This window comes from Methylobacterium dankookense, from assembly GCF_902141855.1.
Lineage (GTDB): Bacteria > Pseudomonadota > Alphaproteobacteria > Rhizobiales > Beijerinckiaceae > Methylobacterium > Methylobacterium dankookense.
Genome location: NZ_CABFVH010000035.1, coordinates 1 through 54,936 on the forward strand (window position 1 = coordinate 1; position 54,936 = coordinate 54,936).

The window sequence follows — 54,936 nt, forward strand, 5'->3', positions numbered from 1 at the left end:
ATCCGTCAGGTCGAACCGCGCCATCCAGAACCCTCCCTCGCCAGAGGGTTAACGACGGCACGCCTCACCCGTGCCCACCGTTATGGGTTCGCGACCTAGGGTTGCAGAAGGCTTGCCGATCATGCCCGCGGAACGCGTTGCCGCTTTCCGTTCTCCACGTCCCCCTCGCCCGATCGGCGAGTTGGATGTCGTGACGGTGCTCGTGCCGGTGCAGACCGACGAGGGCGAGCCGATCGCGGCCGGCACCGAGGGTACGGTGGTGGCCGTCTGGGCGGAGGGAACGGCCTTCGACATCGAATTCGACGAGCCGGTGCTCGGACTGGCAACCGTAAGCAGCGGGAGCGTGGCGCGCCTGGGCGATTAGGCCGTGATCGGATTGGTGCCCTGGCCATCCGGGCACATCGTCCCGACCAGGAAACTGACCGGCGACCTGCTCGACCCGAACCACTCGCAGGGGGCGGCCAAGTGCCGGTTCCTGACCGCGTTCGGCTTCCACCCGCAGGATCCGGCTGCGCTCGAACGCGCGCTCCTCGCTCATGCGAGCCCGGCGAACTTCCTCGACATCCAAGTCAGCCCCTACGGCCTGCGGTTCCGGCAGCATGGTCCTATGCCGACACCGGTCGAGGCGGATCCGGTGGTCCGGTCGATCTGGCAGATCGATCCGTCCACCGGGCTCGCCCGTTTCGTGACGCTCAAGCCCGCCCGGTGAGGCCGCTCTCCGTCCGCGCCGCGACGAGCGCGCCGCGCGCGGCCTCGAGCTCGGCGAGTGCCGCCTTCGCCTCCTCGATCTTGAGGCTCAAGGCGTCCAGCACCTCGCGGCCCTCGCCCGCGAAGCTCCGCACCGCCTCGCCCGCGCTCGCGAGCGCGTGGCCGGAGGCGGCCATGGCGCGGCCGTACTCGGCCTGGGTGCGATCGAGGCGCTTCAGCTTGAGATACATCGGCACCACGCAGGCGCTGGTGCCGAGAAGCGCGGCGAGCAGCACGCCGTCGACGAGGCCCGTCATGGGAGCGCGTCCTTGTCCTGGTTGATGACCTCGTCGATCCGCAGCACGTAGGACCCTTGCGCCTGTCCGGCATGGGCCCAGAACAGCGGCCGGTCGTTGCCCTCGAGCTTGATCCGGGTCGTGGGCGTCGCGTCGAGCCCGATCACCTGGCCGACCTGCAGCCCGGCGATCTCGCCGAGCGTGAGGTGGCGCTCCTCCAGCACGGCCCGCAGCGTCACCTCGGTCTTCTGCACCTCGGCGGCGATCTGCTGCGACCAGCGCGGGTCGCGCGCGGTCGACTCGCCGGTGAGCACCTTGGCGAGGCCCGGGCGGAGCGGGTTGAGCACGCTCTGCGGGATGACGAGGAACATCTCGCCGCCGCGGTTGAGCGCCTGGAACAGGAACTTCGCCTGCACCGCCTTGTTCGAGCGACGGCCGATCACCGCGAATTCCATGCGGGTCTCGGTCCGCTCCAGGCGGAACGGCGTCTGCGAGACGAGGCCGAAGGAGGATTCGAGCGCCCGGCCGACCTGCTCGAACACCATCTGGGCGACGCGCAGCTCGATCGCCGAGAAGGCGCGCTCGTCCTCCACCGGCGGCTCGGAGCCGTCCGAGCCGAACAGCACCTCGACCATGGTGAAGAGGAAGTCGCGGTCGAGCCCGACGAGGACGTGCCCGTCCCATTCGGGAGCGTGGAAGATGCCGACCACGGCGTTGGCGTCGTAGGCGTCGAGAAACTCGCCGAAGCGCCCGCTCTCGACCCCGGAGAGCGAGTAGAAGATCGTGGAGGCGACCCGGTGCTTGAGCGCGTCCCCGCAGGCGGTCGCCAACCTGTCGAAGATGAGCTGCAGCATCGGCAGCCGGTCGAGGGACAGGCCGGCGGCGGCCTGGATGCGCGCGCGGATATCCGCCGGCTCGCGCTGAATCATGGGCTCGCTCATCTCAGGCGGCTTCCGCGCGGGCACCCGGGACGGTGGCGGCCTCGACCTCGTCGATGGTCGGCCGGTCGGCGGAGGCGATGCCCTTGCGGCCGTGCTCGATCGCGACCTGGGGCAGCGCGCCGTTCATGTAGGCGATCAGGCTCTGCTTGGCGATCGTGTAGACGGCGCATTGCTTCTCGCGCACGCCCTTGATCTTGACGGCGAGCGGGGCGAGCACCCCGTAGGAGGCGAACACGCCGAAGAAGGTGCCCACCAGCGCCGCGCCGATCAGGCCGCCGAGGATCTGGGGCGACTGGTCGAGGGCGCCCATCGCCTTCACGATGCCGAGCACCGCCGCGACGATGCCGAGCGCGGGCAGCGCCTCGGCCACCGTGTTGACCGCGTTGTAGGGCTTCAGCGCGCTCTTCTTGTGCGTGCCGATCTCCTCCTCCATCAGCGCCTCGATCTCGTGGGAGCGGGCGTTGCCGATGAGGATCAGGCGGCAATAGTCGCAGATGAACAGCACCAGGTCCTGGTTCTTGGTGACGTCGGGATAGTTCTTGAAGATCTCGGAATTGGCCGGGTCGTCGAAATGCGTCTCGACCTCGTTGCGCGGCTTGGTCTTCAGCTCGCGCAGCAGGGCGTGCAGCAGGCCGAGCAGCGAGAGGTAGTCCTTGCGCTTGGGCACCTTGTCGGTGATCGCCTCCATCGTGGCCTTGCCGGAATCGATCACCGTCTTCATCGGGTTGGCCATCACCATGCCGCCGATGGCCATGCCGCCGATGATCACGAACTCCCAGGGCTGCCAGATCACGATCAGGTGGCCGCCCATGGCGACGAAGCCGCCGAGCATGCAGCCAATCGCGATCAGCAGGCCGATTCCGATGCCCATGGATCGAGGTCCCCCGGCGCCTCATGCGCCGCCATTCCAGGGGCCGGGCTTAGGGGCCATGGCTTGCGCGGAGCTTTTTTCGGGCCCAGCCCGGGCGCCCGGCAAGGACGGCGGCGACTGTCAACGCCGAACCGGCGGGATCGCGCAAGGCCTGGGGCGGTCTGTCTCAAGTCCGCGGAATCACTGGGGAAACCTTGACCCCCCGCGAGCCGTCATGCCAGGAATGGCCCGCCCCGCGCACAAGCGGGGCAGGCGGGCACGAGACCCGCGAGACGGCGGCCGGCCCAGGATGGCCGGGCCGCCCGCAGGGAGGATACCGGATGCTGCGCAGAGCCCTCGCGGCCGCGGCGGTGACGCTCGGCCTCGCGGCCGGCTTCCCGGCGCGCGCGCAAGAGACCCGGCAAGAGATCCGGGAGGTGGTGGTCGGCGCGCACATGCCGCTGACCGGCTCCCTCGCCCGCTCCGGCCAGGCCTTCGACGAGGGCATGAAGGTCGCGGTGCGCCTGTTCAACGAGACCTCGCCGAGGCTGAAGATCCGGCTCCAGGTGATCGACGACGAGAGCGCGCCGGCCAAGGCCGTCTCGGCGGTGGAGAAGCTCGTCTCGGACGGGGCGGTGGCCCTGATCGGCGGCTACGGCTCGAACATCGTCGGCCCGGCCTCCGACGCCGCCAGCAAGCTCGCCACCACCTACATCACCGCCGGCGCGGTGAGCGACGAGCTGACCGCGCGCGGGCTCAAGACCTTCTTCCGCATCAACAACAATGCCGGCTACCAGCGCGGCATGGCCGGGCTGATCGCCGAGCTGAAGCCGGCCTCCGTCTCGATCCTCGCCTCGACCAAGGAAGCCCCGGCGCTCCTCGCCAAGGGCCTCGCGAAGGATCTCGGGGCGGCCGGCATCAAGGTCACGGTGCACGAATTCGACCCGGCGATCTCCGACTTCAAGCCGCTGATCAACAAGGTGAAACTGCAGGACAAATCCGAGATCCTGCTGATGTCGGCCTATGAGAACGACTATGTCGGCATCATCCGCGCCGCCAAGGTGCTCAAGCCCCCGGTGAAGCTCGTGGTCGGCGCGTGGTCCCTCGCGACGCCGAAGATGTACACCGAGTTCCCGGACCTGATGAACAACGTGGTCGGCACATCCTTCCTGCCCTTCCCGGTGGCGGTGAAGGACGAGGAGGGCCGCCGTTTCGCCGAGGCCTACAAACAGGCCTACAACAAGGACATCGAGTACCTCTCCACCTTGAGCTTCGTGGAGACCACGATCCTGGCCGAGGCCATCGCCAAGGCCGCGGAGGCTGGCACGCTCAAGACCGGCGGCCTGCCCGAGGCCCTGCGCGCCACCGACCGCAGGACCCTGCTCGGCCCGGTGAAGTTCGACGCCACCGGCGACAACCCGCTCTTTTCCCTCGCCATGGGCCAGCACCGGTCTGGGCAGATCGTCCTCGTCTCGCCGCCCGCTGCCGCCACCGGCCCGATCAGCTACCCCGCGCTGCCCTGGTGAGGGCATGCTCGACCTGATCCTGCAGGCGCTGTTCTCGGGCCTCCTGATCGGCGGCGTCTACGCCCTGGTGGCGCTCGGCCTCGCCCTATCCTTCGGGGCCATGCGCATCATCAACCTCGCCCATGGCGAGCTGGTGCTGATCGCGGCCTACGCCGCCTATGTCGTGGAGGCGCGCGGCGGGGTCTCGCCCTATTGGGCAATCCCGCTCGCCCTCGTCGTCGTGTCCGGCGTCAGTGCGGTGCTATTCCTGATGATCGATCGGATCCGCGAGCACCGCGAATTGAACTCGCTGATCCTCACCTACGGGGTCGGCATCGTGCTCACCAACGCCGTGCTGCTGGCCTTCGCCAGCGACGTGCGCACCACCACGGCCCCGGCGCTCCAGGACGCGGTGACGATCGGCCCGGTCTACGCCATGGCCGGCGAGATCGTGGCCTTCGCGCTCAGCCTCGTCCTCATGGTCGCCCTGTGGTGGTGGCTGAAGCGGAGCTGGTACGGACGCGCCGTGCGCGCCGTCTCCTCGAACCGGGCGGCGGCGATGCTGATGGGGATCAACCCGCTGCGCACCGAGTTGGTCGCCTTCCTCGTCGCCGGGGCGCTCGCGAGCTTCGCGGGGGTCGCCCTCTACACGATGAGCGTGGTCCAGCCGGCGCTCGGCCACGCGCTCACCGTGAAGGCCTTCATCGTCACGGTGCTGGCCGGCGTTGGCTCGATCCCGGGCGTGTTCCTGGCCGCCCTGCTGCTCGGCGTCACCGAGGCGCTGACCGTGACGCTGGCGAGCTCCGCCCTGCAGGAACTCGCCGGCATGGTGCTGTTCCTCCTCGTCCTGTTCCTCCTGCCGAGCGGGCTGTTCGGCGCCCGCGCCCGGCGGGGCTGATCTTGGAGGGAGGAACCTCGGACATGGCATCATCGCCGCGCCCGCCGCTGCCGGGCCTCGCCCTCGCCGCCGCCTTCCTCATCCTCGCGGCGTTGCCGCTCGTGCTGGGTGCAAGCAACTACCTGCTCGGCCTGCTGATCTCGGCGCTGATCCTGGCGGGCGTGGCACTGGCCTGGGCGCTCCTCGGCAATCTCGGCGGCATGGTCTCGTTCGGGCATGCCGCCTTCTTCGGAGTCGGGGGCTATGCCTCGGCGCTGCTGGCGGGCAAGCTCGGCCTGCCCGTGCTGCTCGCCGTGCCCCTGAGCGGCCTCTTCGCGGCGCTCGCCTCGCTCGCCATGTTGCCGGCGCTCCGCCTGTCGGGGCCCTATTTCGCGCTGGCCATCCTCGCCTACGCGCAGATCTTCCGCATCCTCGCCACCGAGGCGTCGTCGCTCACCGGCGGGGCGGCGGGACTCCAGCGCTATCCCGGCCTGCCGACCGTGCTCGGGCTCGACCTCGCGAGCCGGCCCGGGGCCTACACCCTCCTCGTCGCGCTGGTGGCCCTGTGCTGCCTCGCCTATGCCGCGATCCGGCGCTCCGCGGTCGGCCTCGCGCTCCGGGCCATCGCCGAGAGCGAGGACGCGACCCGCGTCGTCGGCGTCAACAGCGTGCTCCTCAAATCCTGGATGCTGCTGCTCTCGGCCTTCATCACCGGCCTGTTCGGAGCCCTCAACGCCCACATCATCGGCTTCCTGGAGCCGGACTACGCCTTCTCGGGGTCGTGGAGCGTGCTGCCGATCATCGCGAGCGTGTTCGGCGGCTACCGCACGGTGCTGGGGCCGGTGGGCGGAGCGGTCGTGATCTACCTGTTCGATCAGGTGGTGGCGAAGGGGCTGATCGCGGTGGGTCACCAGATCCTGCTCGGGCTCCTGCTCGTGGGCATGGTGCTGGCGGCGCCGAACGGTCTCCTCGGGCTGCGGTGGCGCAGGGGAGGCTCCCGTGCTGGCGCTTGAGGCCGTCACGGTCCGCTTCGGCGGCCTCGTGGCGCTGCGCGAAGTCTCCTTCGCGGTGGCGCAAGGCGAGGTGCTCGGCCTCGTCGGCCCGAACGGGGCCGGCAAGACCACCCTGTTCAACGCCATATCCGGGCTGATCCGCCCGCGCGGGCGCATCCTGTTCGAGGGACAGGACATCACGAAGGCGCCGCTCCACCGCCGGGCCCGGCTCGGGATCGGCCGCAGCTTCCAGATCCCGCAGCCGATGAAGCACCTCACCGTGCGCGAGAACCTCGACGTCGCGCAGGTCTTCGGCGCGGGCCGGCGCGATCCGGCGCGGCTCGCCGAGATCCTCGACGTGATGGATCTCGGGCCCCAGGCCGACCGCGAGGCGGACGGGGCGCTGGCCCTTCAGGAGTTGAAGCGGCTGGAGATCGCCAAGGCGCTCGCCACCGAGCCGCGCCTCCTCCTCCTCGACGAGGTGCTCGCCGGCCTGGAGAGCGAGGCCAAGCGGGCCTTCGCCGCCAAGCTGAAGGAGCTGCATGCCCGCTTCGCGCTCACCATCGTGATCGTGGAGCACGACATCGAGACCATTCTCGGCCTGTGCTCGCGGGCGGTGGTGCTCGATTTCGGGCAGGTCATCGCCGACGGCGCGCCGGCCGCCGTCTTCCGCGACCCCAAGGTGGTGGCGAGCTATACGGGGGCGACGGATGCCTGAGCCGATGCTCGAGACGGTCGACCTGCGCGCCGGCTACGGCCACATCACCGTGCTCTGGGACGTGTCGCTCCGCTTCCGCGCGGGCGCGCTCACCGCCATCGTCGGCCCGAACGGAGCCGGCAAGACCACGCTGCTGCGCGCGCTCACCGGCCTCGTCCCCCACCGGGGCACGATCCGCCTCGACGGACGGGCCCTGTCGGGAAAGGCCTGGGATCTCGCCGGGAGCGGCCTCGTCATGGTGCCGGAGGGCCGCATGGTCTTCCGCGACATGAGCGTGGAGGAGAACCTCCATCTCGGCGCCTATCCGAGGCGCTGCCGGGCCGATCTCGGGCGCAACCTGGAGCGGGTCTACGGCCTGTTCCCCCGGCTGAAGGAGCGGCGCCACCAGGCGGCGGGCTCGCTCTCGGGAGGCGAGGCGCAGATGGTGGCCCTCGGGCGCGGCCTGATGGCCGACCCGAAGGTGCTCCTCATCGACGAGCCCTCCCTCGGCCTCGCCCCGGTCATCGTGCAGGAGGTGTTCGGCGTGATCCGCCGGCTCAAGGAGGCGGGCACCACGATCCTGCTCGTGGAGCAGAACACCCGCATGGCGCTCTCGGTCGCCGACGATGTGCACCTCCTGCGCGGCGGCCGGGTCCGGCTCAGCGAGCCGGCCGCGGGCCTCGACCTCGACCGGCTGCACGATCTCTACTTCGCCCGGGAGCAGGCGGCATGAGCCTTCAGGATCGCCTGCCCCCCGTTCTGCGGAGCCTGCGCCTGCCGGTGGTCGCCGCGCCGATGTTCATCGTCTCGGGGCCGGAACTGGTGATCGCGCAATGCCTCGCGGGCGTGGTCGGGTCCTTCCCGGCCCTCAACGCCCGCGCGCCCGACACCCTCGACGGCTGGCTGAGCCGGATCGAGGCGGCGCTGGCCGAGGCCCGCGCCGCCGACCCGGAGCGGGTGATCGCGCCGTTCGCCGTCAACCAGATCGTGCACGCCTCGAACGACCGTCTCTCCGAGGACGTCGCCACCTGCGCCGCGCACCGGGTGCCGATCGTGATCACCTCGCTCCGGGCGCCCGACGCCGTAGTCGGCCCGGTCCACGCCTATGGCGGCCTCGTCTTCCACGACGTCACCACGGTCCGCCACGCCGAGAAGGCGCTGGAGGCCGGGGTCGACGGGCTGATCCTGGTCTGCGCCGGGGCCGGGGGCCATGCCGGGGCCCTGAGCCCCTTCGCCCTCGTCGGCGAGGTGCGCCGCTTCTACGATGGGCCGCTGATCCTGTCGGGGGCGATCACCTCGGGCTCGGCGATCCTCGCCGCGCAGGCGATGGGAGCGGACCTCGCCTATATGGGCACCCGCTTCATCGCGACCGAGGAGGCGCGGGCCGCGCCCGGCTACAAGGCGATGATCGCGGATTCGGCCGCCGCCGACATCGTCTACACGCCCTTCTTCACCGGCGTGCCCGGCAACTATCTCAGCCCCAGCATCCGCGCCGCCGGCCTCGACCCGGACGCGCTGCCGGAGCAGGGCAAGGACGCGATGAGCTTCGCCAGCGGTCGGTCCAAGCCCTGGCGCGACGTCTGGGGCGCGGGGCAGGGGGTCGGCACCATCGCGGACGTGCCGGCGACCGCCCTGCTCGTGGCGCGGCTGGCGGAGGAATACGCGGCGGCGCGGGCGCGGCTCGCGGAATAAGGCGCCGGCCCCTCAAGAGCGCTCTACGGTAGTACGGCCCCGCGGGCCGGGTCCACGGCGCGGAGATTGGCCTCGATCCAGCGCGGCGAGAGGATGTCGCCGCGCTCGGTCACGATCCAGGTCTGGACGTTGCCTTCGTCGAGGGCCGCGGCGGCGGCCTTCAGGGCCTCGCGCACCGAGGCGTAGGGGCGGCTCCGCGCCGTGCGGGCGGGGGTCGATCGCGGCCAGATCGTCAGATCCGCCGCCTGATCGAAATCGTTGCAGGTCATGGTCGGCTCACCGTTCCGAGGCCGGCCGTCAGGCCCGGCCGACAGGTGGAACCGGCCCGCGTGGGCGGCCGGTTCCGCAGCGTCTTGTTGGGCGCGAGCCGTCTCGCGGGCGCGCCGAATCGCTACCAAGGCGGGCATGCCCCGGCGCGAGACTCCTGTAGCGGAGGCGCATGGCCGGTATTTGACACTCCGCGGATTCCGGCCGCGCCGGGCCGTTCCGGGAGCTTTCGCCGCCGGCCGGCGGCGGAAGGGTCTTGCGTCGCGGGTCAACGCGAGGCGCGCACCGATGTTCGCGGCGGGATCGACGTGACGGCGGGGAGGCTGATGGAAGGAAAGCCCGAGCGCGATCGGCTCGGGCCTCTCAGGGTGCCGCTCAGCGGCGCTCGTAGAGGAGGCGGGCGCGGATGGTGCCGTCGAGGGCGCGGATCTGCTCCAGCAGCACCTCGGCATCGGCGCTGCTGGCATCCGTCTCCAGCACCACGTAACCGACCTCGCCGTCGGTCTGGTAGAACTGCGCGGCGATGTTGACGCCCGAGCGCGCGAAGACCTCGTTGAGGCGGCCCAGCATGCCCGGCAGATTGCGCTGCACGTGGATGAAGCGCGTCCCCGTGGGCCGGGCCGGGAGCTGCACCTGCGGGAAGTTCACCGCGCCGATGGTGGATCCGATATCGGAATAGTCGACGAGCTTGCGCGCGACCTCGGAGCCGATGCGCTCCTGAGCCTCCTCGGTCGAGCCGCCGATATGCGGGGTCAGGATGACGTTGTTCAGGCCCTGGAGCGGCGTGACGAAGCGCTCCTGGTTCGAGCCGGGCTCCTTCGGGAAGACGTCGACCGCCGCGCCGGCGAGATGCCCGTCACGGAGCGCCGCGGCCAGCGCGTCGAGGTCCACGACGGTGCCGCGGGCGTTGTTGATCAGATAGGCGCCCTTCTTCATCTGCGCGATCTCGGCCGCGCCGATCATGTTGGCGGTGGCCTCGGTCTCGGGCACGTGGAGCGAGACCACGTCGCTCTGTGCCAGAAGCTCGGCCAGGCTCTCGGTGGGTTCGGTATTGCCGTGGCGCAGGCGGTCGGTGTGATCGTAGAAGATCACCCGCATGCCCATGGCCTCGGCGAGCGTCGAGAGCTGCGTGCCGATATTGCCGTAGCCGACGATGCCGAGCGTCTTGCCGCGCACCTCCACCGAGCCGGTGGCCGACTTGTCCCACTCGCCCGCATGCGCACCGACCGAGCGCGGCGTGATCCGGCGCAGCAGCATCACGATCTCGCCGATGACGAGCTCTGCCACCGAGCGGGTGTTGGAGAAGGGCGCGTTGAAGACCGGGATGCCGCGGTGGCGCGCCGCGCCGAGATCGACCTGATTCGTACCGACCGAGAAGCAGCCGACGGCGAGCAGCCGGTCGGCCGCCGCGAAGGCCGTCTCGTCGAGCTGGGTGCGCGAGCGGATGCCGAGGATGTGCACGCCCTTGAGCGCCTCGTGCAGGGCCTCGCGGTCGAGCGCCTTCGGCAGGCGCACGAGGTTGGTGTAGCCCGCGCCCTGCATCAGCGCGACCGCGCTGTCGTTGATGCCCTCCAGCAGGAGGACCCGGATCTTGTCCTTGGGAAGCGACAGCTTCTCGGCGGCGGTCTCGGGAATCATCGCTGGACGTCTCGTCACGCCGCCATGGGGCAGGGCGGCGTCAGGGAAGGGAATCGGGCCGCACCGATAGGAGTGGTGGCCCCGCAACGCAACATCGACCGCGCGGGCCAGCCCTGCGCGAAGCGCCTCGACGGCGGAAGATCGTGTCCGGACGGGATCGTCCTGCCGCGATCGCTCGCCATTTGAGGAGAACGTTCTCTCTGTCGTCCCGTGGGCCGCCCGGGCCCATCATGGCCCACCTCGGGATCCGCCGGGAGTCCCTTTGCCTCGCCCTTGCCCCGCGCTCCCGCCCAGGCGTACACGCGAGGACCAGAGCGCCTTCGAGGGCCCGAGGAGACTTCCCGATGAGCGACCGGCAGCCCGGCTTCAACACCCTGGCGATCCATGCGGGCGCCGCGCCCGACGCGACCACGGGCGCGCGGGCCACGCCGATCTACCAGACCACGAGCTTCGTCTTCGACGACGTGGACCACGCCGCCTCGCTGTTCGGGCTGCAGGCCTTCGGCAACATCTACTCGCGCATCACCAACCCGACCAATGCCGTGCTGGAGGAGCGCATCGCGGCGCTCGAGGGCGGCACCGCGGCGGTGGCGGTGGCCTCGGGCCACGCGGCCGAGTTCCTGACCATGCACGCCCTGATGCAGCCGGGCGACCAGTTCGTGGCGGCGAACAAGCTCTACGGCGGCTCGATCAACCAGTTCAACCATTCCTACAAGAATTTCGGCTGGGAGGTGGCCTGGGCCGACACCGACGACCCGGCCTCCTTCGAGGCGGCGATCACCCCCCGCACCAAGGCGATCTTCTGCGAGTCGATCGCCAATCCCGGCGGCGTGATCACCGACATCGCGGCCCTGTCGGCCATCGCGAAGCGCCACAACATCCCGCTCATCGTCGACAACACGATGGCGACGCCGTACCTGATCCGGCCCTTCGAGCACGGGGCCGACATCGTCGTGCACTCGGCCACCAAGTTCCTCGGCGGCCACGGCAACTCGATCGGCGGCCTCATCGTCGACGGCGGCTCGTTCAACTGGGCGGGCGACGCGCGCTACCCGATGCTGAGCCAGCCGCGGCCGGAATATTCCGGCATGGTGCTCTCCGAGACCTTCGGCAATTTCGGCTTCGCCATCGCCGTGCGAGTGCTGGGTTTGCGCGACCTCGGGCCGGCGCTCTCGCCCTTCAACGCCTTCCTGATCCTCAACGGCATCGAGACCCTGCCGCTCAGGATGCAGCGCCACTCCGACAACGCGCTCACGGTGGCGACCTTCCTGGCGCAGCACCCGGAGGTGTGCTGGGTGAGCTATCCGGGCCTCCCGAGCGACCGCTACCACCAGCTCGCCCAGCGCTACACCCCGAAGGGGGCCGGCGCCGTGTTCACCTTCGGCCTGAGGGGCGGCTACGACGCGGGCGTGAAGCTCGTCTCCAACCTCCAGCTCTTCTCGCACCTCGCCAATATCGGTGACACGCGCTCGCTGGTCATCCACCCGGCCTCGACCACGCACCGTCAGCTCACCGACGCGCAGAAGAGCGCCGCGGGCGCCGGGCCGGAGGTGGTGCGCCTCTCGATCGGCCTGGAGGACCCGGCCGACCTGATCGAGGATCTCGACGCGGCCCTGCGCAGCTGAGGCGGCGCCCGACCCGGCTGCGGCAAACGGACCCGCGGCCGGATCGCGGCCCGCGAATCGGGGAACATGGCCCAGCCCCCGCGGTAGCCCTGACGGCATCCCCGTGCCGCTCAGGAGGGCTATCCCGATGTTCATGAGGCTCGACCGTCTCCAGGCCGAACTGCCGACGCCGAAGAAACCCGACCCGAACGCCGCTGCCGCGCTGCAGGAACTGCTCGGCGGCAAGTATGGCGAGATGTCGACGCTCGGGAACTATATGTTCCAGAGCTTCAATTTCCGCAACAAGACCAAACTTCGTCCGTTCTATAGCCTGGTGTCGAGCATCTTCACCGAGGAACTCGGCCATGTCGAGCTGGTCTCGACGGGCGTGGCCATGCTCAACAACGGCCCGGGCGACGACACCGAGAATGTCGACGTCTCGAAGGCGCCCTTCCACGACATGCAGGACGTCCGGCTCGCCGGGGCGTTCTTCTCGCAGGGCGGCGGCGCGACCCCGGTGAACTCAAACGCCCAGTCGTGGAACGTCGACATGGTGACGACCACGGGCAACCTGATCATCGACCTCCTGCACAACTTCCATCTCGAATGCGGCGCCCGCCTGCACAAGCTGCGCGTCTACGAGACCCTGACGGACCCGACCGGCCGCGAGGTCTGCGGCTACCTGCTGGTGCGCGGCTCGGTCCATGCCCATGCCTACGCCCTGGCGATCAAGAAGCTCACCGGCGTCGAGATCGAGAAGATGCTCCCCACGCCGAACATCGTGCTCGACAAGATCCCGGAATGTCAGAAGTACCTGCAGGAGGGTTCGCACCGCCGGCTCTACACCTTCGGCTCGCCGGACTATCCTGAGATGGCAGGCGTCTGGTCGAACGACGAGGTGGCGCTGCCGGGCGACCCGCCGGGCAATCTCGAGATCGTCGACGGGGCGCCGGAGGGCGGCAAGATGGCCGAGCTCGACGGCAATTACGGCGCCTTCGCGCCGGACTACGCGCCGCAGGAGATCTTCGAGATCGCGAGCAAGCTCTACCAGAAGAGCCGCTGAGGCGGCTCCGCCGGAGCGCGGGCGGTTCCCCGCCCGCGCCGCGTGGGTATCAGGCGGCCAGCGCCGGCTTCGCGTGGCGGGCGTAGAGGAATTCCAGCACCTCGGCCCGGCAATGGACGTAGGTCTGATCCTCCACAAGGTCGAGGCGCTTGCGCGGCCGGGCGAGCGGCACGGGCAGGATCTCGCCGATCGTGGCGGAGGGCCCGTTCGTCATCATCACGATGCGGTCGGACAGAAGCACCGCCTCGTCCACGTCGTGCGTGATCATGATGACGGTGTTCCGCAGCCGGACCTGGATCTCCATGAGCTGGTCCTGGAGATGGGCGCGGGTCAGGGCGTCCAGCGCCCCGAATGGCTCGTCCATCAGGAGCACGGTCGGCTCCATGGCGAGCGCCCGGGCGATGCCGACGCGCTGCTTCATGCCGCCCGAGATCTCGTTCGGGCGCTTGTCGGCCGCGTGCGTCATGTTCACGAGCGCCAGGTTGTGCTCGACCCAGGCCGCGCGCTCGGGGCGCGACTTCCGCTTCGCCAGCACCTTGTCGACGGCGAGCGCCACGTTCTCGCGCACCGTCAGCCAGGGCAGGAGCGAGTGGTTCTGGAACACCACGGCGCGCTCGGGACCAGGGCTCGACACCTCCTTGCCGTCGAGCAGCACGACGCCCGTGGAGGCCTTGAGCAGCCCGGCGACGATGTTGAGCACCGTCGACTTGCCGCAGCCCGAATGGCCGATGATCGAGACGAACTCGCCCTTGGCGAGCTTGAGGTTCACGTCGCGCAAGACCTCCGTGGTCTTGCCGCCGCGGGTGAAGCTGATGCCGACCTGCGAGAGGTCGAGATGGGCCGGAGCCTTCATGCTGACCTCCCTCAAGCTGCGCTGGTGCCGCGGGTGACGAGCGCCCCGAGAGCGGCCACCAGACGGTCGAGGATGAAGCCGATCACGCCGACATAGACGAGCGCGACGATGATCTCGGCGATGTGCGACGAGTTCCAGGCGTCCCAGATGAAGAAGCCGATCCCGACGCCGCCGATCAGCATCTCGGCCGCGACGATCGCCAGCCAGGACAGGCCGACGCCGATCCGCAGGCCGGTGAAGATGTAGGGCGCCGCCGACGGCAGCATGATCTTCCAGAAGAACTCGACCGGGTTCAGCCTGATGACGGCCGCGACGTTGCGATAATCCTGCGGTATGTTGCGGATGCCGACCGCGGTGTTGATGATGATCGGCCAGATCGAGGTGATGAATATCACGAAGATCGCCGAGGGCTGGCCGTCGCGGAAGGCGGCGAGCGAGAGCGGCAGCCAGGCGAGCGGCGGGATCGTGCGCAGCACCTGGAAGATCGGATCGAGCCCGCGCATTGCCCAGTCCGACTGGCCCACCAGGGTGCCGAGCAGCACGCCGACCACGACCGCGAGGAAGAAGCCGAGCGCCACGCGCTGGAGGCTCGCGAAGATATGCCAGAACAGGCCCTTGTCGGTGCCGCCGTTGTCGAAGAACGGGTCCGCGATGATCGGCCACGCCTCCGACAGCACCCGCGAGGGCGGGGGCAGGCCGGCGGTGGGACGCGAGCAGGCGACCTCCCAGAACAGCAGGAAAGCCGCGAGCACGACGAGAGGCGGGATCACCCGCGCGGCGAAGGCCTTGAGGCCCTTGGCCGTGACGCGGGGCAGGCGGCGCGCCTTCACGGCGGCGGCGTCGCGCCCCGCCGTGCCGAGGGAGACGGTGACGGAGGCCATCAGGCGACCCTCTTGATACCGAGGCTGGCGAGGTAGGCGGCCGGGTCGGCCGGATCGAAGACCTTGCCGTCGAACATCGTCTCCTTGCCGCGGGAGGTGGAGGCGGGAAGCGCGGAGACGCCGAGGGCCTTGGCGGCGTCGCGCCAGAGGTCCTCGCGGTTCACCTTGTCGATCAGCGCCTTCGTGTCGGTCGCCGGATCGAACTTGCCCCAGCGGATGTCCTCGGTGAGGAACCACAGGTCGTGCGACTTGTACGGATAGGAGGCGTGATCTTCCCAGAACTTCATCGTGAAGGGGCTGTTCTCGACGACGCGGCCGGTGCCGTAGTCGAACTTGCCCTTCATGCGGTCGACGACGTCGGCCACCGGCACGTTGATCCACTGGCGCTTGGCCACGATGCCGGCGAGCTCGTCGCGGTTCTCAGGCTTCTCGCACCATTGCTGGGCCTCCATCACGGCCATCAGCAGGGCCTTGGCCGCGTTCGGGTACTTGTCGACGAAGCTCGCGCGCAGCGCGAAAGCCTTCTCGGGATGGTCCTTCCAGAGCTCGCCGGTGGTGATCGCGGTGTATCCGATGCCCTGGTGGATGAGCTGCTCGTTCCACGGCTCGCAGACGCAGAAGCAGTCCATCGTGCCGACCTTCATGTTCGCCACCATCTGGGGCGGGGGCACGACGATGGTCTCGATATCCTTGTCGGGGTCGATGCCGCCGGCGGCGAGCCAGTAGCGGATCCAGAGGTCGTGGGTGCCGCCGGGGAAGGTCATCGCGGCCTTCACCGACTTGCCCGAGGCCTTCTTCTTCTCCAGCGCCGCCTTGAAGGGCTTGGTGTCGAGCCCGACCTTGACGTCGAGATGCTCCTTGGCGACCGAGATGCACTGGCCGTTCAGGTTGAGCCGGGCGAGGATGTACATCGGCACCGGCACGTTGTTCTGCGTCACGCGGCCCGCCGAGATCAGGTAGGGCATCGGCGTGAGGATGTGGGCGCCGTCGATGCCGCTGCCCTCGGAGCCGAGCACGAGGTTGTCGCGGGTGGTGCCCCAGCTCGCCTGCTTGACCACTTCGGTCTCGGGCACGCCGTACTTGGCGAAGAGGCCCTTCTCCTTGGCGACGAAGAGCGGCGCCGCGTCGGTGAGCGCGATGAAGCCGAGCTTGGCCCCCTTCACCTCGGGCCCGGCGCCCTGCGCGAAGGCGCCGCCGGGCAGCGCCAGCCGCGCCGCGGCGGTGAGCGACAGGGCTGCGGCCGCGCCCTTGAGGACGCTGCGCCGGGTCTTCTCGCCGTTCTGCATCAAGGTCTGCCTTCTTCGAGCCCAAGCCGTCCACCGCACCCGCGAGCGAGCACCCGCCACCCGTTCGGACGGGCAGGTCGGGTTCGCGTCAGCGGCGCTGCTGGCGGAGAGCGGTGCCGTCGCCATTGACGGTCACGGGGGCGTGAGCAGGTTCCGTGCCAACGGGACGGACGGCGGGCGGGCAGGGGGCGATGCGCGGGGCGCAATTCGGTCGCGCGCGGCCCCGCAGGCGCAGCGGCTCGAAAAAGCGGCGCCCTGGCGCACGAAGCGGCAGACCTATCTCATGCCTTGAATTTCAGCAGACCGCTTCGGGCGGGGCATCCCTACGCCGATGGCCCGACGAAAAACCCCGCGGCTCGTGGGAGCCGCGGGGTCCGGTGCGCCAGGAGCCGTTTCCGACCGCGTCGCGGCTGGGAATGGCCTGATTCTCGTTTCGACGCGCTCAGCGCCTCAGTAGTAGAATCGCCGACGATAGTACGGCCGACCGTAGAAGCGCCGCGGGCCGTAGTAGCGGCGATAGTAGGGGCGGCGGTAGAAGTACGGCCGCGGGCGGTAGTAGCGGCGGTAATAGGGCCGGCGGTAATAGTAGAACTGCGCCTTCTCGACGGAGCCGGGCACCGCTTCCGCGTTCAGGGCGAGACCGGGCCCGATCGGCGCAGCCGAGGCGCCCTGCGGCGCCGCCGCCGCGAAGCCCAGGATCAGCAGGGCGGCCAGCAGGAATTTCCTCAACACGATCACGTCTCCTTCTTGTCGGAGCTTTCGAGCGGGCGGACGGCTCGGCGCGCCCGAAACGCCGAGGTCCGGAAAGGGGTTTCAGGGCACGACTACGTAGCCGGCCGGATGTCAGGCGATCTTGGTGGTCATGTCGACGGTCGAGGCCGTGGCGCTCTGCTTCACCAGCGCGATGCCGTGCTCGCAATCCTCGCGGCGGGCATAGCCCTCCCCGGAATCCGCGATCACGTTGCCGTTCTGCACCCGCAGGCGCCAACGCCAGTGACCCGACGCGTCCCGGTAGAGCTCGAACCGCATGGTCTGCCGACGCCTCTCTCGCGCAACCCGGGGTTGGAACATGGCGCGGCCATGCGCGCCGGCAAGGGAGTGTGCGCGCCAACGAAAACGCCGCCCCGGGGATCGGGGCGGCGTCGCATTCGTCTCAGATCGCCACGCGAGGATCAGGAGCGCGGGGCGCGCTCCAGCCAGCCGATGGCGCGGCCCTCGCCGCTGCCCTGGGGCCGGTTGCCGCGCCGGGGCGGACGGCCCTGCGCCTGCTCGGGACGCGGGGCGCCGCGCTCGCCCTGCGGGCGGCCGGCATGGGGACGGGGCTGGTGCTGGCGCGGCGCGTGATGCTGCGCCTCGCCGCGAGCCTCCTGCGCGCGGCGCTCACCCTGACCGCCCTCCTGGCCGCGACCCTGCTGCGGGCGCGGGCCCCGGCCCGGCTCGGCCGGACGGCCGGCGAAGGGACGGCCGCCGGAGGGACGATCCTGGCGCTGGCCGTTGCGGGGGGCGGGGCGGGCGCCGGGACGGGGACCGCGCTCGGGGCGGCGCTCCTCACTCGCGGCGATCTCGGCGGCCTCTTGGCGGGTCGGCGGCGAGAAGCCCTCGGGGAAGCCGGCCACCGGCACCTTCTGGCGTGTCAGCCGCTCGATGTCGCGCAGATACGCCTTCTCCTCGTCGTTGCAGAAGGAGATGGCGAGCCCGTCCGCCCCCGCGCGGGCCGTGCGGCCGATGCGGTGGACGTAGGATTCCGGCACGTTCGGCAGGTCGAAGTTGACGACGTGAGAGACGCCCTCGACGTCGATGCCGCGGGCGGCGATGTCGGTCGCCACCAGCACCCGGCAGGAGCCGTCGCGGAAGGCGGCGAGCGCCCGCTCGCGCTGCGGCTGGCTCTTGTTGCCATGGATCGCGGCGCCCGCGATGCCGGCCTTGTCGAGGCCGCGCACCACCCGGTCCGCGCCGTGCTTCGTGCGGGTGAAGACGAGGACACGATCGATCGCCGGATCGCGCAGGATGTGGGCGAGCAGCGCCTGCTTGGCGCCGGTATGGGCGAAGATCACCTGCTGCTCGACGCGCTCGGCGGTGGTGGCGACCGGGGTCACCGCGACCTGGACCGGATCGGTGAGGTACTGCTCGGCGAGGCCGGCGATGTTCTTCGGCATCGTGGCCGAGAAGAACAGGCTCTGGCGCTTCTGCGGCAGCATCCGCACGATGCGCTTCAGGGCGTGGATGAAGCCGAGGTCGAGCATCTGGTCGGCCTCGTCGAGGACGAGGATCTCGACGCCTTCGAGGGTGAGCGCGCGGCGGTCGACGAGGTCGATCAGCCGGCCCGGGGTGGCGACGAGGATGTCGACGCCGGGCGCGAGCGCCCGCTCCTGGCGGCCGATGGTGACGCCGCCGAACACCACGGTGTTGGTGTAGGGCAGGTGCCGGCCGTAATCGGAGAACGATTCGGCGATCTGGTTGGCGAGTTCGCGCGTCGGCGAGAGCACGAGCACCCGGCAGCCGCGGCGCGGGGCACGGCGGTCCGAGAGCGAGAGCCGGTGCAGGATCGGCAGCGCGAAGGCCGCGGTCTTGCCGGTGCCGGTCTGGGCGATGCCGCAGAGGTCGCGGCCCTGCATGGCGGGGGGAATGGCCTGCGCCTGGATCGGCGTCGGCGCGGTGTAGCCGGCCTCCGCGAGAGCCCGCAGGACGGGCTGAGCGAGGCCGAAATCGGTGAACTGGGTCAAGTCTTTAGGTCTTCTCAGAGCAGCGGGACCGGCGGGCTCGCCCCAGCGGGTGAGCGCGGCATCGAAGGATCCCGGAGGCAGGAGGCTGCCCGCGTGATGGGGCGGCCCGGGTGCATGCACGAACGAAGAGGGGGGCCGGATCTTCCGGAGCCGGCTCGTGGAGCCCGGCCTCTCGGATCCGTCACGCAGCCCCCTCACGCGGCTCCGTCGGCCGCTGACGCTGCAACGCCGATATGCGGTTCCGCAGGTGCGAAGTCAATGGCGGCAATGCCTGCGGTGGAACCGGCCGAGCCGGTTACCAGCCGAAGCGGGCGATCTGGGCGAGCCGAGCCCTGGCCGCCGTCTCGTCCTGTCCGATCAGGGCGATGCGCTGCGCGAGCTCGTAGCAGCGGGCGCAGAAGGGCAGGGCGAGGAGCGGGATGCCCTCGGACCGTGCCCGGTTCACCGAGGCGACGAGGCAGCCGACCACCGGCTCGGTATCCGGCAGGCCGAGGCAATCCGCGCGCGGGCTCCCGAAGAGCGGCCGGTTCGGCCAGGTGAGCGCGAGCGTGGTACCGCCGCGTCGGTCGGGGGCAGGCGGCACGGTGTAGCTGCGCAGGAACAGCGCGCAGGCGGCGATCAGCAGGGCGAGGGCGAGGCTGGCAGCGCGCATCGCGGTCGTTATCGGGCGCGACCGGCCTCCGGCAACGGGGAGGGTCCGCCGTCAGGCGCCGTCGTCGAAGCGGCTGCGGAAGAATACCTCGCGGCCCGCCCCGTCGATCACCCGCACGGCCTCCGCCGGCGCGCCGCCGCGCTGGGGCGCCCGCGCCCGGGCGAACAGGCGGAGCGCCCGCTCCTCCGCGGCGGCGAGATCCTCCACCCGCACCGAGACGCGGGAGAGGACCGGATCGGGGTCGAGCCCCAGGATCTCGATGTGGAAGGTCTCGCGCGCGCTCAAACGGATCCGCCGGGTCGGGGAGGGGCCCGGAAGGGTTTCCGAGCCGGGCCGCATCAGATAGGCGCTCCCCATGAACCCGCTCAAGGCCGGACTCATCGTCCTGATCTGCCTGATCCTGCTCTGGCTCGGGATCCGGCTGGCACGCCGCGCCATCGACCTCGGCATCGCGGCGGGCTACGAGGCCGAGCGGCGGCGCCAGGCGCAGGCCGAGTCGCAGGGCGAAACGGACCGCCGCGTGGACGGCCCGCCGGACAATCAGACAGGCAGCGGCGCGCAGACGCGCTGAGCCGGCGCCGAGCCGGCCCAGCTTCGGCTTCACGGCGCCTTATCCCGGAAACCCGCCTACCTGCCGCAGCGCTTCGCCGGTCACCAGCGCGGCGGCGACCGCGACGTTGAGGGAGCGCAGACCCGGCCGGAGCGGGATTAGGATGCGGGCGTCGGCGGCCGCGTGGACCGCCTCGGGGACACCGGCCGATTCCCGGCCCATAAGGATGCAGTCGCCGTCTCGGAACGCGAAGGCGGTGTGGGGCTGCGCGCCGGCCGTGGTGGCGAGGACGAGGCGGATGCCGGCGCCGCGCCGCCACGCCTCGAAGGCGCCCCACGAGCGGTGGCGGGTCACGGCCACGTGGTCGAGATAGTCGAGGCCCGAGCGCCGGAGATGCCGGTCCGAGACGTCGAAGCCCGCCGGCTCGACGATCTCGACGGCGAGGCCGAGGCAGGCCGCCATGCGCAGCATGGTGCCGGTGTTCTGGGGGATGTCGGGCTGGTAGAGGGCGAGGCGGAGCATGGATCTGCAGGGCAGGTTTGCGCGCTGCGGCATCGCTCCCCGCTTGGCCCCGGGTCAAGCGTCCTTACCTAAGGGGGCCCGCCCCGGACCGCCGAAAACCCCCGTGCCGTGATGTTCCTCGACTGGCTCGAGCGCCGCATCGACCCGTTCGCGCCCTTCGAGGAGGGCCGCATGCCGCCGAAATCGGTGCTCGGCTTCGCGCGCTTCTACCTCGCCCCGATCCGCTGGGCGCTGGCCTGCCTGTTCGTGATCGCGGTGATCGCGGGCAGCGTCGAGGCCTCGCTCTACCTCGTGATGCGCTGGTTCGTGGACCTGCTCGCGAGCGCCGACCGGGCCACCGTCCTCACGGACCACGCGCCGGGCATCGCCCTCGCGCTCGTCCTCGTCGCGGTGGTGCGGCCCGTGGCGATCTGGCTGCACGAACTCCTGTCGAACCAGCTCGTGGTGCCGCAATCGACCAACCAGATCCGCTGGCGCGCGCATCTCTACACGCTCGGCCACTCGCTCTCCTACTTCCAGGCCGATTTCGCCGGGCGGCTCGCCAACCGCGTGGTGCAGGTCGGGCCGGCGGTGCGGGAGCTCGCCGTCGTCTTCATCGACACGCTGCTCTACGTGGCGATCTACGCGGTCACCGCGATCGCGCTGTTCGGCTCGATCTCGCTGTGGCTCGCCCTGCCCGTGCTCGTCTGGGTCCTGGCCTACGGCGCCCTCACCGCGTGGTTCGTGCCGCGCGCCCGCACCCGCTCGCACCGCACCGCCGACACCCGCTCGACGCTGATCGGCCGGGTGGTGGACAGCTACACCAACATCCTCACGGTGAAGCTCTTCGCCCGCGACCGCGAGGAGCGCGCCGCCGTGCGCGACGCGGTCGACGTGCACACGAAGGCCTATCTCCACCAGTTCCGGCTGGTGACGCTGACGACGACCCTGCTCGGCCTCCTCAACAGCGCGCTCCTCGTGGCGACGGGGGCCGCCTCGCTGCTGCTCTGGCAGCGAGGCGGCATGAGCACCGGCGAGGCCTCGGCCGGCCTCGCGCTGGTCCTGCGCCTCATCGCCATGTCGGGCTGGGTGATGCAGACCGTGCGCGGCGTCTTCGAGAATGTCGGCGTGATCCAGGAGAGCATGCAGACGATCAGCCGGCCGCACGCCCTCGTCGACGCCCCCGGCGCCAAGGCGCTCGCGGTCTCGGGCGGCGCGATCCGCTTCGAGGGGGTCGGCTTCCATTACGGGCGCGGCGACGCCACCATCATCGAGGACCTCACGCTCGACCTGCGCCCGGGCGAGAAGGTCGGGCTCGTCGGCGTCTCGGGCGCGGGCAAGAGCACCATCGCCTCGCTGCTCCTGCGCCTGCACGACGTCGAGAGCGGGCGCATCCTGGTCGACGGGCAGGACATCGCCCGGGTGAGCCAGGAATCCCTGCGCGGCGCCATCGCCATGGTCAGCCAGGACACCTCGCTCCTGCACCGCTCGATCCGCGACAACATCGCCTATGGCCGCCCCGAGGCCAGCCAGGCCGAGATCGAGCGCGCGGCCCGCCTCGCCCATGCCGACGGCTTCATCAGCGACCTCGTCGACCACAAGGGGCGGCGCGGCTACGACGCGCAGGTGGGCGAGCGCGGGGTGAAGCTCTCCGGCGGCCAGCGCCAGCGCATCGCCATCGCCCGCGTCATCCTGAAGGACGCGCCGATCCTGATCCTCGACGAGGCGACCTCGGCGCTGGACAGCGAGGTCGAGGCCGCGATCCAGGACTCCCTCGACACGCTGATGCGCGGCAAGACGGTGCTCGCCATCGCCCATCGCCTCTCGACCATCGCGGCCCTCGACCGGCTCATCGTGATCGACCGGGGCCGGATCGTGGAGGAGGGGAGCCATGCCGAGCTCGTCGCCCGCGGCGGGCTCTACGCGCGGCTCTGGGCGCGCCAGTCCGGCGGCTTCCTCGCCGACCGGGCGGCCGACGACGCGCCGCCCGAGCGCGGGCGACACGTTTCCGACGCGTTGCGCGGATAGAGACAGCTCCTCCGCCGCGGCCCGGCCGCGGCCGATCCCCGTTTTCCAGATCCGAGAGACATCATGCCGGCACTCGACCTCGCGGCCTCGCCCGCGCGGGACAGGGCCCCGTTCCGCCGTCCCTGGCTCGTGGAGCTGCGCGCCACCCTCGCGCTCTCCGGGCCCCTCGTCCTGATCAACCTCGCCCAGCACGGCCTGATCATGGCCGACGTGGTGATGCTCGGCCGCCTCGGCGCCGAGGCGCTGGCCGCGGCGACGCTCGCGCACGGGCTCTATTTCATCCTGTTCATCGGCGGCATCGGCCTGACGAGCGCCGTGGCGCCGCTGATCGCCGAGGCGCTGGGGCGCGACCCCGGCGACACGGAGGCCGCGCGCCGCACCCTGCGCGCCGGGCTCTGGGCGGCGACCCTCGTCTGCGGGCCGGTCATGCTGCTGCTCTGGTTCACCGGGCCGCTGCTCGCCGCGCTCGGCGAGCCGCCGGCGCTCGCCGAGGCCGCGGGCCGCTACATGCGCGTGCTGCAATGGGCGATGTGGCCGGCCCTGCTGTTCATGGCCCTGCGCGGCGCGCTGGCCGCCCTGGAGCGGCCCGCCTGGGCGCTCGCCGCCAGCCTCGCGGCCCTGCCGCTCAACGTGGCGCTCGGCCTCTGGCTCGCCTTCGAGGCCGGCCTCGGCATGGTCGGGATCGGCTGCGCGACCCTGGTCTCCTCCGTGTTCAGCCTCGCCGTGCTCGTGCTCGTGGTGCTGCGCGATCCCGGGCTCCGGCGCCACCGGCTGTTCCACGGCCTCTGGCGCTTCGATCCCGCCCGGCTCGGGGCGGTGGTCCGCCTCGGCCTGCCGATGGTGGCGACGGGGCTGGCCGAGGCCGGGCTGTTCGAGGCGGCGGCGCTCGCCATGGGCCTGTTCGGCGCGAGCCAGCTCGCCGCGCACGCGGTGGCGATCCAGATCGCGGCCTTCTGCTTCATGGTGCCCAACGGCATCGCCCAGGCCGCGACCGTCCGGGTCGGCCTCGCCTTCGGGCGGCGCGACGCCGCCGGCGTGCGCCGGGCGGGCGCCGTGGCGCTGGGGCTGGGCTTGAGCTTCATGAGCCTGTGCGCCCTGACCCAGCTCAGCGTGCCGGAGCCGCTGATCGGCCTGTTCCTCGATTTGCGCGACCCGGCCAACGGCGCCGTGCTGCCGGTGGCCGTGGTCTTCATCGGCTTCGCCGCGCTCTTCGCGGTGGCCGACGGGGTGCAGTCGGTGGCGCTCGGCATGCTGCGCGGCCTGCAGGACACCAAGGTGCCGATGCTGATCGCGGTCGGCGGCTACTGGGGCCTCGGCGTGCCGGTGGGCGCAGGGCTCGCCTGGGGCCTCGGCTTCGAGGGGGCGGGCATCTGGATCGGCTTCTGCGCCGGCCTGTTCGTGGTGGCGGCCCTGCTGGTGGCGCGCTGGCGCCGGCTCGTGCGGGCCGGTCCGGCACGCCCGACGGGCCTCGGGGCACGCCGCCCGACTGTGTCCATTTCGACACCCTGATCCCGCCCCTGAGACATCTCGCGCGCCCTCTTCGCCGCAATGCGGGAGCGGGCGCACGCTCGGCTTGACTTCGGGCGACGGCCGGTCGCATTGCACAGTTTAGAACGATAGTGCTCTGGTCCGGTCCGAAGCGGCCGGCCCGCGCACCCGCGGGGCCCGAGCGCGCCCCGCTTCGGCTTTCACGCTCTGGAGGTTCGAGACCTTGGCGAACACGACTGCCGCCGCGCCCGCCGGCGCCGCCCCGCAGGAGGGCACCCGCCGAGATTTCCTGTTCCTCGCAACCGGTGCCGGCCTCGCCGTCGGCGCCGGCGCGGTGGCCTGGCCCTTCGTCTCCTCGATGGCGCCGGACGCCGCCACCATCGCGGCCGGCGCGCCCATCGAGGTCGACCTGACGCCGATCACCGACGGCCAGATCATCAACGTGTTCTGGCGCGGCAAGCTGATCTTCGTGCGCAAGCTGACGGGCAAGGAGATCACCGACATGAAGGCGGTGCCGCTGGCGGATCTCGCCGACAGGGCCACCTTCGACAGCCGCGTGAAGAGCGGCCACGAGCAGTGGCTCGTGGTCTACGGCAACTGCACCCATCTCGGCTGCGTGCCGATCGGCCACCAGGGCAACTACGAGGGCTGGGCCTGCCCCTGCCACGGCTCGCAGTTCGACGCCGTCGGCCGCGTGCGCCGCGGCCCCGCACCGATCAACCTGCCGCTCCCGCCCTACGCCTTCCAATCCGACACCAAGCTGCGGATCGGCGAAGAGGGCGGCAAGGCCGCGGCCTGAACGAGAAGAGGCGGGAGGTCCCGGAGAGCCCCATGAGCGCACACGGCAACACCTACGTCCCGAAGAGCCGCTTGGCGAAGTGGTTCGAGTCGCGGCTGCCGCTCGTCGGCCTGGTCCACTCGTCCTTCGTGTCCTTCCCGGTTCCGCGCAACCTCAACTACTTCTGGACCTTCGGCGCGATCCTGATCGCCTTCCTGGGCATCCAGATCATCACCGGCGTCTGGCTGGCGATGCACTACCAGCCCTCGGCCACCGAGGCGTTCGATTCCGTCGAGCACATCATGCGCGACGTGAACTACGGCTGGCTGCTGCGCTACGCCCACGCCAACGGCGCGTCGATGTTCTTCGTCGCCGTCTACGTGCACATCTTCCGCAACCTCTACTACGGGTCCTATAAGGCCCCGCGCGAGGTGCTCTACATCCTCGGCGTCGTCATCTACCTGCTGATGATGGCCACCGCCTTCCTCGGCTACACCCTGCCGTGGGGCCAGATGAGCTTCTGGGGCGCCACCGTCATCACCAACATCCTGGCGGCGATCCCGGTGGTCGGCGACACCATCCAGAGCCTGCTCTGGGGCGGCTACTCGGTCGGCAGTCCCACCGTGAACCGCTTCTTCTCGCTGCACTTCCTGCTGCCCTGGATGATCGCCGGCGTCGTGGTGCTCCACGTCTGGGCGCTGCACGTCACGGGTCAGAACAACCCCGCCGGCATCCCGATCAAGTCCTCGAAGGACGCCGTGCCCTTCACCCCCTACGCCACGGTCAAGGACGTGTTCGCCACCGTGGTGTTCATGATCCTGTTCGCGTGGTTCATCTTCTACCAGCCGAACTATCTCGGCCACGCCGACAACTACATCCCGGCCAACCCCGCCGTGACCCCGGCCCACATCGTGCCCGAATGGTACTTCCTGCCGTTCTACGCGATCCTGCGCGCGGTGCCCTCGAAGCTCGGCGGCGTCATCCTGATGTTCTCGGCGGTGATCATCCTGGCGCTCGCGCCCTGGCTCGACACCTCGCGGGTGCGCTCGGCGAACTACCGGCCGATCTACCGGCAGTTCTTCTGGGTGTTCGTGGCCGTGTGCTTCCTGCTCGGCTGGCTCGGCGCCAAGCCGCCGGAGGGCGGCTACGTCATCGCCGCGCAGATCTGCACCGCCTACTACTTCGCCCACTTCCTGATCGTGATGCCGCTCTGCGGCCTGTTCGAGACCCCGACGAAGCTGCCGGGCTCGATCCTGGAGAGCGTCACCGGGCCGGGCAAGCAGGTGAGCGGGGCGGGGATCCCCGCAGGCGCCGCCGCCGCACCGCACACGAAGGGCTGAGGGACGAGAGACAGATGCGCGCCACCAGCCTCATCGCCGCCGCCCTCGCGGCGGCCCTGATCGGCCTGTCCCCGGCCACCCTGTCCCCGGCCCGCGCCGAGGACGGCCACGGCAGCCAGCCGCCGCGCCAGAAGTGGAGCTATGCCGGCGTGTTCGGCCGCTTCGACCAGGCGCAGCTCCAGCGCGGCTTCCAGGTCTACAAGGAGGTCTGCTCCGCCTGCCACTCGATGCGCCTCGTTTCCTTCCGCAACCTCGCGGAAGAGGGCGGTCCCGGCTACTCGGCGGCCCAGGTCAAGGCGCTCGCCGCGACCTACCAGGTGAAGGACGGGCCGAACGATTCGGGCGAGATGTTCGAGCGGCCCGGCCGCCCGGCCGACCGCTTCACGGCGCCCTTCCCGAACGACCAGGCCGCGGCCGCCCCCAATGGCGGCAAGGCGCCGCCGGACTTCTCGGTGCTCGCCAAGGCCCGCACCTTCGAGCGCGGCTTCCCCTGGTTCGTCTTCGACGCGCTGCCCTTCACCGGCTACTCGGAACAGGGCGTCGACTACATCCACGCGCTGCTCGTCGGCTACGAGGATCCGCCGAAGGGCACCGAGGTGCCGGACGGCACCCACTACAACCAGTACTTCCCCGGCCACCTGATCGCGATGCCCAAGCCGATCAGCGACGGGCAGGTGACCTATCCGAAGAACGACAAGGGCGAGCCGGTCGTGCCGGAGACGGTGGACCAGTACAGCAAGGACGTCGCCGCCTTCATGGCCTGGGCGGCCGAGCCGCACATGATGGCCCGCAAGGCGCTGGGCCTGCGCGTGATCCTGTTCCTGATCGTGCTCTCGGGCCTGCTCTACTACGTGAAGAAGAAGATCTGGGCGGATATCGGCGGCGAGGTGCACGGCCTCCAGCCGGAGCTGCACAAGACCTCCTGAGGCGATCTCCGCTTCCCGAAAGAGATGTGCTACGGGCCCCGCGAGGGGCCCGTTTCGCTTTGGCGGGCATCTCTCCCCCCTTGCGGGGAGGAGCCGGAGGTGGGGTGGTGCCGGACGACGCTCGGCGCCCCATCCTGAACCACCCCACCCTGCCCCCTCCCCACAAGGGGGAGGGGACCTACCGCACGAGGTTTTGCGATGACGGCAGCGGTTCTCGGCGTGATGGGCGGCTCCGGGGTCTACGACCTGCCGGGCCTGGAGGACGTGCGCGAGGAGGCCGTGTCCTCCCCCTGGGGCGAGCCCTCGGACGCCTTGCGCATCGGGCGCATCGGCGACACCCGGGTCGTGTTCCTCGCCCGGCACGGGCGCGGCCACCGCTACTCGCCGTCGGGCATCAACTACCGCGCCAATATCGACGCGATGAAGCGCGCCGGCGTCACCGACCTCGTCTCGCTCTCGGCCTGCGGCTCGTTCAAGGACGAGCTCTATCCCGGCCTGTTCGTGCTGGTGGACCAGTTCGTCGACCGCACGCATGGCCGCCCGTCCTCGTTCTTCGGCAATGGCTGCGTCGCCCACGTCTCGATGGCCCATCCGGTGGGGCCGGGCCTGCAGAAGCGCATCGTGGCGGCGGCGGAGGCCGAGCAGATCGCGGTGCATCGCGGCGGCACCTATGTCTGCATGGAGGGGCCGCAATTCTCCTCGCTCAGCGAATCGAAGGCCTACCGGGCGCAAGGGTTCGAGGTGATCGGCATGACCAACATGCCCGAGGCCAAGCTCGCCCGCGAGGCCGAGATCACCTACGCGACGATCGCCATGGTGACCGACTACGATTGCTGGCACCCCGGCCACGACGCCGTCGACGTGGCGGCGGTGGTGACGGTGGCCCGCGCCAATGCCGACAAGGCGGCCCGCCTCGTCGCGCGCCTCGCCCGCGACTTCCCCGCCGAGCGCGAGGACTGCCCGGCGGGCTCGCACCGGGCCCTCGAGGGCGCCATCATGACGGCCGCCGCCCAGCGCGATCCGGAGCTGATCGCCCGGCTCGACGCGGTGGCCGGGCGCGTGCTGCGGGGCTGACCGTCCGTTCCGGCGCCGGAACGCCTTTCCAGCGCGAGGGAAATCACACTAGAAGGCGGGCATTCCGGACCGGCGCCGCGCCGGCCCCCCGCGGCACTCGAAAAGCGAACGCATGCGCAGCGCCAGCATCAGCCGGAAGACGGCGGAGACCGACGTCGCCGTCTCGATCGGCCTCGACGGCACCGGCCAGGCCCGGATCGCCACCGGGATCGGCTTCCTCGACCACATGCTGGAGCTGTTCGCCCGGCACGGTCTGTTCGACCTGGAGATCAAGGTCGAGGGCGACCTCCATGTCGACCAGCACCACTCGGCCGAGGATTGCGGCATCGCGCTGGGCCAGGCCTTCGCCCGGGCGCTCGGCGACAAGCGCGGCATCGCGCGCTACGCCGACGCGCACCTGCCCATGGATGAGACGCTCTCGCGCGTCTGCGTCGACATCTCGGGCCGCCCTTTCCTCGTCTTCCGCACGGCCTTCCGCGTGGAGAAGATCGGCCAGTTCGACACCGAGCTGGTGCGCGAGTGGTTCCAGGCCTTCGCCATGAATGCCGGGATCACCCTGCACGTCGAGACCTTCTACGGCGACAACGCGCACCACATCGCCGAGAGTCTGTTCAAGGGCCTGGCGCGCGCCTTGCGCAAGGCGGTGGCGCTCGATCCCCGCGAGGAGGGCCGCGTGCCCTCGACCAAGGGGACGCTCTGAGGGAGCCGGACATGCGCACGCGCAGCTACACGCTTCACCCGGGCCCGGACGCGATCCCCGGCGAGGCGCACGGCCTCGACCGCGCCCAGGTGGTGGCGGACGGCTTCTCCTGGCCCGCCTTCGCCTTCTCGGTGGCGTGGTTCGCCTTCCACCGCCTCTGGCTCGCGGCCCTGATCGTGGCCGCCGGCCTCGCCCTGGTGGCGCTCGCCGGCTACGCCCTCGGCATCGCGCCGGGCGCGGCCTTCGTCATCACCCTGCTCGCCTCCGTGCTGATCGGGCTCGAGGCCTCTTCGCTTCGCCGCTGGACCCTGGCGCGGCACGGCCGGCCGGCCCGCGACGCGGTGCAGGCGGCCAGCCTCGCCGAGGCCGAGGCCAAGCTGATCGCGCGCTGGCTCGACCCGCGCAGCCTGCCGCCCGCGCCGCAGCGCCCGGCCTTCGCCCGGGACCGCGAGCCGGTGATCGGCCTGTTCCCGGCGGAAGGGGGAGGCCGGTGAGCGGACGGACCATGAGCGAGACCGTCGCGATCATCGATTACGGCTCGGGCAACCTGCACTCGGCGGCCAAGGCCTTCGAGCGCGCCGCCCGCGAGGCGGGACTCGACACGCGCATCCTGGTCACCGGCGATCCCGACGCCGTGGCGGCGGCCGACCGCGTGGTGCTGCCGGGCGTCGGCGCCTATGCCGATTGCCGCCGCGGCCTCGACGCCGTGCCCGGCATGGTCGAGGCGATGACCCGCGCCGCGATCGAGGCGGGCCGGCCCTTCCTCGGCATCTGCGTCGGCATGCAGCTCATGGCGACCCGCGGCCTCGAATACGAGACCACCCCCGGCCTCGGCTGGATCCCCGGCGATGTCGGCCCGATCCGCCCCGCCGACCCGGCCCTCAAGATCCCGCATATGGGCTGGAACACGCTCAAGCCGGATCGCGACCACGCGCTGCTCGCCGGCATCCCCACGGGCGAGGGGGGCCTGCACGCCTATTTCGTGCACAGCTACGCGCTGAAAGCCGGCCGGCCGGGCGAGGTGGTGGCCCATGCCGATTACGGCGGCCCGGTCACCGCCATGGTCGGCCGCGACAACCTCGCCGGCACGCAGTTCCACCCCGAGAAGAGCCAGCGCCTCGGTCTGGCGCTCCTCGCCAACTTCCTCCGTTGGCGGCCCTGAGGGGCCGCCGGCGCTAAAGACGAGTCCCCCCGTGATCCTCTACCCGGCCATCGATCTGAAGGAAGGGCGCTGCGTCCGCCTCGTGCAGGGGGACATGGCCCAGGCCAAGGTGTTCAACGACGATCCCGGGGCGCAGGGCGCGACCTTCGAGGCCCAGGGCTTCTCCTGGCTGCACGTGGTCGATCTCGATGGCGCCTTCGCGGGCGCGCCGCGCAACGCCGCGGCGGTCGACGCCATCCTCGCCCGCGTCACGATCCCCGTGCAGCTCGGCGGCGGCATCCGGGACATGAAGACGCTCGAGGCCTGGCTCGCCAAGGGGATCGCCCGGGTCATCATCGGCACGGCCGCCGTGCGCGACCCCGCCTTCGTGCGCGAGGCCGCCCGGCGCCATCCCGGCAAGATCGCTGTCGGCATCGACGCCAAGGACGGCCGCGTGGCGGTGGAGGGCTGGGCCCAGACCTCCAGCATGACAGCCGAGGAGCTCGGCCGCCGCTTCGAGGATGCCGGGGTCGCCGCGATCATCTACACCGACATCGCCCGCGACGGCATCCTCAAGGGCCTCAACGTCGAGATGACGCTGGCGCTCGCCAAGGCGGTGCAGATCCCGGTCATCGCCTCCGGGGGGCTGGCCTCCATCGAGGACGTGCATCGCCTGCTCCAGCCCGATTGCGCGCTGATCGCCGGCGCCATCACCGGCCGCGCCCTCTACGACGGCCGCATCGACCCGCAGGCGGCGCTGAAGGCCATCGCGGAGGCGCACCGCGCCGGGGCGTGATAGGATCCAAGCTCCACCAAGGATCGCGCCAGGAGGCTGCGATGAGCGTCGTGAAGGCGGCGGCCCGGCCCGTTCCGGCCGGGACCGCCTACGAGGACGATTTCTACACCTGGACGCAGGAGCAGGGCGCGCGCCTGCGGGCCGGGGACATCGCGGGCCTCGACCTCGAAAACCTGGCCGAGGAGATCGAGACCCTGGGGCGCAGCGAGTTCAGCAGCCTAGTCAGCGCCTGGCGCGTGATCCTGCTGCACATGCTGAAATGGGACCATCAGCCAGAGCGCCGGACCCGGAGCTGGGCGCTGTCGATCGCGGCGCAAAGGGCCGAGGCCGCCTATGTCCTGAAGGACAATCCGGGGCTGAAGGGCCGGCTGGAGGAGGCGCTGGAGCGGGCCTATCACGGCGCGCGTATCGGCGCCGCGAAGGAGACGCGGCTGTCGCTAAGGCGCTTTCCGGAACGCTGCCCCTACACCCGGGACGAGATGCTGACGCGTCCCTTCCCCGACGACACGACCGACTGACGAGTCCCCTGTGCTCAAGACCCGCATCATCCCCTGCCTCGACGTCAAGGACGGCCGCGTCGTCAAGGGCGTGCGCTTCCTCGAACTCCGCGACGCGGGCGATCCCGTCGAGGCGGCCAAGGCCTACGACGCGGCCGGCGCCGACGAGCTCTGCTTCCTCGACATCACCGCGAGCCACGAAGCCCGCGGCACCCTGCTCGACGTGGTGAGCCGCACCGCCGAGGCCTGCTTCATGCCGCTCACCGTGGGCGGCGGCGTGCGCGCGGTCGAGGACGTGCGCGCCCTCCTGCTCGCGGGCGCCGACAAGGTCGCGATCAACACCGCCGCCGTGAAGGATCCGGACCTCGTCGCCCGGGCCGCGGAGAAGTTCGGGGCGCAGTGCATCGTGGTGGCGATCGACGCCAAGCGGGTCTCGGGGCCCGGCGAGCCGGCGCGGTGGGAGATCTTCACCCATGGCGGCCGCAACCCGACCGGGCTCGACGCGATCGCATTCGCCCGCACCGTCGCCGCCAAGGGCGCGGGCGAGCTCCTCGTCACCTCCATGGACAAGGACGGCACCCGCTCCGGCTACGACCTCGCCCTGACCCGGGCCATCGCCGACGCGGTGACCGTGCCGGTGATCGCCTCGGGCGGCGTCGGCGGGCTCGACGACCTGGTGGCGGGCGTGGCCCAGGGCGGCGCGAGCGCCGTGCTCGCCGCCTCCATCTTCCATTTCGGGCAGCACAGTGTGAGCGAGGCCAAGGCACACATGGCGGCGGCAGGCCTCTCCATGCGGCTGGATGCTTAATCCCGGCAGGATCCGTGCATAACCTGATGGCCTGTGCCATCTGTCAGCGGCCCGGCTTGCCCGCCGCCGGGCCTTGAAGCAATTTCCCGCCGATCGCGGCGCCGTTGCGGGCCCCATGATGCACGGTGTTGCATGACCGAGTACACGCTGAACGACCTGGCCCAGCTGGTGGCGAGCCGGGCCGGCACCTCGCCCGACCAATCCTACACGGCCAAGCTCCTGGCGGACGGGCCGGCGAAGGCGGCCAAGAAGCTCGGCGAGGAGGCGGTCGAGGCGGCCATCGCCGCCGTGCAGGGCGACCGGGCGGGCCTGACGGCGGAGGCCGCGGACGTGCTCTACCACCTCGTGGTGCTGCTGCAGGCGGGCGGCGTCTCCCTCGACGCGGTGATGGCGGAGCTGCAGCGGCGCACCGCCCAGAGCGGCCTCGCCGAGAAGGCCGCGAGGCGCCACACATGAGCTTCGCGCCGGCGCCCCTCGGCGCGTCCGGCCAGGACCCCGTGACCGGGGAGGGGCCGGCGACGCTCTCCCCCTATCGCCGCTTCACGCGGGAGGAATGGGCGAGCCTGCGCGCCGACACGCCGCTGACGCTCTCGGCCGACGACCTCACCCGGCTGCAATCGATCAACGACCCGATCTCGATCGAGGAGGTGGTGGCGATCTACCTGCCGCTGTCGCGCCTCCTCTCGCTCTACGTCGCCGCGACGCAGGGGCTGTTCAAGGCGACGCAGCGCTTCCTCATCGCCGAGCGCGAGCGCAAGGTCCCCTACATCATCGGGCTCGCCGGCTCGGTGGCGGTCGGCAAGTCGACCACCGCGCGCATCCTGGCCTCGCTGCTGGCCCGCTGGCCGAACACCCCGAAGGTCGACCTCGTCACCACCGACGGCTTCCTCCTGCCGAACGCGGAACTCGCCGCCGGCGGCATCATGGAGCGCAAAGGCTTCCCCGAGAGCTACGACACGGCGGCCCTGCTGCGCTTCCTGCACGACGTGAAGGCCGGCCATCCGCGCGTGACCGCGCCGCTCTACTCGCACCTCGTCTACGACCGGGTGCCGGGCGAGGAGCGCGTGGTGGAGAGCCCCGACATCCTGATCGTCGAGGGCCTCAACGTGCTCCAGCCGGCGCGGCTGCCGCGGGACGGCACGGCGATCCCCTTCGTCTCGGACTTCTTCGACTTCTCGATCTATCTCGACGGGCACGAGGACGACCTGCACCGCTGGTACGTCATGCGCTTCATGAAGCTGCGCGAGACGGCCTTCCGCGATCCGCGCTCCTTCTTCCGCAAATATGCCGAGGTGCCCGAGGCCGAGGCGCTCGCCATCGCCGACCGGCTCTGGACCACGATCAACCTGCCGAACCTGCGCGAGAACATCCTGCCGACGCGCCAACGCGCCAGCCTGATCCTCGCCAAGGGGGCGAGCCACCGGATCGAGAGCGTCGCGCTGCGGCGGCTGTGAGCGGGTCTCATACCAAAGTGCGTTGATCCCGACCCATGGTCGGGATCAACGCACCCGGCGGACGACCGCCGCCGCGCCGTCGCGCGGGCAGACGGCGATGAGTCGAGCTCAGCGCCGTCTGGATCAGAGCCTGTTCGAGCGGGATCGACTGATCGTCATGCAGAGATGGGGCTCGTCCTACCAAACCACCTCATCCTGAGGTGCGAGGCATCAGCCGAGCCTCGAAGGAGGCCTCCGCTTCGCTCCGGCACCTCAGGATGAGGTCGAGGGGGATCAGCGGATTGAACACCTGCTCGATCCGCTCAAACAGGCTCTCAGGCGAACGGAAGCTCGGCCTCCGCGACGTAGGGGCCGCCGCCCGTCGATTCCCGCGCGGAGAACACCGTCACCGCCCGCGCCTCGAAGCGCAGCGGCTCGAACAGGCCGCTCTGGGCCACGTACATCGCCACGCCCTCGGGGCTCGCCTCGCGCCTGAGGCGGGCGAGCGTCACGTGCGGCGTGAAGCGGCGCGTCTCGGGCGGCACCCCGGCGCGGCGCACGAGGCGCTCCTGCTCGACCTGCAGGTCCATCAGCTCCGGCTCCTGCGCGACCGAGGCGAACAGCGCCCGCGGCCGGTCGCCCCCGAAGGCGCCGAGGCCGTCGAGGGTGACGGTGATCGGGGGGCGCGGGCGCATGGACGAGAGTGCCTCCAGCACGTCCTCGGCGACGTCCGCGTCGATGTCGCCCAGGAAGCGCAGGGTGACGTGGTAGTCGCTCTCCTCGACCCAGCGCGCGCCCGGCAGGCCGCCGCGGAAGCGGGCGAGCCGCGCGCCGATCTCGGGCGGGACGGGGAGGCCGGTGAACAGGCGCGGCATGGCGGCCTCCTCGGGTCGGGGCGCTGGCTCAGTGGGCCGGCTCCGCCAGCCGGCCGAGGAAGCTCTCGACCGCGGGGAGGATGCCGGCGACGATCCTGTCCACGCCCTTCGGGTTCGGATGCAGCCCGTCGTCGAGGTTCAGGCCGCGCTCGCCGGCCACGCCCTCCAGGAAGAAGGGGTAGAGCACCAGCCCGTACTGGTGGGCGAGATCGGGATAGATCGCGTCGAAGCGGGCGATGTAGTCGGGGCCGAGATTGGCTGAGGCCCGCATCCCGGCGAGCAGGACCGGAATGCCCCGCGCCTTCAGCCGGGCGACGATGGCGTCGAGGGCCTTGCGGGTCACGGCCGGATCGGTGCCGCGCAGCATGTCGTTGGCGCCGAGTTCGAGGATGACGCCGTCCGTCCCGTCCGGCACCGACCAGTCGACCCGGTCGAGCCCGCCGGTCGCGGTGTCGCCCGAGACCCCGGCATTGGCGATGCTGACGCCGTGGCCGCGCTTGGCGAGCTCGCGCTCCAGCACAGCCGGGAAGGCGGAATCGCCCGGCAGGCGGTAGCCGGCGGTCAGGCTGTCGCCGAGGGCGACGAGCTTCAGGGTGCGGCCGGGCTCGGCCTCGGAGGGGAGGGGGGGCATCAGCAGGGCGAGGGCGGCGAGGAGGAGCGCGGCGAAGCGCAGCAGCGGGCGGGCCCGGCCATCATCCGGGCGTTCCGGCCCGCGATGTCCCACCCCTTGTCCCACCCCTTGGCGCTCCCGCCCGAGAAGCGCCATATCGCCCCGGCATCCACCAGGCATCGATGCACGCCCGCGTGTCGCAGCGCACAGATTCTCTCGCAGCCACACCCGAGCCTCGTCCGCCAGCTTTCCCATCGCGCAAGAGATCGGCCTCCGCGTGACCTCAGGCAAGACCCCAGGCAACGCCCCGACCATCACCGCAGGCCCGGCCGTGAGCCTGAGGGACATCGACCTCAGCCTCGGGCGCGGCGCGGCCCGCGTGCACGTGCTGCGCGGCATCTCCCTCGACGTCCCCCGCGGCGAGGCGGTCGGCCTCGTCGGGCCCTCGGGCTCGGGCAAGTCCACGCTCCTCATGGTGATGGCCGGGCTGGAGCGGCCCGATGCCGGCGCGATCCGGATCGAGGATACCGATCTCGGGCGCCTCGACGAGGACGCGCTGGCCCGCTTCCGGGGGCGGCGCATCGGCATCGTCTTCCAGGCCTTCCACCTCGTGCCGACCATGACGGCGCTGGAGAACGTGGCGCTCCCCCTCGAACTCGCCGACCACCCCCAGGCCCATGCGCGGGCGAAGGCCGAGCTGGAGGCGGTCGGCCTCGGCCATCGCCTGCACCATTATCCGGCCCAGCTCTCCGGCGGCGAGCAGCAGCGCGTCGCCATCGCCCGGGCGATCGCCCCCGACCCCGCGATCCTGGTGGCCGACGAGCCGACCGGCAATCTCGACGAGGCGACGGGCAAGCAGATCGTCGACCTGCTGTTCGGGCTGAAGCGCGACCGCGGCGCCACCCTCGTCCTCGTCACCCACGATGCGAGCCTCGCCCGGCTCTGCGACCGCACGGTGCGGCTGCGCTCGGGCACGATCGAGGCGCCGGAGAGCGTGGCCTGATGCACGGCACCCTTCCCGCCACGCCGTCCGCCGGGCGCGGCTTCCGCCTGCCGCTGACGCTGCGCCTCGCCCTGCGCGAGCTGCGCGGCGGGCTCTCCGGCTTCACCGTCTTCCTCGCCTGCATCGCGCTCGGCGTCGCGGCGATCGCGGGCGTGGCCTCGATCTCGCGCTCGCTCTCGGACGGGCTCGGCCGCGAGGGACGGCGCATCCTCGGCGGCGACCTCAGCTACAGCCTGATCAACCGCGAGGCGAGCGCGACCGAACGCGCCGTGCTGGAGCGCGAGGGCCGCGTCGCCGTGGTCGCGACGCTCCGCGCCATGGCAGTGGCCGGCGAGGGCGCGGCGCTGGTCGAATTGAAGGCCGTGGACGGCAGCTATCCGCTGGCCGGCGTCCTCGTCACCGAGCCGCACGCGCCGCTCCCCGATCTCCTCGCCGCGCAGGACGGCGTGCCGGGCGCGGTGGCCGACCCCGCCCTGATGACCCGGCTCGGCCTCAAGGTGGGCGACCGGGTGAGCCTCGCCGGCCATCCCTTCGCGATCCGCGCCACCCTGGCGAGCGAGCCCGACAAGATCGCGGGCGGCATCGGCTTCGGGCCGCGCCTGCTGATCGCCGAGAGCGCCCTGCGCGGCACCGGTCTCGTCCAGCCGGGCAGCCTCAACCGCTGGAGCTACCGCATCGCGCTGCCCCAGGCCTCCGACCTCGAGATCGACGCGACCGCCGCCCGAGTCGCCAAGGCCGCGCCGGACGCGGGCTGGGAGATGCGCTCGCGCTCCAACGCCGACCCGCGCTTCGCCAAGAGCATCGAGCGCTTCACGCAGTTCCTGACCCTGGTCGGCCTCACCGCCCTCATCGTCGGGGGCGTGGGCGTGGCCAACGCCGTGCACGCCTTCGTGGAGCGCAAGCGCGGCTCCATCGCCACCTTGAAGAGCGTCGGCGCGCCGGGCTCGCAGGTGGTGGCGCTCTATCTCTTACAGGTGATGCTGATCGCCGGCCTCGGCACCGCGATCGGCCTCATGATCGGCGCGAGCCTGCCCTTCGCCGTCGATGCCCTGTTCCGCGACGCGCTGCCCCTGCCGCTGAACCCGACCATCGCCCCGGGCGAGCTGCTGCTGGCGGCAGCCTATGGGTTGCTGACGGCCTTCGCCTTCGCGATCACGCCGCTCGGCCGCGCCCACGACGTGCCGGTCTCGGGGCTGTTCCGCGACGTGGTGGACCCCTCCGCCAGCAAGCCCCGCACGCGCTACCGGCTGCTGCTCGCCGCTTCGCTCCTCGCCCTCGTCGCGCTCGCCGTGGCGACGGCCTTCGACCGGCGCGTGGCCCTCGTCTTCATCGCGGCGGCCGGCATCGCCTTCGGCCTGCTGCGGGTCGTGGCGCTGGGGGTGATGGCCCTGGCGCGGCGCCTGCCGCATCCCAGCCGCGCCGCGCCGCGGATGGCGCTCGCCAACCTGCACCGGCCCGGCGCGCTGACGCCGACCATCGTCCTGTCGCTCGGCCTCGGCGTCACCCTGCTGGTGACGCTGAGCCTGATCGACGCCAACGTGCGCCGCACGCTCACGGCGAGCCTGCCGGCCCGCGCGCCGAACCTGTTCTTCCTCGACATCCCCTCGGCCGACGCCACCCGCTTCCACGACTTCCTGGCGCAGGGCGCGCCGAACGCGAAGGTCGAGCGGGTGCCGATGATGCGCGGGCGCATCGTCGCCCTCGACGGCGTGCCGGCCCAGAAGATCCGCCCCCCCGAGGACGCGGCCTGGGTCCTCGACGGCGACCGCGGCATCACCTACGCCGACGACCTGCCGGACGGCTCGGTGCTCACCGACGGCGCGTGGTGGAACGCGGAGGCGGGCAAGGCGTCCCTGGTCTCCTTCGAGGCGGAGCTCGCGCGCCAGCTCGGGCTGAAGGTCGGCAGCGAGGTCACCGTCAACGTGCTCGGGCGCAACGTGACGGCGAAGATCGCCAACCTGCGCAAGGTCGAGTGGCGCAACCTCGGCATCAACTTCGTGATGGTGTTCTCGCCCGGCACCTTCCGGGGTGCGCCCCATTCCGACCTCGCGACGCTGAGCTTGCCCGGCGGCACCGACGCATCGGCGGAGAACCGCATCCTGCGCGACGTCGCCCACGGCTTCCCCTCGGTCACCAGCGTGCGGGTGAAGGACGCCCTCGACGCGGTGGGCGACCTCGTGGCCAAGCTCGTGCTCGCGATCCGCGGGGCGAGCGCGGTGGCGGTCCTGGCGAGCCTGCTGGTGCTGGCGGGCGCCGTCGCGGCCGGCCACCGCGCGCGGCTCTACGACGCCGTGGTGCTGAAGGTGCTGGGCGCGAGTCGGGCACGGCTGCTCGCCGCCTACGGCCTGGAATACGGGGCGCTCGGGGCGGTCACCGCCCTGTTCGGGCTGATCGCCGGCACGCTCGCGGGCTACGCCATCGTCACCCGGGTGATGCGCCTCGACTTCGTGCTCGACCTCTCGGGCGCCCTCGTCGCGGCCGGGCTCGCCGTGGCGCTCGCCGTGCTGCTGGGGCTCGCCGGCACCTGGCGCATCCTCGGCCAGAAGCCGGCACCCTATCTGCGGGATCTGTGATATACAGCCTGACGTATTCGCCGCCAGGATCGGGCGGCGGCCGCGCCCGGGTTCAAGGCGCAGATGTAGTTGAACGGAGTCCGTCCGCCGGCTTAACGATTTTTAATCCCGCGCTTTACCAACAAAATTACGGCATCGGGCTCGCGAAAACAGGCAGCCGAAGCTCGGCGGGGCCCTTGTGTGCCGCCTCGCGACGCAACATATTCTCCAGCGAGGCGCTCGTCGGCGCCAGGGGCCCATACGGGCCTCGTCTGACACCACGCTGAGAGAGCATCCTCAAGGGAACTCCCATGGCTTTCGAGAACAGTCCCTTCCGGTACGGCGCCCAGGCGCCCGGACACGCCGGCACGCAGGTCGAGGTCGACCAGGGCCTGCGCAGCTTCATGCTCGGCGTCTACAACAACATGGTCGTCGGCCTCGGCATCTCGGGCCTCGTCGCGCTCGGCCTGAACATGGCCGCCACGGCGACCACCGCGACGGGCCAGCTCGCGCTGACCCCGTTCGGCCAGACCCTCTACAACACCCCCCTCAAGTGGGTGCTGATGTTCGCCCCCCTCGTGTTCATCTTCGTCTTCTCGATGCGGATGGACCGGATGTCGGCCTCGTCCGCGCGTATGATGTTCTTCGCCTTCGCGGCGGTGATGGGCGCGTCGATGTCGACGCTGCTCCTCGTCTTCACGGGCGCGAGCGTGGTGCGGGTGTTCTTCATCACCGCGGCGACCTTCGGCGGCCTGAGCCTCTACGGCTACACCACGAAGCGCAGCCTCTCGGGGATGGGCTCGTTCCTGATCATGGGTCTGATCGGCCTGATCATCGCCTCGCTGGTCAACATCTTCCTGGCCTCGAGCGCGCTTCAGTTCGCGATCTCGGTGCTCGGCGTGCTGATCTTCGCGGGCCTGACCGCCTACGACACGCAGAAGCTGAAGGAGATGTATCTCTACAGCGGCTTCGATGCCGAGGGCGCGGCCAAGATGTCGGTGAACGGCGCGCTGACGCTGTACCTCGACTTCATCAACATGTTCCAGTTCCTGCTCTCGCTCATCGGCGACCGCCGCTGAGCCCGAACCGGGACTGAATGAACCAGGAAAGGCCCCGGCGGCGACGCCGGGGCCTTTCTCGTTTGTGGCACGCCCTGCCGAAAGCGGATGCCGACCCGGCGGGCGCACCTACGATCGAGGGCAGGTCAATACGGCCGGCCGCGCTGGTGGGGCGCTCCGTAGCGGCGACGCAGCCAGGAGACGACGCGCGGCAGGACGATGGCGAGCAGGATCTTACGCAAGGGGACCCTCATCAAGCGTTCGTGATGCCGGGCCAATGCGGAGCGGCGCCTTCCGTTCCGCTCCCTGCGGTTCGCGCTACAATTCGAGGGCGAGGGTCACCGGCACGTGGTCGGAGGGGCGCTCCCAGCCCCGGGTCTCGCGGGAGACGGTGACGCCGCGGACCGTGCCGGCGAGGTCCGGCGAGACCCAGGCATGGTCGAGCCGCCGCCCCTTGTTGGCGAGCTCCCAGTTCGGCGAGCGGTAGCTCCACCACGTGTAGATCTTCTCGGGCTCCGGGGTCAGCAGCCGGGCGGTGTCGATCCAGCCGGCCTCAGCCCGCAGGGTCTCCAGGGCCTCGGTCTCGACGGGGGTGTGGCTCACCACGTCGAGGAGTTGCTTGTGCGACCAGACGTCGTGCTCCAGCGGCGCCACGTTGAGGTCGCCGACGAGGATGGCCGGCCCCGAGACGCGCTTGCCGCCCCAGGCGCGCAGCTCCTGCAGGAAGTCGAGCTTGTGCGCGAATTTCGGGTTCAGGCCGCGGTCCGGCACGTCGCCGCCGGCCGGCACGTAGAAATCGTGCAGCACGAGCCCCGCGGCCGGGCCCGCCTCCTTGCCCAGCACCGCCGAGATGTGGCGCGCGTCGGCCCGCTCGCAGAAGCCCATCACGGCCGGATCGAGCAGGGGAAAGCGGGAGAGGATCGCGACGCCGTTATAGCCCTTCTGGCCGGCGAAGACGACGTGCTCGTAACCCGAGCCCTTGAGGGCCTTCAGCGGAAACACCTCGTCCGGGCACTTCGTCTCCTGCAGGCAGAGCACGTCCGGCCGATTCTCGGCGAGGAAGCGCAGCACGGAATCGATGCGCAGGCGCACCGAGTTGATGTTCCAGGTGGAGACGGTGAGGCGCACGGGAAGTTTCTAAGGTTGAGGGCTACAGGGAGATCCGGGCCGCGCCAGACTCCCTCTCCCGTTCGGGAGAGGGGTGGGGTGAGGGTGGAGAACGCGCCGGAGAGGTCGCGACGGCGCCACTGCTCCGTCTCCGCCCCTTCCTGAAAGGTCTCGACCCTCACCCTGTCCCTCTCTCCCGAGCGGGAGAGGGGACCCGCGCCATGTCCTGAAAGGTCCGGTGCGATGTTTCAGGGGTTCTGCGACTGCTTGATGCGCTCGGCCATCGCCTTGTCCTCGGGGCGGCCGTAATTGATGAAGAACAGGGTCGAGTCGACCGGCTTGCCCTTCTGCAGGTTCGAGAGCTGCACCGTGGTCAGGTAGCCCTGCGGGTCGGTGATCCGCCACTGCGACAGGGTCTTCACCTCGGCGTCGAAGTAGAGCTGGATCTTCGAGGTGCCGCCGAGCGTCGCGCGGTCCTCCAGCGCGATGCGCACGCCGCCCGGATCGTTGGTCACCTCGGTCACGGTGAGGTCGCGGGCGAGGTCGATCTTCTCGCGCAGCAGGAATTTCAGCGGCGTCTGGGCGATGAAGTAGGTGTCCTGCGTGGACAGCTTGCGGTCGCGCACGGCCACCGAGGTGCCGTCGGCCACCACCTCCAGCGGCGAGGGCTGGTCGTAGTCGAAGCGCAGGCGCCCGGGCTTGGCGATGGTGAGCTTGCCGCCGATGCGGCGCCCGTCGGCCGCGATCTGCATGAAGTTGCCGGTGAGCGTGGTCAGCCCGTTGAAATAGGCGTTGGCCTGGGCGAGCACGGTCGCCGGGTCGGCGGGCTCCAGGCTCGCGGCCACCGCAGCGGGCGCCCCGACGGCGGCGACCCTGGCCTCGGGCGGGGCCTTCTCCGCGCCCTTCTCAGGGGCGGCGTGCTTGCCGCTCTTGATGCTGCCGGTGCGCGCGTCCGCCGGCTTTTCGGCGGCCTTCGCCTCCTTGGCGTCCTTGCCCTCCTTCTTCGGGGCGGCCGCCTTCTTCGGCGCGGGCGCCGGAGCCGCCGGGGCGGGCGCGGCCTCGGGCTCGGCGGCCGGGGCCGGCTGCTCCTTCTTGCCGCCGAACAGGCTGTCGAGGAAGGCGCCGACCTGCGCCTCGGCGGGCACGGGGGCGAGCCAGGCCGCGAGGACGAGGAGCGAACCGGCAACGGGGCTGGTGCGGCGGCCGTTCATCGTGGGCGATCTCCTGGGGTCCGGGCGGGCCGCTTGCGTCGGGAGTCTTGACGTCAGGGTCTTGGCATCGGGGCTTCGAGTCCCGCTTAGAGCCTCGCCCTGTGGCGAAGATGCGACGCCGGCCCGCGACGGGGCCGGCGCCAGACGAGCTCAGTCGTCGTCGTACATCGCCGAGCCCATGGCCGAGCTGGCATGGTGGCCGCCATCGACCAGGATCTCGCGCTTGCCTGCATGGTTGGCCGGGCCGACGATGCCCTCGATCTCCATCCGCTCCATCAGCGAGGCGGCGCGGTTGTAGCCGATCTGCAGGCGGCGCTGGATGTAGCTGGTCGAGGCCTTCTGGTCGCGCAGCACCACCTGGACCGCCTGCTCGTAGAGGTCGCCTGCCTCGCCGCCGACCGAGGCCGCGAAGGCGCCGACGTCGAAGACCGGGGCCTCTTCCTCGCGCTCCTCGGGGGGCGGCGCCTTGGCGCCGCGGCCGCCCTTGGCCGGGGCCTCCTCGGAGGCCTCGTCGGCGGTGACGGCATCGAGATAGGCGGGCCGGCCCTGGCGCTTGAGGTGAGCGACGACGCTCTCGACCTCGGCATCCGAGCAGAACGGGCCATGCACGCGCGTGGTCCGTCCGCCGCCCGCCATGAACAGCATGTCGCCCTGGCCGAGCAGCTGCTCCGCGCCCATCTCGCCGAGGATGGTGCGCGAGTCGATCTTGCTCGTCACCTGGAAGCTGATCCGGGTCGGGAAGTTCGCCTTGATCGTGCCGGTGATCACGTCCACCGAGGGCCGCTGCGTCGCCATGATCAGGTGGATGCCGGCCGCGCGCGCCATCTGGGCGAGCCGCTGGATCGCCCCCTCGATGTCCTTGCCGGCCACCATCATCAGGTCGGCCATCTCGTCCACCACGATCACGATGTAGGGCAGAGGCGACAGGTCCATCGCCTCGTCCTCGTACACCGCCTCGCCCGTCTGCCGGTCGAACCCGGTCTGCACCGTGCGGGTGATGGTCTCGCCGCGGTCGCGGGCCTCCTTCATCCGGGCGTTGTAGCCGTCGATATTCCGCACCGCGATCTTGGACATCTTCTTGTAGCGCTCCTCCATCTCGCGCACGGCCCATTTGAGGGCGATGACCGCCTTCTTCGGGTCGATGACGACGGGGGAGAGCAGGTGCGGGATGCCGTCATAGACGGACAGCTCCAGCATCTTCGGGTCGACCATGATCAGGCGGCACTCCTCGGGCTTGAGCCGGTAGAGGAGCGAGAGGATCATGGTGTTGATGGCGACCGACTTGCCCGAGCCGGTGGTGCCGGCCACCAGCAGGTGGGGCATGCGGGCGAGGTCGGCGATGATCGGCTCGCCGCCGATGTTCTTGCCGAGGCACAAAGCCAGCTTGTGCTTGGTCTCGGCGAAGTCCGGCGCCGAGAGAAGCTCGCGCAGATAGACCGTCTCACGGGTCTCGTTCGGCAGCTCGATGCCGATGACGTTGCGGCCGGGCACGACCGCGACGCGGGCCGAGACCGCCGACATCGAGCGGGCGATGTCGTCCGACAGGCCGATGACGCGGGACGACTTGGTGCCGGGCGCCGGCTCCAGCTCGTAGAGGGTGACGACGGGGCCGGGGCGGACGGCGAGGATGTCGCCGCGCACGCCGAAATCCTGGACCGTCTGCTGCAGGTTGAGGGCGTTCTGCTCCAGCACGTCGGCATCGACCTCGGCGCTGCCGCCGGGAACGGGCAGGGCGAGGAGCTCGAGCGAGGGCAGCGCGTAATCGGCGTTGGCGAAGGCCGCGACCTCGAGATGGCGGCCGGCCGGGATCAGGTGCGGGCGCACCACGGCCGGCAGGTTCGCCACCGGGGCGGGGAGGGGGGCCGCGGCCTCCTCCGGCTCGACGGCCTCGACGGGCGCCGGCTCGGCACAGGGGAGGACCTCGGCCGCCTCCGCCACGGGTTCGCTCTCCGTCACTGTGGGCTCGGCCGCGCGGCCGCGCAGCAGGACGGGACGGGACGGGATCGGCACCACCACCGGCGCGGGCGCGACCGCCGCCACGGCCGGCGCCGGGGCGCTCGTCGGCTCAGGCGCCGGGGCGGCCTCGGCGGCCGGCTCGCCCGGCTGGCGCGCGGGACGGATCGCGGCGCGGGCGGCCATGGCCGAGAGGGCCGGGCGCGGCGCCTCGGCAGGGGAGGGGAGGGGTTCGGCGGCGGTCGGCGCCTCGGGGGCCTGCCCGAAGGCCGGCGCGGCCGTGCCGAGGATCAGGGAGAGGGCCGGGCGCGGCGGCAGGAAGGCGGCGGCGGCCTCCGCGGCGGCGCGGGCGGCGGCGTTGTCCTGCAGGTCGGCCGGGCGCGGCGGCATGTCGAAGCGCACCAGCCGGTCGAGCACGTAGACGGGCTTCGGCGGCAGCGAGCGCAGATGCGAGATGTCGACCGGCAGCGAGACGTAGGATTCGGTCTCGGAAACGGGCTCCGCCTCCGGGGCCTCGGCGGGCTCGGCCGCGGGCTCCTCGGGGCGCTCCAGGGCGGCCCAGACCTCGACGGAGGAGAGGTCGTCCTCGCCGAACCAGGGCTGCACCGCCGACCATTCGGGCAGGTCGGAGAAGTCGGCCGCCACGGGCGCAGGGACGGCCGGCATGGGCAGGGGGGCCTCGGCGGGATCGACCGATCCGGCCGGCATCTCGACCGCGGGCCGGGCGGGGCGGCGGTCCGGGGTGCGGAAGTAGCGCACGCCGGGGGGCGCCACGAAGGGCTGGCGCCAGAGGGGCAGGGGCGGCCCGGCGGCGAGGCGCGTGGCCTCCGCGGCGGCGGTCTCCGCCTCGATCCGGGCGGCCTCGGCCTGCGCCGCGGCGCGCGCCACCTCGGCGCTCTCGGCGGCGACACGCGCCTCCTCGATGGCCCGGCTCGCGGCGTCGGCCTCGGCGCGGGCGCGCTCCAGGGCGATGCGCTCGGCCTCGAGCGCCCGCATGCGGCGCTCCTGCAGGATCGTATCCGGCGTGCGGGTGTAGCGCACGGCCGAGGGCTCGGCCGGGGCGGGCATGCCGACAGGGCCGGCAAGGTGGGGGATGGTGTGGGAAATGGCGTGGGCGGCCGGGAGCGGCGCGCCCTCGGGCGCGATCGCGGCCGGGCGGCGGGGCTGGCGCACCAGCACGCCGGGCGTGGAGGCGGCGTGGTCGATCCGGCTCTCGGGGAGGGGGCTCTCGAAGCCGGCGCGGTCGTCGAAGACCTGGGCGGGCCAGCCGGCCTCGGGGTGCCCGGCCTCGGCCCAGGGCGCCGGCGCGTCGGGATAGGACAGGTGCGGCTCCGGCCCGCGGCCGACGAGGGCGCCGGGCGGGGTCGACCAGCTCTGGGCCGGTCGGGGGAGTTTGTAGCCGGGATGGCGCGGCGGCCCGGCGAGGCGCCGGGTCAGGCTGGCGCGCAGCGACATCAGCCGATGCGCCAGGGCGCCGAGCGAGAGGCCGGGGCGGTCGACGCCGCGGCCCGGACGGGAGGGATCGCGATGTGAGTAGGGAGGCCGTCCCGATGCGCGCATGGGTGCTCAGGTGACTCGAAACAGAGGGGCCGCCCGGGCACGGGCGGGTCATCCCTGAGTTAGGGGCCTCGTCGTTAACAGAGGCTTGAGCGGAGGCGCGGACGGTTACCGCTCCCCTCCCCCGCGACGCTCCGTCGAGAGCTGCGGCACCCAGACCCGACCGTCGAACAGGCGGCGCGCGGTCCGGTAGAACGAGCCCGCCCGGGCGGCCCAGCCGCCCGCCTCCGCCGCGACCTCGGCGCCGACAGTGAGCACGCCCGACGGCATGCCGAGCCGCAGCGGCCCCTCCCCCGCCTTCGGCGAGAGCGCCTCGGCGACCACGGTGCCCGGGATGCGCGCGGCCACCGCCGTGCACAGGGAGACGGTGAGCGGCAGGGCCCGGTGCGGCTGGCCGTTCGAGATCACCCGCGCCGCGAGGTCGATCTCCGCGGCGGGCACCGCCTCGCCGGTCAGGGTGACGGCGTCGGCGGGCGGCGACACGAAGCCCACGAAGGGCACCATGCGGATGGCGCGCGCCGCCTCCGCATCGGGCGCGATGCCCATCCGCACGGAGCCCTGCACGCGGATCTCGTCCAGGAGCGCCAGGAGCGCGGGATCGGATTCGAGCCGGTCGGGCAGCTCGGTCCCGGTGAGGCCGAGGTCGCGGGCGCGCACGAACACGGTGGCGTTCGCCGCATCGACCAGGGACGCCTCGACCGGGCCGAGGCCGGGAATGTCGAGGCGGTCGATCGTCCGGCCCGTGGGCAGGAGCCGGCCCGTGGTGGCGCCGCCGGGCTCCAGGAAGTCGAGCCGGATCGGCGCGCCCGTGCCGAAGACACCGGGAATCGCGAGGTCGCCGTCGTAGCGGGCGCGTCCTTGAGCGACGGGGAAGGTGGCGCGGATGATCCGGGCGGTGTTGGTGTTGAAGATGCGCACCGTTGCCTCGTCGCCCGAGACGCTCACCAGCCCCGCGTCGACGGCGAAGGGGCCCACCGCCGCGCTCATGTTTCCGCAATTGCCGGCGTAATCGACCCGGGCCTCGCGGATCTGCACCTGCGCGAAGGTGTAGTCGATGTCGGCATCCGGCCGGGCGGAGGGCGCGAGCACGCAGATCTTGGACAGGGAGGACACGCCCCCGCCCATGCCGTCGAGCTGGCGGCCATAGGGGTCGGGCGTGCCCATGGCCGCGCAGAACAGGGCGTCCCAGTCGGCCCGGTCCGCGGGCAGGTCGCTCGCGTGGAACAGGATCGCCTTGCTGGTGCCGCCGCGCATGAACACGGCCGGGATCGGGTTCTGCATCGGTCGAAGGTCTCCTCGGGCGCCGAGCCCGGTTGAGTCCGGCCGCGCGTTCGGCCTATCGATGGGCGCGGGGGTCACTCCGCGCGTGGTCGCCGTCAATCTAGAGCGCTCTCCGCCGGAATGGACGCCGGTTCGGCGAAGAGAGCGCGCCAAAACAATGACTTAGAGCCGTGTCCCGATCCAGCGGGATCGGAACACGGCTCAAGGAGAGGTCACGATGTCGCGCGAACCCGCCGCCCGCGCCCCGTCTCCGCCGCGCGGCCGGCGCCGGGCCGTCATCCGGTCCATATTGGTACTGGGCGCCTTCGCCGCCCTGCCCGCATCGGAGATCGCCTTGGCCCAAACCTCCTCTTCCGAGACCGCGCACGCGATCGCGCCGACCGGGACGCTGCGCGCCGCCATCAACTACGGCAACCCGGTCCTGGCCCAGAAGGGGCCGGACGGGCAGCCGGCCGGCGTCTCGGCGGATCTCGCGCGCGAGCTCGGCCGGCGCCTCGGCCTGCCCGTCGGCTTCGTGACCTTCGACACCGCCGGCGCGGTGGTCGAGGCGCTGGGCGGCGCGCGGAGCTGGGATGTGGCCTTCCTGGCGATCGATCCGCACCGGGGCGAGACCATCGCGTTCAGCCCGCCCTACGTGCTGATCGAGGGCGCCTACATGGTCCGGGCCGATTCGCCGATCACGCGCAACGCGGAGGTCGACCGGCCGGGCATGCGGATCGCGGTGGGCCGCAACACCGCCTACGACCTCTATCTCGGGCGCCATCTCAAGGCGGCCGAGCGGGTCTATGCCCCCACTTCGGCCGACGCCCTCGCCCTGTTCCTGGCGGAGAAGCCGGAGGTCCTCGCCTCGGTGCGCCAGCCGCTCGAAGCCTATGCGCGCGACCATGCGGGGCTGCGCCTGCTCCCGGGCCGGTTCATGGTCATCGAGCAGGCGGTGGCGACCCCGAAGGCGAACGGGCAGGCGGCCGACTACATGCGGGCCTTCATCGAAGAGATGAAGGCCTCCGGCTTCGTCGCACGGGCCCTGGCGCGCAGCGGGCAGAACGACGCCGTGGTGGCCCCCGCGGCGTCCGCGCCCTGACCCGGCTTGCTCAGATCCGCGTGCCGAAGATCTCGGCCACCTGCGGGATGTCCTTGTCGCCGCGGCCCGAGAGATTCATCACCATCAGGTGGTCGGCCGGGCGCTGGGGCGCGAGCTCCAGCACCTTGGACAGCGCGTGGGCGGGCTCCAGCGCCGGGATGATGCCCTCCAGCATCGAGCAGAGCTTGAACGCCTCCAGCGTCTCGGCGTCGGTGGCCGAGAGATAGGTGACGCGGCCCATCTCGTGGAGCCAGGCGTGCTCGGGGCCGATGCCCGGATAGTCGAGGCCCGCCGAGATCGAGTGCGCGTCGGCGATCTGGCCATCCGCATCCATCAGGAGGTAGGTGCGGTTGCCGTGGAGCACGCCCGGCCGCCCGCCGGTAAGCGAGGCCGCGTGCAGGCCGCTCTCGACGCCGTGGCCCGCCGCCTCGACCCCGAAGATCTCGACCTCGCGGTCGTCGAGGAAGGGATGGAACAGGCCCATGGCGTTCGAGCCGCCGCCGATGCAGGCGACGAGCGAATCGGGAATGCGGCCTTCCTGGGCCAGCATCTGCTCGCGGGTCTCGCGGCCGATCACCGCCTGGAAGTCGCGCACCATGGCCGGGTAGGGGTGCGGGCCCGCCACCGTGCCGATGCAGTAGAAGGTGTCGGCGACGTTGGTGACCCAGTCGCGCAGGGCCTCGTTCATCGCGTCCTTGAGGGTCTTGGTGCCGGATTCCACCGGCACCACCTCGGCGCCGAGCATCTTCATGCGGAAGACGTTCGGGGCCTGCCGGGCCACGTCGACGGCGCCCATGTAGACGACGCATTTCAGGCCGAAGCGGGCGCAGAGGGTGGCGGTGGCGACCCCGTGCTGGCCCGCGCCCGTCTCGGCGATGATGCGCGGCTTGCCCATGCGGCGGGCCAGCAGGATCTGGCCCAGCACGTTGTTCACCTTGTGCGAGCCGGTGTGGTTCAGCTCCTCGCGCTTGAAATAGACCTTGGCGCCCTGGCCGGCGGGGGCCTTGGCGCGCAGGTGCTCGGTCAGGCGCTCGGCGTAGTAGAGCGGGCTCGGCCGGCCGATATAGTGGGTGCCGTAGGACTCCATGTCGGCCTTGAACTGCGGATCGGCCTTGGCCGCCTCGTAGGCCTTCTCCAGGTCGAGGATCAGCGGCATCAGGGTCTCGGCGACGAAGCGGCCGCCGAAGATGCCGAAGCGCCCGCGCTCGTCGGGGCCGGTGCGGAAGGAGTTGGGGGTCGCTGCGATGGTCACGGGGCAGTCCTTGGAGCGCTGAAGGGGCGCGGCGGGGCGCCCGGCATTGGGCCTGCTTTAGACCCCTCGCGGCGCCGACGCCAAGCCGGCTTCCGTGTCTCCTGACGAAACGCCGCTGCGCCGCCGCCGCCGGAGGGAGGGCGTCCGGTGATCGGGCGCTACGCGAGGGGCACGTCGCGCCCATCCGCGGCAGCGCTTGGCCGATCTGCCGCGGCGCTTGGCCGACCTGCCGCGGCGCTTGGCCGACCTGCCGCGGCGCTTGCCCGCACCGCCGCGACGAAGGCCGCGATGAGGGCCGGATCCTTGATGCCGGGCGCGGTCTCGACCCCGGAGGAGACGTCGACGGCGGGCGCGCCCGTGCGGGCGAGGGCCTCGGCGACATTGTCCGGGCGCAGGCCTCCCGAGAGCATCCAGCCGGCGGGGAGCCGGGCGCCCGCGATCAGCCGCCAGTCGAAGGCGAGGCCGTTGCCGCCGGGCAGCACCGCGCCGGGCGGCGGCTTGGCGTCGAGGAGCAGGCGGTCGACCGCCGCGTAGTCCGGGATGCGGGCGAGATCCGCCTCGGCGCCGATGCCGAGCGCCTTCATCACCGGCCGCCCGGCGAGCGCCCGGATGGCGGCGACGCGCTCCGGGCTCTCGCGCCCGTGGAGCTGGATCAGGTCGGGCGCGACGCTCTCCAGCGCGGCGCGGAGCGTGGCGTCGTCCGGATCGACCAGCAGCACCACGCGCTCGGCCCGGCCGCGCACCTCGGCGGCCAGCGCCTGCGCCTCCGGCCAGCCGAGATGGCGCGGGCTCGGCGCGAAATGCACGAAGCCGACGAGGTCGGCGCCGGCCTCGAGCGCCGCCGCCAGGGTCTCGGGCGTGCCGAGGCCGCAGATCTTGACGCGGGTGGTCACGGCGCGCGGGGCGTCCTCAGCGCGGGGCGGGCAGAGCCGTGCGGGCGGGCAGGCCCGGGCGGACGGGCTCGGGCTCCGGCACCGCGGCGCGCAGGCGGGTGGTCTCCTCCTCCAGGCGGCGCACCGTGCGGCCGCGGCTGCGCGCGGTGCGGCGGACGCGGCCCTGGCCGAGCCAGGTGAAGATGCCGCCGACCACGATGCCGAGCGCCACCGCGACGAAGACGATCGCGTAGAGCGGCAGGACGAGGCTGAAGGCCGGCACCTCGGAGAAGGGATCGAAGGACAGGGTCACCGGCGCCCGGTTGGCGACCGCCAGCAGGATCACCAGCACCGCGACCGGCAGCAGCACCAGCCCCTTGAGGAAACGGATCATCGCGTCACAACTCCAAGCCCGCCGGGGCCTCTCCGAGCCCGCCGGGGGCGTCCTGCCTGTCACAATCCGCGTGCGGACGGCCCGATCCGCGGGCCGCCCGCCGGCCCATCGAGCCGAGATAGGGTGCGCACCCGGCCGCGGCGACATGCCGGCACGTCACGCCTCCTCGGCCTGTCCCTCGCCGATGCCGGCCGCGTTGAGGCGCTGGCGCATCTCCTTGCCGGTCTTGAAGACGGGGATCGCCTTCTCGGAGACCGCCACCGCCTCGCCCGTGCGCGGGTTGCGCCCGCGCCGCGCCTCGCGGCGCTTCACCGAGAAGGCGCCGAAGCCGCGCAGCTCCACCCGGTCGCCGCGGGCCAGCGCGTCCGCGATGGTGTCGAGGATCGCGTTGACCAGGATCTCGACATCCCGCTGGTAGAGATGCGGGTTGCGCTCGGCGATTCTGAGGACGAGCTCCGACTTGATCATGTGTCCTGGTCTTCCCGAAAGATCGCCGATGAAGATCCGGCGCTCGCTTTGAGGAAGCCGGGCGGCCCGGCTTCAGGATTCGTCTCGGATGCCCCCGGAGATCCCCCTGGAGCCGTTCCCCGATGCCGAGCCGGCATCCGCTCAGGCCGGGGGCGCTAGGGCGTCGCCTCGGCGCCGGGGCGCCACAGGGCGAGCAGGCCGCCCTGGGCCAGCCCCTGCGTCTCCTCGCCGATCCGGCGCAGGCGGGCGGCGAGGCCCTGGAACCCGGCGAGGTCGGCGCCCGTCCCCAGGGCCGACCACAGGCTGAAATCCGATTCCGAGCGCGGCTTCCAGTCGGTCACGGGCAGGTTCTTGGCGACCTTGCGCTCGGTCTCCAGCCACGCGACCGCCTGGCGCTCGGCGCCGAGCTCATCCACCAGCTTGAGCGGCACGCTCTGGCGGCCGCTGAACACCCGGCCGTCGGAGACCGCGGCGAGCTGCGTCTCGCTCATGCCGCGGCGCTCGGCCACCAGCCCCTTGAACCAGGCATAGGTGTCGCCGACGACGGCCGCGAGCGCGGCGCGCGCCTCGGGCGAGGTCGGGGCGAAGCCCGAGGGCTCGGCCTTGAGCGGCGAGGACTTCACCGACTCGACCTTCACGCCGACCTTGTCGAGCAGCCCCGAGACCTCCGGGTACTGGAACAGCACGCCGATCGAGCCGACGAGCGAGGTCTCCCGCGCCACGATGTGGTCGGCGGCGAGCGCCGTGATGTAGGCGCCGGAGGCCGCGGTGCCGTCCACGAAGGCGACCACTGGCTTCTTGGCGGCGAGCTGGCGCAGGTTGCGGTAGATCTCCTCCGAGCCCGTGGTGGTGCCGCCGGGCGAGTTGATCGAGACGACGACACCCTGCACGGCCGAGGACTCGCCGACGCGCTTCATCAGCTTGGCGGTCGCCTCGCTGCCGGCGATGAAGCCCGAGACCGAGATCCGCGCGATCTGCGGGCGCACCGCGCCGAAGCCGATGCCCTCGGAGCCCGCGCGGACGCGCAGGCCGACGGCGCCCGCCGCGACGACGAGCCCGCCGATGCCCAGGACCCGCCAGAGGGTGAGCTTGCGGCGCAGGCGCCTGCGGTCGATGAGAAGTTCGGGATCGGCGGCCATGCGATGGTGGTCTCCCTCGCGTGCCCGGCGCGCGGCCGGTCCGTTCTTGGTTGGCCCGCGCGCTCCGGGTCGGCGCGGGCGGCGGCAAGCCTGTCACAGGCGGCGTCGGTTTGCACCCAAACTTTGGCCGGGTCCAGAGGCTTCGTGCACTGCCAAGTGCTTGACACGCCTCGCCTCGTGGGTCCGCCGCGGCGCCGTCGGGCGCACCCGGGCCGGAGCCGGCGCCGGATCCGTGTCGGCGAGCCGGGAAAACCGGTGACCGGCAATCGGCCCCCTCCGAGTCCGGCCGACAAACGAAAAGCCCGCGCGGGGCATCCCGCGCGGGCTTCTCTCGGCCTTGGCCGCCCGGACGAGCCGGGCGACCGTCAAGGTCGGCTCACTCCTCGTCGGAGCGCTTCTTGTTGAAGGCGGCGCCGAGGATGTCGCCGAGCGAGGCACCCGAATCGGCGGAGCCGAACTGGGCCATGGCCTCCTTCTCCTCGGCGACCTCGAGGGCCTTGATCGAGACCTGCACGCGGCGGGCCTTGCGGTCGAACTGGACGACGCGGGCGTCGAACTTCTCGCCGGTGGCGAAGCGCTCGGGGCGCTGGTCGCCGCGGTCGCGCGCCAGCTCGGCGCGGCGGATGAAGGTCTGCATGTCGGTGTCGGCGATCTTCACCTCGACGCCCGAATCCTTCACCTCGATCACCTCGCAGGTGACGACCTGACCCTTCTTGATCTCGCCGGCCTCGGCATAGGGGTCGCCGCCGAGCTGCTTGACGCCCAGCGAGATGCGCTCCTTCTCGACATCGACGTCGAGGACCTGGGCGCGCACGATGTCGCCCTTCTTGTACTCCTCGATGACCTGCTCGCCGGGACGGTTCCAGTCGAGATCCGACAGGTGGACCATGCCGTCGACGTCGCCCTCGAGGCCGATGAACAGGCCGAACTCGGTCTTGTTCTTGACCTCGCCCTCGACCTCGGAGCCCACCGGATGCTTCTCGGCGAAGCCGTCCCAGGGGTTCTGCAGGGTCTGCTTGAGGCCGAGCGAGATGCGGCGCTTGACCGGATCGACCTCCAGGATCTGCACCTCGACCTCCTGGGAGGTGGAGACGATCTTGCCCGGGTGGACGTTCTTCTTGGTCCAGCTCATCTCGGAGACGTGGATCAGGCCCTCGATCCCCGGCTCCAGCTCCACGAAGGCGCCGTAATCGGTGATGTTGGTCACGCGGCCCTTGAGCTTGGCGTCCACGGGGTAGCGGGCGGCGATGCCCTCCCACGGATCGGCCAAGAGCTGCTTGATGCCGAGCGAGATGCGGTGCGTCTCGTGGTTGATCTTGATGATCTTGACCTTCACCGTCTGGCCGATGGTCACGACCTCGGACGGGTGGTTCACGCGGCGCCACGCCATGTCGGTGACGTGCAGCAGGCCGTCGATGCCGCCGAGATCGACGAAGGCGCCGTACTCGGTGATGTTCTTGACGACGCCGTCGATGACCTGACCTTCCTCAAGGTTGGCCACCAGCTCCGAGCGCTGCTCGGCGCGGCTCTCCTCGAGCACGGTGCGGCGCGACACGACGATGTTGCCGCGGCGGCGATCCATCTTGAGGATCTGGAAGGGCTGCGGCGTGCCGAGCAGCGGGGTCACGTCGCGCACCGGGCGGATGTCGACCTGCGAGCGCGGCAGGAAGGCCACGGCGCCGTCGAGATCGACGGTGTAGCCGCCCTTGACCTGGTTGAAGATCGTGCCGGTGACGCGCTCGTTGGCCTCGAAGGCCTTCTCGAGCTTGACCCACGACTCCTCGCGGCGGGCCTTGTCACGGGAGATGACGGCCTCGCCGAGCGCGTTCTCGATGCGGTCGACATAGACCTCGACCTCGTCGCCGACGTTCAGCTCGCCGTCGCGGCCGGGGCCCTGGAATTCCTTGAGGGCGACGCGGCCTTCCGTCTTGGCGCCGATGTCGATGACGGCCACGTCCTTCTCGATCGCGACGACGCGACCCTTGACGACGGAGCCTTCGGTGATCTCGTGTTGGAGGAAGCTCTCCTCCAGCAGGGCGGCGAAATCCTCGTGCGCGCTCTGCAGGGCGGTACCAGCGGTCATTCTGTCTCCTGGGGGCCTCGGTCGGAGGCCCTTGCGTCAGCGGCTCGTGTTGCGTTGCGCCCGGTCGTCCGCCGCAGCCCGGTCCCGGAACGGGGACGAGGCGACCGGTCCTGACGGACCGGCTTGCCGACGCGATTGGTGTGCGGTGTCCGAGGGCGGCCCGACCGGCTTGGATTTAAGAACGCACGCAAGAAAAAGCGCGCGATCCTACCGATAGGACGCGCGCTCCTTATACCAGAACGCCTTCGCGTTCAACCGAACCGGACGTCCGCGCTCAGTACTCCTCGTCCTCGTCGTCCGTGCGCCGGCCCTTGAGCTTGGCGAAGACCGAGTCGGCGTCGAGGCGCTCGTCGCGGCCGCCGCGGCGGCCCTCGTCGTGGTCGGCGTAGCTCTCGGCGGTGGAGACCTCCGGCGGCAGCAGCGAGGCGCCGGCATCGGCCTGCACGGCGGCGGGGCGGTCGGCGGCGGCGCGCTGCACCTCGAAGTCGAGGTCGATCTGGGTGCACAGGCCCAGGGTCACCGGGTCCATCGGCTGCAGCGAGCCCGAGTTCCAGTGGGTGCGCTCGCGGATCTGCTGGATGGTCGACTTGGTGGTGCCCACCAGCCGGATGACCTGCGAATCCTTCAGCTCGGGATGGTTGCGCAGCAGCCAGAGGATGGCGTTCGGCCGGTCCTGGCGGCGCGAGAGCGGGGTGTAGCGCGGGCCCTTGGTGGTGCGCTTCACCTCCGGCAGCTTCACCTTCGAGACCGCCTGCTTGAGCTTGTAGTGCGGCGACTTCTGCGCCTTCTCGATCTCGTCGCGGGTGAGCTGGCCCGTGGTGATCGGGTCGAGGCCCTTAATGCCGGCGGCGACCTCGCCGTCGGCGATGCCCTTCA

The 54,936-nt window shown here is 71.3% G+C and carries 56 protein-coding genes (1 of these 56 only partly in view); 29 read left to right on the forward strand and 27 right to left on the reverse strand.

All coding sequences use genetic code 11. The annotated features are described in order from the left end of the window. Positions 1-181: 181 nt before the first annotated feature. Together MTDSW087_RS21130 and MTDSW087_RS21135 are read left to right on the forward strand one after the other, a co-directional pair. Positions 182-364, forward strand: a complete 183-nt coding sequence (locus tag MTDSW087_RS21130; protein WP_244948395.1) for a DUF4926 domain-containing protein — start codon at positions 182-184, stop codon at positions 362-364. A gap of 15 nt (positions 365-379) precedes the next feature. Next, positions 380-709, forward strand: a complete 330-nt coding sequence (locus MTDSW087_RS21135; protein ID WP_144766860.1) for a DUF6883 domain-containing protein — start codon at positions 380-382, stop codon at positions 707-709. Here MTDSW087_RS21135 and MTDSW087_RS21140 read toward each other — a convergent pair. Genes MTDSW087_RS21140 through motA form a run of 3 tightly spaced genes read right to left on the reverse strand, consistent with a single transcriptional unit; the run spans position 693 to position 2,795 of the window. Next, on the reverse strand, positions 693-1,004 hold the full coding sequence (locus MTDSW087_RS21140) for a hypothetical protein (protein WP_144766861.1): 312 nt from the start codon (positions 1,002-1,004) through the stop codon (positions 693-695). The two genes, MTDSW087_RS21135 and MTDSW087_RS21140, sit on opposite strands and share 17 nt — an antisense overlap. Then, on the reverse strand, positions 1,001-1,924 hold the full coding sequence (locus tag MTDSW087_RS21145; protein ID WP_144766862.1) for a flagellar motor switch protein FliM: 924 nt from the start codon (positions 1,922-1,924) through the stop codon (positions 1,001-1,003). The genes MTDSW087_RS21140 and MTDSW087_RS21145 overlap by 4 nt, the downstream gene beginning before the upstream one ends. Position 1,925: 1 nt before the next feature. Next, positions 1,926-2,795 (reverse strand): flagellar motor stator protein MotA, encoded by an 870-nt coding sequence (motA, locus tag MTDSW087_RS21150; RefSeq protein WP_144766863.1) that lies wholly within the window; start codon positions 2,793-2,795, stop codon positions 1,926-1,928. A gap of 320 nt (positions 2,796-3,115) precedes the next feature. Between motA and MTDSW087_RS21155 the strand changes: the two genes are divergently transcribed. Genes MTDSW087_RS21155 through MTDSW087_RS21180 form a run of 6 tightly spaced genes read left to right on the forward strand, consistent with a single transcriptional unit; the run spans position 3,116 to position 8,537 of the window. After that, a complete protein-coding gene (locus MTDSW087_RS21155) occupies positions 3,116-4,300 on the forward strand; it encodes an ABC transporter substrate-binding protein (protein WP_144766864.1) in 1,185 nt (394 codons plus the stop codon). Positions 4,301-4,304: 4 nt separating this feature from the next. Continuing rightward, the gene (locus MTDSW087_RS21160) at positions 4,305-5,177 is read left to right on the forward strand and encodes a branched-chain amino acid ABC transporter permease (RefSeq protein ID WP_144766865.1); all 873 of its coding nucleotides are present in this window, start codon (positions 4,305-4,307) and stop codon (positions 5,175-5,177) included. Between the two features lie 23 nt (positions 5,178-5,200). Beyond that, positions 5,201-6,169: a branched-chain amino acid ABC transporter permease gene (locus MTDSW087_RS21165; protein WP_144766866.1), complete on the forward strand. Its 969-nt coding sequence runs from the start codon at positions 5,201-5,203 to the stop codon at positions 6,167-6,169. Beyond that, positions 6,156-6,866 (forward strand): ABC transporter ATP-binding protein, encoded by a 711-nt coding sequence (locus MTDSW087_RS21170; protein ID WP_144766867.1) that lies wholly within the window; start codon positions 6,156-6,158, stop codon positions 6,864-6,866. The genes MTDSW087_RS21165 and MTDSW087_RS21170 overlap by 14 nt, the downstream gene beginning before the upstream one ends. Before the next feature lie 4 nt (positions 6,867-6,870). Next, positions 6,871-7,578 (forward strand): ABC transporter ATP-binding protein, encoded by a 708-nt coding sequence (locus MTDSW087_RS21175; protein WP_144766868.1) that lies wholly within the window; start codon positions 6,871-6,873, stop codon positions 7,576-7,578. Continuing rightward, complete coding sequence (locus MTDSW087_RS21180) at positions 7,575-8,537, forward strand: NAD(P)H-dependent flavin oxidoreductase (protein ID WP_144766869.1); 963 nt, start codon at positions 7,575-7,577, stop codon at positions 8,535-8,537. Before MTDSW087_RS21175 ends, MTDSW087_RS21180 begins: the two co-directional genes overlap by 4 nt. 23 nt (positions 8,538-8,560) lie before the next feature. Here MTDSW087_RS21180 and MTDSW087_RS21185 read toward each other — a convergent pair whose 3' ends face one another. After that, positions 8,561-8,806, reverse strand: coding sequence for a hypothetical protein (locus tag MTDSW087_RS21185; RefSeq protein ID WP_144766870.1), 246 nt, complete (start codon positions 8,804-8,806; stop codon positions 8,561-8,563). Positions 8,807-9,179: 373 nt separating this feature from the next. Further along, the gene (gene serA / locus MTDSW087_RS21190; protein ID WP_144766871.1) at positions 9,180-10,442 is read right to left on the reverse strand and encodes a phosphoglycerate dehydrogenase; all 1,263 of its coding nucleotides are present in this window, start codon (positions 10,440-10,442) and stop codon (positions 9,180-9,182) included. Positions 10,443-10,786: 344 nt separating this feature from the next. Here serA and MTDSW087_RS21195 point away from each other — a divergent pair, with 344 nt between their 5' ends. Then, positions 10,787-12,067, forward strand: a complete 1,281-nt coding sequence (locus tag MTDSW087_RS21195; protein WP_144766872.1) for an O-acetylhomoserine aminocarboxypropyltransferase — start codon at positions 10,787-10,789, stop codon at positions 12,065-12,067. Between the two features lie 127 nt (positions 12,068-12,194). Further along, positions 12,195-13,109, forward strand: coding sequence for a manganese catalase family protein (locus MTDSW087_RS21200; protein WP_144766873.1), 915 nt, complete (start codon positions 12,195-12,197; stop codon positions 13,107-13,109). A gap of 49 nt (positions 13,110-13,158) precedes the next feature. On the opposite strand, the gene MTDSW087_RS21205 is transcribed toward MTDSW087_RS21200, so the two are convergent. The 8 genes from MTDSW087_RS21205 to MTDSW087_RS21240 form a co-directional block, all read right to left on the reverse strand. After that, the gene (locus MTDSW087_RS21205) at positions 13,159-13,962 is read right to left on the reverse strand and encodes an ABC transporter ATP-binding protein (protein ID WP_144766874.1); all 804 of its coding nucleotides are present in this window, start codon (positions 13,960-13,962) and stop codon (positions 13,159-13,161) included. 11 nt (positions 13,963-13,973) lie between these two features. After that, positions 13,974-14,843, reverse strand: coding sequence for a nitrate ABC transporter permease (gene ntrB, locus MTDSW087_RS21210; RefSeq protein WP_144766875.1), 870 nt, complete (start codon positions 14,841-14,843; stop codon positions 13,974-13,976). Then, on the reverse strand, positions 14,843-16,129 hold the full coding sequence (locus MTDSW087_RS21215) for a CmpA/NrtA family ABC transporter substrate-binding protein (RefSeq protein WP_144766876.1): 1,287 nt from the start codon (positions 16,127-16,129) through the stop codon (positions 14,843-14,845). Before MTDSW087_RS21215 ends, ntrB begins: the two co-directional genes overlap by 1 nt. Before the next feature lie 450 nt (positions 16,130-16,579). Then, the gene (locus tag MTDSW087_RS21220; protein ID WP_144766877.1) at positions 16,580-16,861 is read right to left on the reverse strand and encodes a hypothetical protein; all 282 of its coding nucleotides are present in this window, start codon (positions 16,859-16,861) and stop codon (positions 16,580-16,582) included. A 111-nt stretch (positions 16,862-16,972) separates the two neighbouring features. Beyond that, positions 16,973-17,158, reverse strand: a complete 186-nt coding sequence (locus MTDSW087_RS21225) for a YegP family protein (RefSeq protein ID WP_144766878.1) — start codon at positions 17,156-17,158, stop codon at positions 16,973-16,975. 143 nt (positions 17,159-17,301) lie between these two features. Beyond that, positions 17,302-18,852 (reverse strand): DEAD/DEAH box helicase, encoded by a 1,551-nt coding sequence (locus MTDSW087_RS21230; RefSeq protein WP_144766879.1) that lies wholly within the window; start codon positions 18,850-18,852, stop codon positions 17,302-17,304. 295 nt (positions 18,853-19,147) lie between these two features. Further along, complete coding sequence (locus MTDSW087_RS21235) at positions 19,148-19,504, reverse strand: hypothetical protein (protein WP_144766880.1); 357 nt, start codon at positions 19,502-19,504, stop codon at positions 19,148-19,150. Between the two features lie 51 nt (positions 19,505-19,555). Then, on the reverse strand, positions 19,556-19,789 hold the full coding sequence (locus tag MTDSW087_RS21240) for a hypothetical protein (RefSeq protein WP_144766881.1): 234 nt from the start codon (positions 19,787-19,789) through the stop codon (positions 19,556-19,558). 70 nt (positions 19,790-19,859) lie between these two features. On the opposite strand from MTDSW087_RS21240, the gene MTDSW087_RS21245 reads away from it, so the two are divergent. Further along, complete coding sequence (locus tag MTDSW087_RS21245; protein WP_144766882.1) at positions 19,860-20,075, forward strand: hypothetical protein; 216 nt, start codon at positions 19,860-19,862, stop codon at positions 20,073-20,075. 39 nt (positions 20,076-20,114) lie between these two features. Here MTDSW087_RS21245 and MTDSW087_RS21250 read toward each other — a convergent pair whose 3' ends face one another. Continuing rightward, complete coding sequence (locus MTDSW087_RS21250) at positions 20,115-20,576, reverse strand: tRNA (cytidine(34)-2'-O)-methyltransferase (protein WP_144766915.1); 462 nt, start codon at positions 20,574-20,576, stop codon at positions 20,115-20,117. A 111-nt stretch (positions 20,577-20,687) separates the two neighbouring features. On the opposite strand from MTDSW087_RS21250, the gene MTDSW087_RS21255 reads away from it, so the two are divergent. From MTDSW087_RS21255 to coaA, 14 genes are all read left to right on the forward strand, one after another. After that, entirely contained in the window at positions 20,688-22,583 is a 1,896-nt protein-coding gene (locus tag MTDSW087_RS21255) for an ABC transporter ATP-binding protein (protein WP_144766883.1), read from the forward strand. Positions 22,584-22,646: 63 nt separating this feature from the next. Next, the gene (locus MTDSW087_RS21260; RefSeq protein WP_144766884.1) at positions 22,647-24,092 is read left to right on the forward strand and encodes an MATE family efflux transporter; all 1,446 of its coding nucleotides are present in this window, start codon (positions 22,647-22,649) and stop codon (positions 24,090-24,092) included. Between the two features lie 202 nt (positions 24,093-24,294). Further along, a complete protein-coding gene (petA, locus tag MTDSW087_RS21265; protein ID WP_144766885.1) occupies positions 24,295-24,870 on the forward strand; it encodes a ubiquinol-cytochrome c reductase iron-sulfur subunit in 576 nt (191 codons plus the stop codon). A gap of 32 nt (positions 24,871-24,902) precedes the next feature. After that, positions 24,903-26,189, forward strand: a complete 1,287-nt coding sequence (locus MTDSW087_RS21270) for a cytochrome b (RefSeq protein ID WP_144766886.1) — start codon at positions 24,903-24,905, stop codon at positions 26,187-26,189. Between the two features lie 14 nt (positions 26,190-26,203). Then, positions 26,204-27,115 carry a cytochrome c1 gene (locus MTDSW087_RS21275; protein WP_144766887.1) on the forward strand — a complete coding sequence of 304 codons (912 nt, stop codon included), beginning with the start codon at positions 26,204-26,206 and terminating at the stop codon, positions 27,113-27,115. A gap of 198 nt (positions 27,116-27,313) precedes the next feature. Beyond that, on the forward strand, positions 27,314-28,189 hold the full coding sequence (locus MTDSW087_RS21280; RefSeq protein WP_144766888.1) for an S-methyl-5'-thioadenosine phosphorylase: 876 nt from the start codon (positions 27,314-27,316) through the stop codon (positions 28,187-28,189). 112 nt (positions 28,190-28,301) lie between these two features. After that, complete coding sequence (gene hisB / locus MTDSW087_RS21285) at positions 28,302-28,889, forward strand: imidazoleglycerol-phosphate dehydratase HisB (RefSeq protein ID WP_144766889.1); 588 nt, start codon at positions 28,302-28,304, stop codon at positions 28,887-28,889. A gap of 11 nt (positions 28,890-28,900) precedes the next feature. Then, complete coding sequence (locus tag MTDSW087_RS21290; protein ID WP_144766890.1) at positions 28,901-29,383, forward strand: DUF2628 domain-containing protein; 483 nt, start codon at positions 28,901-28,903, stop codon at positions 29,381-29,383. Between the two features lie 11 nt (positions 29,384-29,394). Then, positions 29,395-30,051: an imidazole glycerol phosphate synthase subunit HisH gene (gene hisH / locus MTDSW087_RS21295; protein WP_144766891.1), complete on the forward strand. Its 657-nt coding sequence runs from the start codon at positions 29,395-29,397 to the stop codon at positions 30,049-30,051. 31 nt (positions 30,052-30,082) lie between these two features. Continuing rightward, positions 30,083-30,826 carry a 1-(5-phosphoribosyl)-5-[(5-phosphoribosylamino)methylideneamino]imidazole-4-carboxamide isomerase gene (gene hisA, locus MTDSW087_RS21300; protein WP_144766892.1) on the forward strand — a complete coding sequence of 248 codons (744 nt, stop codon included), beginning with the start codon at positions 30,083-30,085 and terminating at the stop codon, positions 30,824-30,826. A 41-nt stretch (positions 30,827-30,867) separates the two neighbouring features. Beyond that, positions 30,868-31,344 carry a DUF29 domain-containing protein gene (locus MTDSW087_RS21305; protein ID WP_144766893.1) on the forward strand — a complete coding sequence of 159 codons (477 nt, stop codon included), beginning with the start codon at positions 30,868-30,870 and terminating at the stop codon, positions 31,342-31,344. A gap of 10 nt (positions 31,345-31,354) precedes the next feature. Then, positions 31,355-32,131: an imidazole glycerol phosphate synthase subunit HisF gene (gene hisF / locus MTDSW087_RS21310; RefSeq protein WP_144766894.1), complete on the forward strand. Its 777-nt coding sequence runs from the start codon at positions 31,355-31,357 to the stop codon at positions 32,129-32,131. A gap of 132 nt (positions 32,132-32,263) precedes the next feature. Continuing rightward, entirely contained in the window at positions 32,264-32,587 is a 324-nt protein-coding gene (locus MTDSW087_RS21315) for a phosphoribosyl-ATP diphosphatase (RefSeq protein WP_144766895.1), read from the forward strand. Further along, positions 32,584-33,585 carry a type I pantothenate kinase gene (coaA, locus tag MTDSW087_RS21320; protein ID WP_144766896.1) on the forward strand — a complete coding sequence of 334 codons (1,002 nt, stop codon included), beginning with the start codon at positions 32,584-32,586 and terminating at the stop codon, positions 33,583-33,585. Before MTDSW087_RS21315 ends, coaA begins: the two co-directional genes overlap by 4 nt. Positions 33,586-33,899: 314 nt before the next feature. On the opposite strand, the gene thpR is transcribed toward coaA, so the two are convergent. Continuing rightward, the gene (thpR, locus tag MTDSW087_RS21325) at positions 33,900-34,439 is read right to left on the reverse strand and encodes an RNA 2',3'-cyclic phosphodiesterase (protein WP_144766897.1); all 540 of its coding nucleotides are present in this window, start codon (positions 34,437-34,439) and stop codon (positions 33,900-33,902) included. 28 nt (positions 34,440-34,467) lie between these two features. Beyond that, positions 34,468-35,115, reverse strand: coding sequence for an arylesterase (locus MTDSW087_RS21330; protein ID WP_144766916.1), 648 nt, complete (start codon positions 35,113-35,115; stop codon positions 34,468-34,470). 211 nt (positions 35,116-35,326) lie between these two features. Here MTDSW087_RS21330 and MTDSW087_RS21335 point away from each other — a divergent pair, with 211 nt between their 5' ends. The 3 genes from MTDSW087_RS21335 (at position 35,327) to MTDSW087_RS21345 (ending at position 39,683) form a co-directional block, all read left to right on the forward strand. Next, a complete protein-coding gene (locus tag MTDSW087_RS21335; protein WP_373321978.1) occupies positions 35,327-36,052 on the forward strand; it encodes an ABC transporter ATP-binding protein in 726 nt (241 codons plus the stop codon). Beyond that, positions 36,052-38,625 carry an ABC transporter permease gene (locus MTDSW087_RS21340; RefSeq protein WP_144766898.1) on the forward strand — a complete coding sequence of 858 codons (2,574 nt, stop codon included), beginning with the start codon at positions 36,052-36,054 and terminating at the stop codon, positions 38,623-38,625. Before MTDSW087_RS21335 ends, MTDSW087_RS21340 begins: the two co-directional genes overlap by 1 nt. A 290-nt stretch (positions 38,626-38,915) precedes the next feature. Further along, complete coding sequence (locus MTDSW087_RS21345; RefSeq protein WP_144766899.1) at positions 38,916-39,683, forward strand: Bax inhibitor-1/YccA family protein; 768 nt, start codon at positions 38,916-38,918, stop codon at positions 39,681-39,683. A gap of 297 nt (positions 39,684-39,980) precedes the next feature. On the opposite strand, the gene xth is transcribed toward MTDSW087_RS21345, so the two are convergent. The 4 genes from xth to MTDSW087_RS21365 form a co-directional block, all read right to left on the reverse strand. Beyond that, entirely contained in the window at positions 39,981-40,790 is an 810-nt protein-coding gene (gene xth, locus MTDSW087_RS21350; RefSeq protein ID WP_144766900.1) for an exodeoxyribonuclease III, read from the reverse strand. Between the two features lie 227 nt (positions 40,791-41,017). Beyond that, positions 41,018-41,980, reverse strand: a complete 963-nt coding sequence (locus tag MTDSW087_RS21355) for an outer-membrane lipoprotein carrier protein LolA (protein WP_144766901.1) — start codon at positions 41,978-41,980, stop codon at positions 41,018-41,020. Between the two features lie 150 nt (positions 41,981-42,130). Beyond that, positions 42,131-45,388 carry a DNA translocase FtsK gene (locus MTDSW087_RS21360; protein WP_238179104.1) on the reverse strand — a complete coding sequence of 1,086 codons (3,258 nt, stop codon included), beginning with the start codon at positions 45,386-45,388 and terminating at the stop codon, positions 42,131-42,133. A gap of 210 nt (positions 45,389-45,598) precedes the next feature. Continuing rightward, the gene (locus MTDSW087_RS21365; protein WP_144766903.1) at positions 45,599-46,771 is read right to left on the reverse strand and encodes a 2-methylaconitate cis-trans isomerase PrpF family protein; all 1,173 of its coding nucleotides are present in this window, start codon (positions 46,769-46,771) and stop codon (positions 45,599-45,601) included. Between the two features lie 217 nt (positions 46,772-46,988). Between MTDSW087_RS21365 and MTDSW087_RS21370 the strand changes: the two genes are divergently transcribed. Further along, positions 46,989-47,852, forward strand: coding sequence for an ABC transporter substrate-binding protein (locus MTDSW087_RS21370; protein ID WP_144766904.1), 864 nt, complete (start codon positions 46,989-46,991; stop codon positions 47,850-47,852). 10 nt (positions 47,853-47,862) lie between these two features. Here the strand turns inward: MTDSW087_RS21370 and trpB are convergent, their stop codons facing one another. The 7 genes from trpB to MTDSW087_RS21405 form a co-directional block, all read right to left on the reverse strand. Then, the gene (gene trpB, locus MTDSW087_RS21375) at positions 47,863-49,104 is read right to left on the reverse strand and encodes a tryptophan synthase subunit beta (protein WP_144766905.1); all 1,242 of its coding nucleotides are present in this window, start codon (positions 49,102-49,104) and stop codon (positions 47,863-47,865) included. 158 nt (positions 49,105-49,262) lie between these two features. Beyond that, positions 49,263-49,997, reverse strand: a complete 735-nt coding sequence (locus tag MTDSW087_RS21380; protein ID WP_144766906.1) for a phosphoribosylanthranilate isomerase — start codon at positions 49,995-49,997, stop codon at positions 49,263-49,265. Between the two features lie 16 nt (positions 49,998-50,013). After that, entirely contained in the window at positions 50,014-50,370 is a 357-nt protein-coding gene (locus tag MTDSW087_RS21385) for a LapA family protein (protein ID WP_144766907.1), read from the reverse strand. 156 nt (positions 50,371-50,526) lie between these two features. Beyond that, the gene (locus MTDSW087_RS21390) at positions 50,527-50,838 is read right to left on the reverse strand and encodes an integration host factor subunit beta (protein WP_144766908.1); all 312 of its coding nucleotides are present in this window, start codon (positions 50,836-50,838) and stop codon (positions 50,527-50,529) included. Between the two features lie 155 nt (positions 50,839-50,993). Continuing rightward, positions 50,994-51,977, reverse strand: coding sequence for a signal peptide peptidase SppA (gene sppA / locus MTDSW087_RS21395; protein ID WP_144766909.1), 984 nt, complete (start codon positions 51,975-51,977; stop codon positions 50,994-50,996). A 376-nt stretch (positions 51,978-52,353) separates the two neighbouring features. Continuing rightward, positions 52,354-54,060 carry a 30S ribosomal protein S1 gene (gene rpsA / locus MTDSW087_RS21400; RefSeq protein ID WP_144766910.1) on the reverse strand — a complete coding sequence of 569 codons (1,707 nt, stop codon included), beginning with the start codon at positions 54,058-54,060 and terminating at the stop codon, positions 52,354-52,356. A 274-nt stretch (positions 54,061-54,334) separates the two neighbouring features. Next, positions 54,335-54,936, reverse strand: partial view of a DUF1013 domain-containing protein gene (locus MTDSW087_RS21405; protein ID WP_144766911.1) — the 3' portion only. It continues 109 nt past the right edge of the window; the window shows 602 of its 711 coding nt (coding positions 110-711); its start codon lies off the right edge, out of view — the gene reads right to left on this strand; the stop codon is at positions 54,335-54,337.

Bases quoted from the DNA above. Each gene is read 5' to 3' on its own strand.
- MTDSW087_RS21140 (WP_144766861.1), bottom strand. From the start codon at position 1,004: ATGACGGGCCTCGTCGACGGCGTGCTGCTCGCCGCGCTTCTCGGCACC.
- MTDSW087_RS21145 (WP_144766862.1), bottom strand. From the start codon at position 1,924: ATGAGCGAGCCCATGATTCAGCGCGAGCCGGCGGATATCCGCGCGCGC.
- motA (WP_144766863.1), bottom strand. From the start codon at position 2,795: ATGGGCATCGGAATCGGCCTGCTGATCGCGATTGGCTGCATGCTCGGC.
- MTDSW087_RS21155 (WP_144766864.1), top strand. From the start codon at position 3,116: ATGCTGCGCAGAGCCCTCGCGGCCGCGGCGGTGACGCTCGGCCTCGCG.
- MTDSW087_RS21160 (WP_144766865.1), top strand. From the start codon at position 4,305: ATGCTCGACCTGATCCTGCAGGCGCTGTTCTCGGGCCTCCTGATCGGC.
- MTDSW087_RS21165 (WP_144766866.1), top strand. From the start codon at position 5,201: ATGGCATCATCGCCGCGCCCGCCGCTGCCGGGCCTCGCCCTCGCCGCC.
- MTDSW087_RS21175 (WP_144766868.1), top strand. From the start codon at position 6,871: ATGCTCGAGACGGTCGACCTGCGCGCCGGCTACGGCCACATCACCGTG.
- MTDSW087_RS21180 (WP_144766869.1), top strand. From the start codon at position 7,575: ATGAGCCTTCAGGATCGCCTGCCCCCCGTTCTGCGGAGCCTGCGCCTG.
- MTDSW087_RS21185 (WP_144766870.1), bottom strand. From the start codon at position 8,806: ATGACCTGCAACGATTTCGATCAGGCGGCGGATCTGACGATCTGGCCG.
- serA (WP_144766871.1), bottom strand. From the start codon at position 10,442: ATGATTCCCGAGACCGCCGCCGAGAAGCTGTCGCTTCCCAAGGACAAG.
- MTDSW087_RS21195 (WP_144766872.1), top strand. From the start codon at position 10,787: ATGAGCGACCGGCAGCCCGGCTTCAACACCCTGGCGATCCATGCGGGC.
- MTDSW087_RS21200 (WP_144766873.1), top strand. From the start codon at position 12,195: ATGTTCATGAGGCTCGACCGTCTCCAGGCCGAACTGCCGACGCCGAAG.
- MTDSW087_RS21205 (WP_144766874.1), bottom strand. From the start codon at position 13,962: ATGAAGGCTCCGGCCCATCTCGACCTCTCGCAGGTCGGCATCAGCTTC.
- ntrB (WP_144766875.1), bottom strand. From the start codon at position 14,843: ATGGCCTCCGTCACCGTCTCCCTCGGCACGGCGGGGCGCGACGCCGCC.
- MTDSW087_RS21215 (WP_144766876.1), bottom strand. From the start codon at position 16,129: ATGCAGAACGGCGAGAAGACCCGGCGCAGCGTCCTCAAGGGCGCGGCC.
- MTDSW087_RS21225 (WP_144766878.1), bottom strand. From the start codon at position 17,158: ATGCGGTTCGAGCTCTACCGGGACGCGTCGGGTCACTGGCGTTGGCGC.
- MTDSW087_RS21235 (WP_144766880.1), bottom strand. From the start codon at position 19,504: ATGCGCGCTGCCAGCCTCGCCCTCGCCCTGCTGATCGCCGCCTGCGCG.
- MTDSW087_RS21245 (WP_144766882.1), top strand. From the start codon at position 19,860: ATGAACCCGCTCAAGGCCGGACTCATCGTCCTGATCTGCCTGATCCTG.
- MTDSW087_RS21250 (WP_144766915.1), bottom strand. From the start codon at position 20,576: ATGCTCCGCCTCGCCCTCTACCAGCCCGACATCCCCCAGAACACCGGC.
- MTDSW087_RS21255 (WP_144766883.1), top strand. From the start codon at position 20,688: ATGTTCCTCGACTGGCTCGAGCGCCGCATCGACCCGTTCGCGCCCTTC.
- MTDSW087_RS21260 (WP_144766884.1), top strand. From the start codon at position 22,647: ATGCCGGCACTCGACCTCGCGGCCTCGCCCGCGCGGGACAGGGCCCCG.
- MTDSW087_RS21270 (WP_144766886.1), top strand. From the start codon at position 24,903: ATGAGCGCACACGGCAACACCTACGTCCCGAAGAGCCGCTTGGCGAAG.
- MTDSW087_RS21275 (WP_144766887.1), top strand. From the start codon at position 26,204: ATGCGCGCCACCAGCCTCATCGCCGCCGCCCTCGCGGCGGCCCTGATC.
- MTDSW087_RS21280 (WP_144766888.1), top strand. From the start codon at position 27,314: ATGACGGCAGCGGTTCTCGGCGTGATGGGCGGCTCCGGGGTCTACGAC.
- hisB (WP_144766889.1), top strand. From the start codon at position 28,302: ATGCGCAGCGCCAGCATCAGCCGGAAGACGGCGGAGACCGACGTCGCC.
- MTDSW087_RS21290 (WP_144766890.1), top strand. From the start codon at position 28,901: ATGCGCACGCGCAGCTACACGCTTCACCCGGGCCCGGACGCGATCCCC.
- hisH (WP_144766891.1), top strand. From the start codon at position 29,395: ATGAGCGAGACCGTCGCGATCATCGATTACGGCTCGGGCAACCTGCAC.
- MTDSW087_RS21305 (WP_144766893.1), top strand. From the start codon at position 30,868: ATGAGCGTCGTGAAGGCGGCGGCCCGGCCCGTTCCGGCCGGGACCGCC.
- MTDSW087_RS21315 (WP_144766895.1), top strand. From the start codon at position 32,264: ATGACCGAGTACACGCTGAACGACCTGGCCCAGCTGGTGGCGAGCCGG.
- coaA (WP_144766896.1), top strand. From the start codon at position 32,584: ATGAGCTTCGCGCCGGCGCCCCTCGGCGCGTCCGGCCAGGACCCCGTG.
- thpR (WP_144766897.1), bottom strand. From the start codon at position 34,439: ATGCCGCGCCTGTTCACCGGCCTCCCCGTCCCGCCCGAGATCGGCGCG.
- MTDSW087_RS21340 (WP_144766898.1), top strand. From the start codon at position 36,052: ATGCACGGCACCCTTCCCGCCACGCCGTCCGCCGGGCGCGGCTTCCGC.
- MTDSW087_RS21345 (WP_144766899.1), top strand. From the start codon at position 38,916: ATGGCTTTCGAGAACAGTCCCTTCCGGTACGGCGCCCAGGCGCCCGGA.
- MTDSW087_RS21355 (WP_144766901.1), bottom strand. From the start codon at position 41,980: ATGAACGGCCGCCGCACCAGCCCCGTTGCCGGTTCGCTCCTCGTCCTC.
- MTDSW087_RS21360 (WP_238179104.1), bottom strand. From the start codon at position 45,388: ATGTCGCTGCGCGCCAGCCTGACCCGGCGCCTCGCCGGGCCGCCGCGC.
- MTDSW087_RS21365 (WP_144766903.1), bottom strand. From the start codon at position 46,771: ATGCAGAACCCGATCCCGGCCGTGTTCATGCGCGGCGGCACCAGCAAG.
- MTDSW087_RS21370 (WP_144766904.1), top strand. From the start codon at position 46,989: ATGTCGCGCGAACCCGCCGCCCGCGCCCCGTCTCCGCCGCGCGGCCGG.
- MTDSW087_RS21385 (WP_144766907.1), bottom strand. From the start codon at position 50,370: ATGATCCGTTTCCTCAAGGGGCTGGTGCTGCTGCCGGTCGCGGTGCTG.
- MTDSW087_RS21390 (WP_144766908.1), bottom strand. From the start codon at position 50,838: ATGATCAAGTCGGAGCTCGTCCTCAGAATCGCCGAGCGCAACCCGCAT.
- sppA (WP_144766909.1), bottom strand. From the start codon at position 51,977: ATGGCCGCCGATCCCGAACTTCTCATCGACCGCAGGCGCCTGCGCCGC.
- rpsA (WP_144766910.1), bottom strand. From the start codon at position 54,060: ATGACCGCTGGTACCGCCCTGCAGAGCGCGCACGAGGATTTCGCCGCC.